The organism is Gordonia hongkongensis (assembly GCF_023078355.1).
Classification (GTDB): Bacteria; Actinomycetota; Actinomycetes; order Mycobacteriales; family Mycobacteriaceae; genus Gordonia; species Gordonia hongkongensis.
Genome location: NZ_CP095553.1, coordinates 1 through 56,622, shown reverse-complemented (window position 1 = coordinate 56,622; position 56,622 = coordinate 1). Strand labels below are relative to the sequence as shown.

Below are 56,622 nucleotides of genomic sequence, written 5' to 3'. Positions count from 1 at the left end.
CCGTCGAGGTAGACCGTTGCCCGGTACTGCATGCCCAGGCGCCGGTCCTGGTAGGTCGTGAGGTTGTGGGTGAACACGTCAGGCCTCCTGTGGGTGCACGCGGAGAGGACGGTGAACGGGGATAGATGCCGGGACAGGCCACCATGAGTGGCCCGTCCCGGCATGCTGCGCCCGCACCCCTCGTTACCGGCGGGCGTGTCTGGGGCCGGGGTTGGCCGGCTGCTTCTTCTCCTGGGGCCAGTCGACGTCGATGCCGGGCACGACTTGCTTGAGCTGGTCGCTGGCCTGGCGGGTCCACTGGTTGACCGTCTTTTCGGCCTGGTCCTTCGCCGCACCGAGCGCGGCGTACGGTGCGCGGGCCTGCTCACCGCTCCAGTTGGCTTCGAGGTTGCGGCCGCCGACGTTGACCTGCGCGTTGACATCTCCGCGCATGTTGACCTGGTAGTGCACGGCCGGCAGACCGGCTTTGGCGGCCTGGTCGGCGGGCAGGTGCACCTCGTACTGGTTGGCGCCGGGGTTGTCGATCACGACCTGCTGCTGCGGCTTGGGCGGCTGCGGACGCACCGGTTCGGGCTCGCCCGGGAGCCGGGGGCGGTCCGGACGGGCGCCGGGGTCACCGGCACCGAGGGCGTGAGCGATCGCGCCACCGGCGACACCACCGGCCACACCACCGGCGATCGCTGCGGGAACACCGAGCAGCGCAGCACCTGCTGCGGCACCGATGCCGGCGCCCGCGGCGATCGCGCCCGGGGTCTGGGGCCCGGGCGCGGGGAACGAGCCGACTGCGGCACCCACACCGGCACCGATGAGCGCACCACCGATGCCGCCGACGACCGCGGCCGGGATACCCGCGGCCGCCGCACCGGCGGTGCCGCCGAGCGCGACACCGATGATGGTGGACGCGGCCTGGCGGGAGGCTTCGTCTTCGGGCACACCCACGCTGATGAGGCCCTGGGCGATCTTGGCTTCGCCGTAGGCCGACCAGGCGTTGATCGAGTTGCGCTGACCGTCGGTCAGCCACGGCGCGTCACGCTTGAGCTGGTCTTCCTCGATGACGAAGTTGCCGACACGCAGCGTCTTCGGCGGTGGGGCGATCGGGCGGACCGGGGCGACCGGGCGCGGCAGGGTGTAGGCCCGCGGCGGAGCGGGGTTGTAGGCCTGGTCATAGGTCGGCTCGTTGTAGACCTGCGGCTCGACGTAGGGCTGATACGGCGCTTCCTGCGGCGGTGCAGGGATCACACCCGGCCCCGGGTTGTAGGTCGGCGGCGCCTGTGGCGGAGGGGTGCTGTCGCTGCCTGGATCGGGCTGGCCTGGATCAGCGCCACCTTGGCTCGGACCTTGGCTGGTCGAGCTGTCGGGGTCGGCTCCGCCCTGCTTGATGGCCCACGCAGGGGACGTGGTGAGTACCGCTCCGGTCATCGTGCCGCCGACAAGGACCGCCGCGATGACCTTACGCATGAGTGCCGGCGACGGCGCGGAGACAGCAGCCCGCCCTCGTCGCACGGCCCGAGGAGGTGTCAATGCGTCGCCGCCCGGACGTCCGGTGGGAACCGGCGAGGTGATGTACATGTCAGAAGCGCCTTTCGGTGGTGATGAATGGTGTTGTGGGAGTGAGGAGAATCGGTTGAGGGCCGAAGTCGGGGAACTTCTACTTGTCGTCGATCTCGGAGACCCAGTGCTTGCCGCCGATCACAGTGGTGGTGACGTCCTGGCGGAACGTCTGACGCTCACCGCCGGCCGCCGGGATGATGGTGTGTACGACCTCGTACACGGTGGTGTTGCGGGGGCCAGTGCGCTTTTCGGTGATGGCAAGGCAGTAGCGCATATTGGGGTCGAGCACGTCGATGTAGCTCTGCAACGTGATGGCGGTGCCGACCTTGGCGTTCGACGACACCACCGCGCGAGCAGCGTTTCCGCTGCGCCACTTGTAGTAGCCGTAGTTGAACGCTTTGATCGCGTTCGGCCCACTCGTCTGGTTCCCCGGGTCACGGCCGGTGGTGAGCGCGCCGGTTGTGCGGGAGGGACATTCGACTTCATCAGAGGTCGGGTCGGCGGTGGCGACGGGTGGAGCTAGTGCGGTGGCCGGGTCGAGAGGTGTGGTGTCGCCGCCGGCGGCGCCGATGAGCCGCCCGGCGCCGACCCCGATACCGACCAGGGCGACCAGGGTGATCAGACCAATCACCAGCAGCGGCGTGCGGTGGCGCCGCCAGACGGTACGCAGACGACCACCAGCTGGTGGTGGCACGTGGGGGCCTCGACTGCGACGTTCGGCGGTCGGTGTCGAGCGGGGTCGCGCGTTCGGGCTGACGTGACCGGGGGTGACCCCGCGCCAGGGGCTGTCCTGCTCGACTGCTGCCTCAACGGGGCCGGGCTGGCTCGCGGCCTCATCAGCGGCAGGCTGGGCCAGCTGCTCATCGACAACAGGGGGCACGTCCGGCGCAGCGGCAGGTGCGACGATCTGGCCGCCGGTGTGCCCGCCATCGTCAGCGATTGGGTGCTCGTGCATCTCGACCGGCGGGGGAGCGCTGGGCTCCACCTGAGCGGCCTCGGGATGCTCGGGTTCTGGGGCGGCGGCGTGGGCGGGGTGCCATGTGCCGTCGGGCGTCATCTCGATGACATCGCCGCGCCCGGTTGCAGGATTGCGTAGCTCGAGCAGGACCGGCTGATCGTCGCTCGCCGCGAGGTGGTGGGCGTAGTCGAGGATCTGTTCCTGGAGCTCGGCGCCGCTGATAGCGCTGAACTGGATGCCGTCAGTGGTGGTGGCGGTGGTGGCCGAGGTGATTGTGACCACCACTGCGTTGTCGACAGTGGATGCACTCATCGGAGAAACCTCAGATCAAGGTCGAGGGGTCAGTCGGGCGGGGCCGATCAGATGGCCGACAGGGCGTGCTCGTGGTGATTGACGCCGTGCTCGCTGGTGTCCCTTGGGGTCTCGGTGCCGACGTCGGCGGGTAGCTCTTGGCGCCATGCGTCGATCTGGGCGGCGGCTTGGCGATGCCGCTCGATGGCCTTGTCTCGCCGCGGTCCGGCAGGGTAGGTCTCCAGCAGCTGCAACCGTTCGGTGATCGCGGCCTCGAGTTCGTTGAGGCTGGCGTGTGAGATCTCCGTTTTTCGTCAATACGCGCGGCCCAGGTCGGGACCGGCTTGGACAGTGTGGCGCGCTGTTCCCGCACGACGGGCTCGCTGGTGGCTTTGGCGTCGAGCGCGGTGCGCACGGCAGCCACTTCGTCGGGAGCGGGGGTGAGGATGGAACGCAGGATGCCCATGACAGAGGTGTCCTCTCTTCGGTGGTGGGTTAAGCGACAGAACTGGTTTTGTCGAGATCGATGGCGTCGGCCTCGCCCGGCTCGGCGGTGAGGACGACTTCGTCGGGTGCGAACTCGGCGTTGAGGGTGACGCGCGGATTGGCGTCGTCGCGCAGCTTCGCGCGCACGAGCTTCTTGCCGACCCGGGTAACCGCGACGACTGTGGCTACGGTTCCGTCGTCGTCGACGTGCACCCGCATGCCCTCGGTCAGGTCGGCGGCGTAGACGCCGTCGTCTCCGGCGGTGGTCGGGTCGAGGCCGGCGATCGGTGCCGGCGGTTCGGGGGTTGCCTCGCGCTGCTCGGTGAGGAAGGTGCGCATCTCTGAGGAGAAGCACGCCATGATCGGCCCATCGCCGGGAGTGCGGATCAACCCGCCGACCTTCTGTAGGTGCTCACGCACTTCGGGCACGAAGTTCTGCAACTGGGCCCCTGCGATGGCGGCCTCGCGCAGCGCGGTCACGATCTCCTGGTCCTCGGAGTCCAGGCGGTTCCACCGGTTGGGGTGCATGTCGGGGTTGGGCGTCCAGTGCACCTGTGCGTGCATCGGTCGGCCTTCGGCGTCGGCGACGGTGGCGCGCCCGGGCACACTGGCGTCGACGTCGCGTCCCACGTGGGCATCACCCCACATCATCTCCGCGCCCTGCTGCGACAGGCTCGACAGCGAGATGCGGGTGCCGAAGTTGTCGCGCACCGAGGTAGCGTCTTCACCGAAATTGGTGGCGTCAGGGCGTTGCACTCCCAGGATGATGCGGCCCTGCAAGCTTCGGATGAGCGCGAGAATCTCACCGATCTTGCCCAGCGGATTGGAGTTCTTGACGAACCGCGCCAACACGGCCTGCTCGTCGTCAGGGTCGTCCTTGTCGCCCTTGTAGGCCGCCGCGCGCCGCAGGAACGCACTCATCACGAAGAACTCATCGAGCACGACGATGAACGGCGGCAGGTTCTCGTCAGGGATACGCAGACGGTGCAGAAACTCCCGGCGTGCCACCATCTCCGCGTGCACGGCGTTGATGAACTCGACGATCTGGCGGACGTGATAGATCACCGACGCCACACCCGGGTACTGATCGAAGCCATCGAGTTCGAGCATCTTCACATCCACCGCGCCGGCCACCGGCACTCCACGCGCGATCGCTTCGGTGATCAGGGTCCGGATCAGCGAGGTCTTACCGCCACCGGTTCGGCCTGCCGCGAGCACGTGACCGCGAGACGAGGACTTGTGGATGTTCCAGGTCGCCAGCACCCCGTCAGCCGCGGTGGCATACGGGATGTCGTAGAGCTGCTTGTCGTTCATCTCCCGGTAGTCACTGATACTCAGCGGCAGGTGCCGCACGCCGCTGGGCAGAGGCTTGGCCAGCCGGATGGTGAGCTGGTTCTCCTCGGGGATGACCGCCACGAACCAGTTCCACGCCCCGTCCTCGGTGACGTGCCGGGGCAGACTGGCGACCAGCGACTCTCGCAGCTTCTGCTGCAATCCCGGGAAGGCCGCTGACAGGGTGGTCTTGTAGGAGATCGTGAACCCGATCTCGGTCCCGCTCTCGTCGCGGTCGATATGGGTGATCCGGGCCTCGGGAAGCGGGAACTTCTCGTCGAGAATTTCAGTCAGCCGCTGCACGATCGGGCTCATCCCTGCGGTCTGCGATTGCGGGTCGTCACGGGTGATCACCAATCGGGCGCTACCGGCCTGCCACTCGACCTGCATCTGCCACACCCGCGCCCGCAGCAACCGGCGGGCCAGCGAGTCACCGCGGTACCGGTTGGCGTACTTGGTCAGCGCATCGACAAGTTCGCTGTACCGCCGATCGCTGATGACCGACCCGTCGGTGAACGACACGATCACTCGTCGCGGCGCGGTGATACCCGCTGGATGTCGAACCCGTACCCGTTTAGGAGTCAGATGGGTGGTCGAAGCAACCATGTTGGTGATCGCACGACGATGCCGAAACGCATACCAGCGCAGCCCATCTACTGCGACCGCCCCCACGGTGGCAGTGACCGCGGCTGCCTGCCATCCCGACAGCTGGTCGAGCACCGACACCACCTGTGCCGTCACAGGTAGATCACCCGCGGTGTTCAGGAGCCAGTCACCGAGCGGATCAGCTTCGACGGCCAACACGGTGACGGCAGCTATCGCCGGACTGACCGGCACAAACGAAGGCAGACGAACTCCGACACCATCAGTGCCGCTCTGACGAGGCCGCTGGGCGCGGTGCGTCAATGCGCCACCGATGTCATCGACCACCTGCTGCACGAACCGAGCAGCCGGATCAGAGGACCCCGAACTTCCCATCGCTACAACCCATCATTCGAATACTCCGACATTGCAATCAAGCTAACCACATCAGGCAAACACAACACACAAATAACTGCACATTCGGCGTGTTTGCGTCTCCCTTGGCGGCTGGAGATGGACGCCCTGGTTCCCGCCTTCGCTTGCGGGTCGGGTGTGCGACATGGCCCGGGCTGACCGTCTCCGACACGCCGACGCGCTGCGAGATGTTTCCCAGACGTCAGAGCGGCGGCGTAGGGTCGCGAGCGACCCGTAGCCGCCGCTCTGCCCCCGAAGGGGGAGTGCCCCGCAAGCCGCGTCAGACCTCGAAAATTGTTGAGGCAAGCCTACTCACGGGCGTAGCGATCTGTCCTAGTGTCGGCATCGCATGCCAGGTGTTGCTGGGTAGGGCCTGCCCCCAGGGTGCGCTCGCTTGTCGCCGTGTCTCTGCATACTGGGCGCCGCCGCTGCGACATCCCCGCAGCAGAAGGTCCTGTGGAATGCCGTGTGATGCGCCTTCGATCCTGCCGGTGCCAGACGTGACGGGCGCTCACCTGCACGCAACACGCCACCCAAACCCTTCGCGACGAGTAACCAACGTGAGTAGACTCCACAAATAAGTGCACGACGCGACGCGATTGGACGGATCGTGTGAGACGAAAGGGTCAAGCTGGTGACATCGACGGAGCAACGCCCCGAGGGTGACCTGCGTGGAGTCTTTGAATTCCCCGCCCCTGCGCTCGATCAGGACCCGGTCGATAGCGACCTCCACGACGACGACACCGCACTGTCGCGGGGGGAGCGGTTAGCGCGGCTACGCGGCCAGCTCAGTGTCCCCCGGATACTGCGCCGTCACGAAGGCTCCGATGCCCAGGCCGCCAGTTCGGCGGATCACAGTCCTGAGGACGAGGAGTTCATTGCTCGCGCTAACGGCACCAGCACACAACGGCTGATGACCCACGCCGCGCGGGCGGCGGTGATCGCGGCGCTGGTGTCAGGACCTATCGCGTTGTACCTCAGCGGCGGATCATCAGCGGCCCCAGAAGTAGTGGCGCCGCCTGCTGTGTCAGCGGTCGATAACACCGCCCAGTTCGCAGCCAGTGACCTCGCCCAGCAGTTCGTCTCGGCCTGGCTGACCACCCACCGCGGTGACGAGGGATCGCTGCAACGCTTCGTCGACGTGGATGCCGGGACCGGCGCGCTGCCGGCGCAAGCGCTCTACGAGTCCGCCGACACCCACATCGCCGGAGTGCGTGAAGTGTCTGGGGTCGACGGCGCCGACACCTACGCGGTGACCGTGTCCGCCGAAGTCACCCCCGCCGGCGCTGACACCGCAACCCGCCGCTACTTCCAGGTGCCAGTGGTGGTGTCAGACAAAGGGGTGCGCGCGATGGCGATGCCCGCCGCTGTACCGGCACCCTCCACCGGCCTGACAGTCAACCTCGACTACTCCAACCAGCTCAGCTCTAACGCCGCGATCGTCACCGCCGCACAAGGATTCCTCTCAGCCATGCTCACCGGTGACGGCGACGTCACCCGCTTCACCAGCCCTGGAACCAACCTCGGTGCGATCACCCCGGCCCCGTACGCCTCCATCTCCGTCATCGGAGCCCGCACGCAGAAGTCCCTCGGGGACTCTGCTGAGACCCCGGCTGATGGCCAACGAGCACGACTGCTGCTCACCATCTCCCAACAACCACCCGGGACCGCCAGCTCCACAGATGCACTCACTGGGGCCTATGCCCTGACGATGGCTGCACGCGCGGGCCGCTGGGAAGTCAGCGCACTCGATCCCGCCCCGGCGGCCGGCGTCAACGGATCAGACGTCGCGTCCTCGCTGGCCGGCGAGGAGGACGAGAACGCCGACACTCCGACCGGCGCGGAGACTTCTGCTCCCGCCAGCAGCGAACCAACCTCTGACTCCGGCCGCGGTGGCGGTGATGACGAGGCGGGCTCTGACGACGTCCTGCCCACAGTGACCAGCGAGCCGAGCAGCCCGCGCGGCTCCACCTCTGCCCCCACCTCAACACCGTCATCCGGCTGCGGTGGTGGATCACTACTCGGCCCCGGCGGCATCGATCTGGGACCTCGATAACCCCCTTGCCCCATCAACCCATCACCGACCACTCCACATGCGAAAGGACTCCTCATGATCACCGAGACAGCCACCCAGATCGTTCTGGCCGACGGGCTCATCGACACCTTCAACAACCTCACCGGCGACGTCATCAAAGCGTTGCTGACCGTCGGCGGCGGCTTCGCCGTCTACATGGTCCTCAAGGAATTCGTCCGGGGCGGCTTGGTCGCGGGAATCGTCGCGGTTGTCGGCGGCGCCGCGATCCTCTGGGGACTCAACAACATGGACTTCCTGTCGGAGAAGACCGGCGAGACCGTCGAAAACTCCTCAGGCCAACTGGCACCTGCACCCGAGCTGGCAGCGACGACCGTGCGGCTCGACACCAGCGGGGAGCACCCGGTGGTGGTCTTGGCGCGCAGTACGCCGCTGGTTCAGCCAGGAGTCGCGCCGACGGCACATCGCACGGTCACCGACGTCGTCGTCGACGGAGCGCGGCTATGACCTGCGTCCACCACCACAGCGACGCGATCTCCTTCCCGGATGCGTGGCAGGTATGACCAACCCACAGCAGCAGCAACCCGCTGAGGTCATCCGCAACTTCACCGCGGCGCGCAAGTTCCCGCAGCTGATCGGTAAGACCCCGGACGGCAAACGCATCGCCGGTGGCCCCTACACGCTGACCCAGTTCGTCGGCGGTGCAGGAGCCCTGGTCGGGCTGTATCTGACCCGCGGCGTGTGGTGGAGCCAGCTGGGCTTGCAGTGGTCGATCGTGCTGGTGGTCACCGTGGTCGTCGGCACGGTGGTACTCCTCGGCCGCATCCGCCCGGGTGGGCGGAGCCCCTTGTCGGTTGCAGCAGGGGCCGCGCGCGCCCTCAGCGCGGAGGCGGAGACCCGAACGACTGCCGACCGCGCGTCACTGTCGCCGACCGCGGCGATCCGCCGAAAGCGCGGCCGCCCACATGTGGTGCCGGCCGCGGCCTACATCTGGCCCACCCCGCCCACACCCCATCCCCACACGACGACTCGATAGACCAGACCGAAAGGAGTGGCGTTGTGGTGCAGCGTCAACCGACCTACGCCCTCACCGGCAACCTGCGCTTCACCCGCGACGGCACGGTATGGGCCGACTACCTCCTCGAAGGCCTGCCATATCGCTACCGGCGCCTGGCTGACAAGGAAGGGGTCCGCAACGCCCACACGATGCTGGCGCGCGCCCTACCCGGCGAGGCGATCCTGCTGGGACTCACCGCCGATGAGACCCCGGAACTGATCGTGCAACGCATGCTCGACGGGGTCGACCTCGACGAACACGAGGCATGGCTGTCCGAATGCGAAGCCACCCTGGGCAGTATCGGCCAGTTCCGCCCCGGCACCCGCGTGTACTGGCTCTCGGTGCCACTGACGGGCACCTCGGTGAAAGAGAAGGCCGCGACTGCCGGGCGCGCCATCTGGCATTCGGCCACGGAAATCCTGGGGCTGCCGCACTCCCGAGTGCCGGCCGAGGAGCTGCTGGCTCGCCGCGAGCAGGCCCGCCGGATCGCGGCGAGCATTCCCGCGGTCTTCAACCCCGTCCCGACCACCCCGGCGCAAGCGGTGTGGTTGTGGAATCACATGCTGCGACGCGGCCTGTTCGTCGATCCCGATGTTCCGGTGGCCGCCGACACTCCTGAATCGAAAACAGCCGGCGCGTTGACGGCTGCTCGGCTCGACGAGGGCGCCCTGAGTGACCGAGCTGACTCGGGCGGGAAGTCCAAACCATCGAGGTTCACCACCGTGCTCAAGATCGACACCCCGTGGGAGGTCGACCCGCCCCCGCCGTCCTATCAGACGCTGTCGGTCATCACCGACACTCCCGCCGGCGGCACCCACTTTCCCGGTTCGGAGTTCTTCACCCTGGCCGAATCCATCACCGTCGAGGACCCGGCGCGCCCGGACGCCAAGATCCCGGTCGACGTCGATTTCGCCCTGCGGATCGTCACCCGCGCCGGGGGAGATGTGCTGCGTCGCAACCGCAAAGCGCTCAAACAGCTCAATGACCAGTTCCACCAGCGCGAAGGGGAACTCTCCACCGGCCGCAGTGTCCTCGACGTCGCTGCCGAAGCGCTCGCCGAGTACTCCACCCTGCTCGAATCAGACAAGAATGAGATCGAGGTCGGCTGGACAGCGATCTTCGCCACCTCCGGCACCACCGCGGCGGCTGCCCAGGCCGCGGCAACCGCGCTGGCCACCGAGTTCGCCAGCCAGCAGTTCCGCCTCGCCCAGCCGTTGGGATACCAAGAGGACCTGTGGTGGGCGATGGTGCCCGGCGCGCCGGCGCCCCGGGTGCTCGCCGAGTTCACCCAGATCACCACCAGCGGCAAATTCGGCGCGTTCGTTCCCGTCGTCGCGGCCTCCCTGGGCGATCCGAGCGGGCCGCTGCTGGCGCTGTGCATCACCACTCACGTCCCCAGTGCGGTGCACTACGACGTCTCGGCGCTGACCGAACGTGACGTGTCGAACTCGGTCGGCGTCACCGGTGAACTCGGCGCCGGCAAGTCTGAGTTCATCAAGCTCGTCGCCGGCCAGATCGTCGATCGCGGCGGACAGGTCCTGGTGATCGACCAGTCGGCCTCAGGGGAGTACGCCCGCTGGGCCAGTTCAGTGGCGCATGCGGTCGTCGTCGACATGGTCGACGCGGGCTACAGCCTCGATCCGTTGCTCATCTTCGGCGGGGCCAAAGGTGCTGAACAGACCGAGACCATCCTGCGCGCACTGCTGCGACTGCGGGTGCAAGACTCGCGCGCAACCTTGCTGTCCGAGGTTCTTTCGGAGAGCTACCGCGCCCGCCACCCCTACCTCGGTACCGGCGGAATGGTCAAACACCTGCTCTCGGGCGAATGCGCCCTCGACGGCGCGCTCGAGGTAGGCCGCGCCCTGGAGGTCCATTCCCGCAAGACCTACGCCCGTGCCCTGTTCGACGAGACCCTGCCGCCGCTGCCGATCGACGCACCCGCGATCGTGTTCCGCACCCAGGACGTCTCACTGCCTTCCCGGGAGCAGATGGAAAAAGAGCACCTGTTCGACAACCTGACCCCGGAAAAGCAGTACGGCCACGTCATCTACACCCACATCGCCAAACTGTCGCAAGGCATCATGTACGCCGACCCCGCCCAGATGTCGGCGCTGGTTACCGACGAGGTCGCTCACATCCTTTCCGGCGCCGACGGTCTGGAGATCATCACCGAAGTCGTCAAACGCGGCCGCAAAGAAAAGGCCGCAGCGATCCTCGGCGATCAGGACTGCGAATTCGGCAGTCAGGAACTGCGCGGCCTACTCAAGACCCGCGTCGCAATGCGTCACACTGACAAAACTCTCGCCCGCAAAGCCCTGGACTGGGTTGGGCTGGACCCCGACGCCGAAGACGTCCTGGAGGAATACACCACCAACACCGCTCCGATCACCCGTCCAGCACGGCACGCCACCGACAAGCCCTACGTCAAGCCAGAACGCCGCGGCGAAGGCTACATGCGCGATGCCTCTGGCGCCGTGGGCCGTATCAAAGTCCTGCGCTCGTTCCGTACCGACCGCCAAACCGCCAGCTCGACCACCACCCCGCAGAAGAAGACGCAGACGACCACGAAGACCCTGACCCCCGAGGTGCTCTGATGCACCCGCAGCTTCCCGGTATCCGCCTCGAATGGCCGCGCCCGGTGCGCGGCGCGGCCCGATGGGTGTGGTCGCGGCCGTGGGCGCGGCGCCTGCTGATTCTGGTCGCCGTGTGGCATCTGGTCGGTGCGATCATGTTGGTCCTCGCACCGACCGCCGAGGCGGCCGACGGCGCTGCGAGCAGCACTCTACGCAATCTGTTCGGCTGGATGAACATCAAGGATTCCCACGGCATTAACTCCGCCGACTACTACCTCTCGATCGACGAAGGTGGAGCCACCAGCCCCATCAAGGCGGTGTGGGCCTGGATCATCAACCTGGAGTACAACGCCTACCGCGGCGTGGTGATGATCGCGATCTGGTTCATCAAGCAGGCTCTGTCGTTCAAATGGCTCGACATCGTGACCAGCCCCATCTCCGACATCGCAGACGCGGTCACCTCGCTGACCGGGCAACTGCACATGCGGCCGCTGATGCTCACTCTGGCCGGTCTTGCGGTGGCGCTGTGGCTCTTTCGCGGACGCTATGCCACCGGCCTCTACGAGCTGCTGATGTCGCTGATCATCGCCGCCGGCGTGCTGGGGTTCCTGGCCAACCCGGTCGCCACCCTCGCCGGAGACGACGGACTGATCTCCAAGGCCAAGGACTACTCACTCGAGGTAGCCACCGGCATCGGCAACGACGGAAACACCAACGGAAACCCTGACGCCCAAATCGACGATCTCACAGGACAACTCACCGACACATTCATTCGCCAGCCCACTCAACTACTCAACTTCGGTCGCGTCCTGGACACCTCGAAACAAGACGGCGCCGCCGCGTGTGTCAAAGCCTTCGACGAGGCCTACCTGAAAAAGCCCCCCGAGCGCTCGACCCTCGGGGAGATCCGCGACAGCGTCGAAGACATCCCCCTGGTCGGCGGCGCAGTCGACAGCGTGCTGCCCGGCGGCGACGACGCCAAAGCCCGCGTCCGCGACGCGGTCGGCAAATGCCCCGGGGGCGAACAAATGAAGGACTACGCCGAGAACCCCGGACCCGAACAGGCCATTGCCTCAATGTTTTTGATACCCGCGGCAGGTCTGGTCTTCCTGTTCGCGCTCTACCTCGCCGGACGGGTGGTGCTGGCGACCGTGGTGGCGTTGTGGAACGGAGTGAAGCTGATCCCAGGCGGACTGCTCGGCATCGCACCGATGTTCCGTACCCAACTGATGCGATCGCTGGCCGATGTCGCTATGGCGTTGCTCCAGGTGTGTTTCGCGGTCATCTTCACCTGCGCCTACTGCATCATCATCACCTCGGTGTTCGACAAAGACGACGTCCAGCTGATGGCCACCGTGCTCATCGCCGACGTCCTGATCCTCATTGCTCTGGTGATGTTCCGCAAAGGCATGCTCGGATTGAACAAGTGGTCCGACCGACTCACCGAGATCATGTCGCGGCGACCGGGCGCATCGCCGGTGGCCGTGAAACAGAAGACCGCACCGTCGGCGCACGAGATGCTGGCCCGCGCCCAGGCCGTCAAGCACGGCTACAACACCGCCAGAAAGGTCGGGGGCACTGTCGGCAAGGTGGTCTCCGGCGGCGGGCAGGCCGTGGCCGCTGTCGGCACCGGCGGAGCGTCGGCTGTCGCGGCGACGGCAGCCAAGATCGGCGCCGAGTACGCCGCCACTCAAACCGCGGCGGCCGTGGCCGCCAAGTTGGGCGAGTCCACATCAGGTGCGCGCACCGCCGACGATGTTCCTGCCACCGACGCCCCTGCAGCGTCGTCGGGTCCTGCTCCTGTCCCCATGGGCACAGGAGGGGGTAGTGCAGCGTCGAGCCCCGACGACACCCGCCGACGCTCACAGGCGCTGTATGAGACCGTCACCAAGGTTCGCGACATCCAGAACCGCCCGCTCACCCCTACCGGTACGAGCGCTCCGCCGATCGCCTCCGCCCGCGGCGCAGTCTCTGCGGCTACTCGGCCCTCCGACGCTCGTTCGGCCACCGACCGCGTTCGCTCGCTAGCCGAGGACAACCGCAGCTTCCGTCCGCGAACATCGGCTGATGGCACGCAAGTCTGGGTGCCCACGCCCCGCGCAGCGGGTTCTCCGTCCCCACGGCGGACGCCGGCGCCGCCTGCACCGACTCCGCCGGCACCTCGGCCGGCGTCGCCGGCGCGCGATGCCGCCCGTCGAGCCGGTGGCCAGGTTGGTGGGCCACAACCCACCAGCGTTCGCTGAGCGAGGGCGGCCGTGACAGTCACCACCGCGCCTGCACCGCCCACGCCAACACGCCCACCCGCCCCCGACGCTCCGGGGAAGCGTCGGTGGTGGTTGTGGCTGCTCGCTGTCGTGCCGGTCGTGTTCCTACTGCCGCCATTGATGCTGGTGATGATGGTCGGCGGCAGCGGCGGCGCCTGTGGGCCGATCCCGACACTTGAGTTGGCTCCGGGTGGGGCACAGATCGCCGGCCTCAACCCGCAGCAGACGCGGATCGCCGCGACCGCGGTCGGCAGGGTCGCGGCCCGAAAACTGCCGGCCAAAGCAGCGATCATCGTCATCGCGGTCGGACTCGACGAATCCGGTCTGAGGAACCTGTCCAATCCTGCTGAGCCCGAGTCGATGTCGCTACCCAACGACGGCGTGGGCTACAACGGCAGGTCGATCGGCTACCTCCAGCAGCAACCGCAGTGGGGATGGGGCACCCCGCAAGAGCTGATGAACCCGGCGATCGCCACCGACAGGTTCCTCAACGCCCTACTCAAACTGCCCAACTGGCAGGGCATGGACCCCGCCCAAGCAGGCCACGAGGTACAGGGCAACTCCACCGGCGCTGAGGCCTCTCGGGAATACATGGGGCAGGCAACCAAGATCGTTGCCGCGCTGTCCGACAACTCGCAGGTCACCGACTATGTGGAGACCGTCGGTAGCGATGCAGCTGCGGCGGTTCCGGAACAGAGCGCGTCGCCGGGCACTCAGGTCAAGCCGATGAAAGACGGTACCTACCAGGTGTCGTCACCGTTCGGTCCGCGCGGCGGCGAACAGCACCAGGGGATCGACCTGGCCGCTCCGGTCAACACGCCGTTCTACTCCGTCGCTGACGGCACGGTCGTCGACGCCGGCCCCGCCAGCGGGTTCGGGCAGTGGATCGTTCTCAACCATCAGATCGACGGCAAACTGTTCGCTACCGTCTACGGCCACATGTATCCCGATGGCGTCCTCGTCAAAAAGGGGCAGAAAGTCACCGCCGGGCAGCTCATCGGCAAAGTCGGAAACAACGGCCAATCCACCGGTGCGCACCTGCATTTCGAGGTGTGGGATGGCGGGCACCGCGACTTCGACGGCGGCCACGCCATCAATCCCGCCGCCTGGGCCACCACCGGCACCAACCCCAGCGGCACCGCCGCTCCCGGCAACGGCAACACAGCCCCCGGCGGCGGGGCGTGCCTCCCACAAGCACCGGTACCCGGCAGTGCCGACATCGAGGGATTCCGACCCGGAGGACCGGCCGGACCCAACATCGTCGCCGCTGCTGCCTCTCAGATGGGTATCCGCTACTCCTGGGGTGGTGGCGACCTCAATGGACCCACCAAGGGAATCAGTGATGACGGTGGCGCCGGCGATGCGCACCAGGACTACGCGATTCCCGGCTGGGACTGCTCGGCGCTGGCCCGCTACGCGGTGCACAAAGCGACCGGCAAGACCATCGCCCGCACCTCCCAACCGCAGTCGACCGGAGGCATCCCGGTACCAGACGAGGCACACGCCGAGCCTGGCGATCTGGTCTTCTTCGGCGGCGAGGGCGTCGCCACGCACGTCGGGATCTACATGGGTGGAGGGAAAATGGTCAACGCCCCTCAGTCAGGCACCAAGGTCCGTATCGACAACATCCACAACGGTTTCTCCAAACCCATCACCTTCCGCCGCTACCACTAACCCGCACAACACAACCGAAAGCCTTGGGGGCCTTCCACATGAAACGACCACTGGCCATCGCAGCCACCATCGTCGGCGCCGTCGCGTTGATCGCCGCTGTACTAGTTCTTGCTGGCGCCTTCACCGACGACCCGACAACCCCGGACACTCAGCCCCCGGCCGCGTCCTCACCGGTCACCATCGCACCAGGACAGGACCCACGCACTGACGCCAGCGGCACCGCCTCGGCTCCACCGCGATTCGCCGAACCGTTCACCGACGTCGACCCGGCCGACCCAATCGCGGTCATGCGCACCGGACTCGAAGCGCTGTTCACCTACCGACCCGGCGAGGACGCCACACAACTCGCTGCCGCCCGCCGCGCCGAACCACTGCTCGGGCCCGCCGGTATCGACGCCGGATTCGCTTCCCTGGCCCCGATCACCGGAGCCCAATGGCGCCAGTGGACGAACGACCGCGCCACCGTGACACCGATCGTGTCGATCCCCGCCAGCAACGACAATCCCGACACGCCAACCGCGGTGTCGCGCATCGTCACCATCACCCACCAGGTGACCGACCCCGCAGGCCGTCCGGCCGGGCGCCCGCCGAGCCCGTTCGCGGTGTACACCACCGTCAGCAAAGACACCACCGGTGCCTGGCGCATCACTAGACTCTCAGTCCAGCAATGACCGCCGACGACAACGACCATGACCACACACGAGAGGCACCCGCGATGAGCGAGGACACCGAACTGACCTGCGACTGGTGCGTTCTGTACTCCATCGCCCAACCTCGCACCGTGAGCTACGGCATCACCGTGCGGGACTGCTGTGCCGGCACCAACATCGACTACCTTCTGTGCGATCAGCACTGGGCGATCCTGCGCGATCAACGATTTCCCGCCGAATGCCCCCGCTGTGGCGACCTCGCCGCCACTCTCGACGACATCGTCACCACCGTGATGCCCCTAGGCGACTACGAAAGCAGCGAACTGTCTCCCGACACCGCCCAATACCCCGCGCCGGCCAACGCGACCGCAACACTGCTGCGGACAGATACCGACCTGCCCAACGCGCTGCGCGCGGTCACCCAAGTCACCACGCACTATTCGAAGGCCGATTCCGACGCACCAGAGGCATCGGCAACCGACTCCTCGGCAGCAGAGCTCACCCCGGACTACGACTACGTGACCATGGCCGAGGAGATCTGGCTCTATCGCCGCGAGCAGCAACGTCTCGACGTCGACTACGAGCAGTACGGCCGCCACATCGATGACCTGTCCAGCCAACTCCGCGAGGCCACCGCTATCAACGATGCGCCCGCGGCGCAGTATCTCGATGCGCAGCTCGCGCATTGGCACCAGCAACGCCAACTCGCCCAGGACTACGCCCACGACTCGCTCAAACACGACCGGCAGGCGTTCGCGATCTGGCGGCAGACCAGCGACGGCCAGTTCTTCACCGACTGGGTCACACGCGCTTTCACGATCACCACCTGGATCGCCGACGTCGACGAACGCTGGCATCAGCGTTGGCAGGAACTCCTCGACGACACCATCACTGCCGAGGAACGCGCCGCGCACGACACGGGCATCTGGATACCCCGCACACGCCGCCATACAGTGCTGCGATATTTGCGTGATACCGCGGTGGTCACCACCCTGGTGGGGCTCGTTGTCGCGGCCCTGCTAGGTCCGGCCTGGCTTGCGCTGGCCGCCGCGGGCGCGGTGGCAGCCGGTTACAGCATCTTCTCCGCGAGAGACACCGCCTGGGAGTCTCTCAACCGCGCGGCCGCTCGGCAGTCGCGTGCACAACGCGTTGAGCGCTTCGGGTTCGACCCTCTCGACGAGCCGGATCGGCCCGCCCCACGATGGTCGGTCGAGCCCAACCCGATTGGCTACGTGGTGACACTTCAAACCGCGGCGACGACGGCGTTTGAGAGCCATCCGCGACCAGACGCTCTCCCCGAGCTGCACTATCCGGTGGTGGCTGCCACCTACACAGTCCCCGAAGGGATGCGCGAACTCCTGGCGTCCCTTGCTCCGCCTGCGTAACACGCAGGAGGGAGCCGGTCGCCGCCCATGCGGTGACACGCCCGTAGCCAGGTAAACCGCACGTCTATTGGGGGAGCCCCGTAGTACGATTGTGCATATATTTGTTCTTGATAAATGGCTTGTATGTTCGCGTAGCCGCGGAGGGGGCAGTGAGATGACCGTCGCGAAGGGGTCACGACGCCGGCTAAGCCGGGCGACAGCAGTGGGCGTTCCTGCCGCGTGCCTCAGCCTCGTCATCGCTGTGTTCGCGACCTTCCTCATGCCCGCGGCATCCTCGGCGGCGCCGAGCTGCCCGAAGGTGGCAGTGGTGATGGTGCCGGGCACCTGGGAGACCACACCCACCGCCAGTCCGCATCAAGCGACGGGATGCTCAAGCAGATCACCGACCCCATCGCGGCGAAATACGGTGCGGCAGTCCAGATCATCTACACCCCCTACACCGCGGATGCGTTCCGTACAACGACTTATGGTGCGTCGAAGGCCGACGGTGTGCGCGCACTCAATACTCAGCTGTCGAAAATCACGGCCGCCTGCCGGGCAATCAAGGTCGCGTTCGGCGGCTTCTCCCAGGGTGCCGACGTCGCCGGTGACGTGGCCAGCAATATCGGTAACGGCAAGGGCCCCCTCGAGCCAGATCAGGTCCTGGCCGTAGCGCTGCTCGCCGATCCGAAGCGGGGCACAGCCGGCGAGGTCGGTGTGGGACCGCAGCCGGTGGGCACCACCGGCATCGCCGGGCCCCGCCAACAGGGGATGGGCGCCCTGGCAGGAAAAGTGGCCACCATTTGCGCCCCCGCCGGCCCCGGCCGCAGTGCAGACCTGTACTGCGGTGTCGACGCCAAACGCGACGGCCTACTGGCCAGCCTCGGGACCATCCTCAGCCAGAGTGGGGCCACCCCCACCGGCCCCACCCCCGACTCGACCACAAGCGGGCCTGGTACCGCCGACGAGCTGGCAACATCGCTGACCAGCAACCTCGATTCGGAAGCTCTGGGCGGCATCAGCACCACGCATGCCGACCTCACCAGCGCAGCCACCCCGGCCGACGGTTCGGTCAACCCCAACCAGCTGGCCCAGACGGCATCGACCCTCGTCGACACCCTCTCCCCGCTCGTCGATATCGCTACGTCGGTTGCCGGAGATCCTGGACTGGCCCAGCGGCTCGGATCAGCACCCGCAAACTCACCCGAGCACGCAGCGTCCACCGTGCTCGGCGCGGTCAACAAGGCCGATCTCTCCCAAGCCGTGGGCACAGCACGTCAGCTCGCACAGACCGCCGGCCAGCTCAGCACCTCATCGCTCCCGGCGAACACTCCCGAGGCCCAGCAACTGACCTCCACCGCCAAAGGCCTGTCCAACCAGATCGCACCAGTCGCCGCCACCCCCGCTGACACCCTGACTACCGCCAGCAACGTCCTCGCCGTGCTGCAACCCCAAGTCCTCGTCGACCAGCTCACCAACGTCGCCAGCGGCGTCGGCGGCATGGCTGCCAACCTGCCCAAGATCATCGCCAACTTGCAGGCCCTGCCCGCGCGGATCGCCGCCGCAGACATCGACGGAAGCCACCGCATCGCAGGCGAACTCAACAACCTGTTCCGGCCTCTGGTGGCCATGGCCGCCCAGATCGACTTCAAAGCCGCCTCGCAAGTCCTGGCCATGATCCCCGACCCGTACGGCTACACCCAGATCGCCGCGATGGTGCTCTCGATCATCGGCAACGTCGACATCGTCCGCCTGGCCAACGACATCGGCCAAGCACAGGAAGTCGCCTGGGCCGCGCTCAAAAACCCGACCGCGCTGGCAGGACTCATCCCGATCGGCCTCGACATCGCATCGGTAGCCAGCGGCATGCTCACCGGCACCGCGGCCAAAACCGACCCCCAACTCCTCGGTCAGCCCACCGAGGTGTCGTCACAGACCGCCACTTTGATCCAGGGCGCCCAGACCAAGAACCTCGCCGGCCTCGCCGGATCGCTGACCGAGCTGGCCACCTCCAGCAACGCCAGCGACCTGACGAAGCTGGTCTCCCAAGGGCTCGACGCCGCAGCGTTTTTCGGCTCACAGTCCCACGTCAGCTACGGCAACCTCACCGTCGACAAGCACGGCCGCAGTGCCACCCAATGGCTCGCTGACTGGATCAACCAGCGGATCGCCACCGTCGTCGGAGGGACCAGCGTATGAGCACCAACAGCCGTCACACGCCTAATCCCGGTCGGCGCCTGGCCGCAACCCTGTTGTTCGCCGGAATCGCCGCCGTCCTGACGCTCGTCAGCGCCCCCCACCCGTCTGCGGACGCTCACGCGCTCAACCCGCCCCGAGTCCCGTGCCATCCCGGCACTCAGTACATCTCCGGCGGCGGCTGGCACCCCGGCTACGTCTTCGGTGCGCGCTGCGAGCCCATCCATGCACCCAACAACCCCAACGCTTTCAAGCACCGCAACTGAACCGCTTCGTCGCCGACCCGAACTGGAGGTTTCCGCTATGGCCACCACCGCAGAACTGGTGCTCGCCGACATCCTCGATGTCGGACCCGACGACGAGGTCGACCTCACCAGCTTGGCCCGCGAACTCGCCGACACCGGTATCGATCCCAGCGATCCAGCCAACGAGCACCTCATCCTCACCGCCGCCGAAGCCCACACCTACACAGGCCTCACCAGCGCCCGGATCGCCTGAACGTCACCCGGAGGACCCTCAGCCATGACCTCTCTTCACAGCACCATCCCCGGCGCAGACCCCACGTCCGCGCCCGGACGCACCACGCAGCCCCAGGGCCGACGAGGCACACTCGCCGTCGCAATTGTGGCCCTGGTGTTCGCCGTCCTGATTGTCGGCACCGGAATCGGTCTGGCGCGTGCCGACGACGCCCCGAGTGCTCCCGGCGACGGACCCACCGACAAGATCGGCGTGCTCACCATCAGCCACGTCACCACCGACGGGACACCGGTGGAGAACTCGGTGATCCAGTTCGAACGCGTCAACAACACGACTACCACGACCCCCAGTGCCACGACCGATCCCAGTCCGACGACCACCACGCCGCCGACATCAGCAGTCGAACCTTCGACACGCACCGACAATCCCTCGGAGGCAGCAACTCCCGCGCCGCAACCGGCGAGCGTGCGACTGCCGATCGGCACCACCTTCGATCTGATCACCGGCAAAGAGCCCATCGTGCTCGCGGTACCCGAAGGTGACTACACCCTCACCCAACTCGGAATCGTGGCAACCGGCACGAACAGCGAAACCGGCCCCACCGCTGACAAGGTCACCGTCCACGTAACCGCCGGTAAACAGGTCGACGGCAAGCTCACCGACCGCACGCCCGCCAATCCGTCAACGTCCACCGAACCAGCCCCGGGCAACTGATGCGCCGCCTGATACGCCTAGCGATCGCCGTCGCCGTAGTTCTTGGCCTCGGAATGGGAACCGGATTCATCGACCCGCACAACCCCACCGACGCGATCACCCGCTACTTGTCAGTCCTGTCCCCGGCATCTGCCGACATCCCACCCCCGACCACGGACCCAGTCGACGCCGCTCACATCCAGGCGCTCCTGCGCACTGCCTCAGTAGTTCCCACGATGAACGAAGAACCCGGCTACCAGCGGTCATGCCGCAAAGGCAAAGGGTGCGTGTTCGGCCCGGCCTGGACCGACGACTCGGATGCGGCGTTGTCGCACAACGGATGCGACACACGCAACGACATCCTCAGGTCACAGCTCACGCACGTGCAGCTCGACCCGAAAACCCGCGGCTGCACAGTCCTCTCCGGCGTCCTGGACCCCGACCCCTACACCGGCGCGGTCCTCCAGTTCCGCAAAGGCACCACCAGCAGCGACATCGAGATCGACCACGTGTTCCCGCTCGAGGCAGCCTGGCATGCCGGCGCCCACAACTGGCCACTGGCCAAGCGGGTCAGCTTCGCCAACGACCCCAGCAACCTGTTGGCCGCCGACGGCTCGGCCAACAGCGCCAAAGGCTCCAAACCCATCGCCGAATGGCTACCACCCAACCCTGACTACGTATGCACCTACATCGCTACCTATCTCCGGGTCGCCGTGAACTACCAGCTGCCCATCACCACCGCCGATCAGGGCACTGCCCAACGACACTGCTGACCACCGCAGGAGAGCTGATGATCACTACTCCCCATACTCAGGACCTCGACGCCCTGCGCTCCTGGCTGCGGTCTGCACTGTTCGTAATCGTCTCCGTAGGAGGTCTTTTCGGATTCGGTGCGGTGAGCTTCGCCGAACCGTGGCAGAGCCTCGCCGCGCTGATGATCTCTGGTGTCGTGATGGCCGTTGCTGCGCTGATAGCGGCGGCAGCATTCGGAAACAAGCCGCTTCTCGCGCTGCTACGTCCCGCCGCCGTGTGGTTTCTGACCCTCGCGTCATGGGTCAACGCCGTCGCATCGGTGTCCTGGGCGCTGTACCTCACGATCGTGATCCTGTGCACCGCGCTCGTCGCTGCGCAGGCAATTCTTCGTCATCGGGTCCGCCGCTGCGAGGCAGTGGCGGCGTGGTGACGTCGGGCGCTCACCAGGGCGCAGCCAGCACAAGACCGAACAAACCACAGGAGAGCGCCATGACCACCACAACCGCCCACAACCGCGGCCTGCGCCGCACTGCGACCGCAGCGCTGCTCGCCGCCTCGATCGCCACCGGACTCGGCACGGCCATCGCCGCCCCGGCGACGGCCGCGGTGACCCCGATCGGCACCGTCGACGGCCACCGCGCATTCGGCATCGGACCCCACGACAGCGCCGCACAATGTGCGCCGACCGCCAACCGGTTGACCAGCTTCGGCGCCAAGAAGTTCGGCCCCCGGTTCGGAACCTGCTACCGCGCCGGCAACGGCCAATGGTGGGCCATCAGCCCCTGGTCGGCATAACCCCATAGAGACCCCTCCGGTCCGTGACATGGTCTGGCCCCCAACTAGGTCAACGCGGAACGGAGACGAGGAAGCTCGGGTGGCTCCCGCGCCGTCCTGGACGACGACAGCGCGGGCCCGGCCCCCAACCGCACCGGCTGTGCACCGCACAGGACGCGAAGCGGGAGCCACCCGAGCCTCGGCCCTCGGACCCCCAATGCATCCCACCCGACGACCTTCTGGAAGGCGAACGCCATGACTGCCACAACCGCCCGCAACGTGCTGGCCGAGCTACTCGACCTACCCGACGGCCACGAAGTCGACCTCGGCGGCTTGGCTCGCGAACTCGAGGACGCAGGAATCGACATCGCCGATCCGGACAACACCGACCGCATCCTCACCCTCGCCGAGATGTACCAGTCATGACCAACACGCCCCGCCCCGACCCCTCCGACGCCCGACCGATCGCCTACTCCGCTGCACCCGAACCCGAACCCGCCACCGTGTCCTACAGCCGCGGCCCGACACCTACCGCCGAGTTCACTCAGCCTGAACCGCACCAGCCAACTGCGGCGCCGACCCCGCCGTGGCTCACCCCAGACCCACCCCGCGACGACTACCGCATCGAGCCGGAACCAGCGCGGCTGGGCTTGTTTGTCGGACACCCGGGCAGTTTCGCCGCCGGGGTCGCGGTCACCGCTGTAGCGGTCGCACTGACCGTCTGGCTCGCGGTGTACTGCGCCAACTCCGTACTCGCCCAGATCGAACCCACCAGCGCCTGGTCCCGTCTCCCGCTACCTGTGGGTGAAGCGATCGGCTGGTCAGTGGCCGGGGTCGCCACCGCGGCCGGCCTGCTCCTGGGGCTGATGGCCACCGTCGAACCACCGCGCACCTACTACCGGTGGATGGTGGTGCTACTCACCGGCGTCGCGATGGCCACGGTGTACACCGCCACTGGGGAACCGTTGTGGCAGCACGCGATAGCCCCCCTCGTGGTGGTGCTGGTGGCGGCGATCGCCACCAGCACCGGCATCGGACTGGTTGGGTCCGATCGCACGCTACGCACCCTTAACCAGCGCACTCACGTCCAACCGGGCTCGCCGGCACATACCTGGCAGACACATCGATAAGCCAAAGGAAGGAACGGCGATGCGGCACAACCGCACTGGTCGATCTGAACCGGTCACTGATGTCTGTGGCGTCCTTACCGGGCTAAGTGCAGCCATCGGCAACTTTGAGCCCGCGCAGGTGTTTGTGGCCATCCGGTCCTGGAAGAACGCGGACTGTTTCGTCGTGCCCAGCCGCGATCCGGACAACAACCCCATCCCGCCTGAGTGGGCCGGTCGTACCGGTGTGGTGGTCAACGATCGCGCCGAGGTCGTGGTCATGCGACGCACACTCACCGACCCGGAATACGACTACCGCCGCCAACAGACAGGCGGACATGCTCTGTCCAGCTGTGTCGAGGAGCTGACCGAGTATCTGTTCGATGTGCGGTTCGACGACGCTCCCGACGCCACGGTGACTTTGTCGCATCGATGGATGGTTCACTGCGACAGCACCACAGACACGCAATACGCAGCCGTCGGAGCTGCACGGTGACCCCCGCCACCGCCGCATGGGGTCCGCGCTCGTGGTGGTTTCGCCTTGCCGACCACGACGTTGATGAGCCTGTCCACACGCAGGTGCGGCTCCGGTGGATTCGGCACTGGGGTATTGCGGCACTTCACGGAGCGGTGTGCGCGGCGATATTGATGGTGGGGCTCTATGCACTGACCCAGATCGGTGCCCCGCCCGTCGGGCCGGTGCTGATCGCGATCGGCAACCTTGTTGCCGCGCTGCTGGTGTTGGGTGTGCTGTTGGCGGTGGCCACGACCACGGCGTCGTATGCGGTGGTGTGGCTGATCGAGACCGTGCGCGGGCAGTGTCCGAGACCGATCGGGGTGGCCGCCGTCGGGGTGGCTGGGGCTGGTACCGGACTGTCGGTGGTGGCGTCGGCTCACGGTGTTCCCGCCGTTACCCGGTGGCTGTCGGGCGGATTCGCCGATCTACGTACGGCTGGGGCGGAAGGAAGTGTCTCGCACACTGCGATGTCTGCCGAGGTGGTCTTCCAGTTCGCTGCGACGGCGCCGTGGCTGGCGATGGCCACGGTCATCGCGGCGACCATCTGGCACGGCCCGCACAGTGGCCCCGCGGAGAACCGGGCCATGAGTGGGCGGCTGGACTACCGCACTGTCGATGCCACCGGCTATCTACCGGCGACGCTGGTCGATCAGTACCGACGCCCCAAGCGTGGCAACGCTAATGGATAGCATCGGGCCACGTGCGGTTGCGAGTAGAGACCTCACCCACAACAAGCCAGCGGCTACGCCGGACACGGCGTTGGCAGGATCACCGATGACCGTCGGCGGGCAGCAGGCGCCACTTCCCGCTGCGCTCGAGCGGCGCGCCGAGGAACTGACCGTCGGGGACATCCTCCTCGACGGCCCCGAGCCTGCTCACGTCACCGCGATCCACACGCTCACCGACACCGCCACGGGTGCGGGATTCGTGCGCATCACCGCCCGCCACCACGGTGTCTACGGCGAGACCGAGGCATTCACCCTCACCGAACGCACCACCACCGTGCGTCTGATCGCCCTCCACGACGATGGCAGCGACGTCGACATCGACGGCGACGAAATTCTTGACGTCAAGACATCCTCTCGACATCTGAATGGGTAGGCTTACCAGCACTTCTCACATATCAGGTTCGCCCGCAGTATCGCGTTCCCGACAGGCCCGGCAGCCGAGGAGGTCCCAGACCCGCTCGGCTGCCGGGTCTCCTGCGTTCACGGCCTGGACCGCCGCCGGCCGGCCGAACCCACCCACGGCCGATCTACCCGAGCAGGGGGAGTGGTGCTGTTGCTGCGGGGCCACCGACCTACCGCTGGTGGCCGCGCTGTCGGTGGTCTCCCGCAAGTTCACCGACGCCGAATCCTGGGTGTATGGCGGGGGACTGGTTGTGCGCGGCGTGCGGATGGGCCTACAGCACAGCCGAACTGCGCCGCAGCGTCTACCTTGTCGATCAGCATTGCCCCGCTCGCACCGTCGTTGAGCGCACCGAGCTGGGGGAGTTGCTGGCCGCCGGCCCGCTACCGGTCGACCGGATGGCGGTGGTGCCGGTCCGTGGTCGCCGCCACATCCTCCCGACCGCACGGTGGGGGCATGTCTGCACCGACGACACGGCCATCCGGTGGGATGATGTCGCGGTGGCGTTGTTGACCGCTCTGCGATGGCTACGCACCCTGCCCGGGGTGCGTGCGGCCATGCTCACCGACCCCACCCCGCCGATGACGCTGATACGCGCCCTGCCGGCTGACCAGTGGCCCCAGCTGCTCACCGCCTGGGACGCTCTGACGGTGTGGCGCACCCACCCTGGGGCGTGGTGGGACGCCGCGATCGCCCTGTCCACACCAGTCGGTCCGGCCGCGACGGCGAGGCGGGCCGGGTGAGCACGACCGACGAGGGGTCGACGCCGACCATGCGATGGCGGGCCGCGGTCCCGGAACTGCCGGCGCTGACCGACCCGGCCGCGATCTGCGCCGAACGGTTGTTGCTGCTGGTGCACTACGACCTGGATTGGGACTCCTGGATCGGCGATCACCGTCACCGCTACTGGGACGAGCTGCTCCCGGCCCGCGTACGGGCGGCGACCTACCGCGCCGACAGCCTGGCCACCTGGTGGTCCCTGTTGGCCCAAGCCCTCCCCATCACGGTCACCGACCGGGCGCGGCGCCTCGAGGTCGCCCAGCTACTTACCGAGCCGTCGGCGCCGGTGCTCAACCTGCTCCGCGACCAGCTACCCGCCCTGATCCTGCGGGTCCGGATCATCACCGAAACCGTCGCCGACAACCGCCGCGCAGCCGCCGAATCCGCACAGGCGGGGGAGGGCTGATGGGGCAACCGTTGATCAGTGCGGTGTTCGATCTCGACATCACCGCCACGACGTCGATCGTGCACCGCGACGACACCCGCAACGCAGCCTCGATCGAGAGCCTGTTCCGCCGTGAGAAAGTTCTGACCCCGGCCGGACAGGTGGCGGTGGTGCCGATCATCTCCGGCAACGCCTGGCGCGGCATCCTGCGCCGCACCGGCGAAACACTCCTCGCCGAGGTCCTCAACTACGAGGGCCAGCTGACCCCCGCGGCCGCGCACTTGCTGCGTAACGGCGGGTTCCTGCGCAAATCAACCCGCGAGATGACCCCCGAACAGGAACGCGAACTCAAGACCCTGGTGCCGCTGATCGGGCTGTTCGGTGGTGCGGCGAACGCGCGAGTCATGTCCGGGAAACTGGTGGTGTCCAAGGTCGTTCCGGTCACCGCTGACACCCTGCACTTACTCCCCATCTCACCCCCGGATGGCGTGGCGATACCGGCGTCGGTGCATACCATCCTTGGCCAGGAATCCACCAGCCACAGCAACGACCTATCCGCCGCTGCCACCGTCGACGGCGAGGCCGGCGAGGGGTACAGCCCTATTCGCCTCGACACCGAAACCCTCATCGCCGGCACCCGCCTGTCCGGACAGATCCGCCTCACCCACGCCAGCCCGGTTGAGTACGCGCTGCTGGCTGACATCCTCGAGCACTTCTCCACCCACGGCCACCTTGGCGGCCGCACCGGCGCCGGCCACGGCCGCATCACCGCCACCATCACTCAGTCTGGCGCTAGCGCGCCTGTAACCCCCGACTGGCGCAGCGTCGTTCGCACCGGCCGCGACGACGCACTTGCTGCGCTCAACCAGCTCACCTGAACGAGCGAGAGGTGCGCGAGTTCGCGATGATCACGGCGCCCTAGTTAGTGCCGCCTCGAGATCGTTGTATCGATAGAACTCCGGCTCCAAAGGGTCCCACGCTGCGCGAACGTCAGTCAGGAATGTGCGGAAAAGCTGAACTCGACCTGATCCTAGGTGGGCGGTTTCCGCGAGCAGTGAAACACTCCTCGGCGGCATGCCCACTGCCAATCGACACTCTCCGTTCGCGGCCCAAACCGAAAGTGCCTGTTGCAGATCGGGGATAGTCAGGTACTGCGAGTGGATCTGAAGAACCTCACCGGCGCGCTCTCCTGCCCTGAAGTTGGCGGCGCTCCGGAGTAGAGCGAGGATGTGAGGAACGAAGTACGCCGATGGCCGGGCAGACATGACCAAGACCTTGTGCTGCTCGCTCAACGACTCGAAGCGCTGCTCCAGCTGGCTCATCTGTCCGCGGGCAAGGGCGTTGCCGACGAGCGAAAGAACACCGATCGCGGTCGGCTCGAGGGTGTCCCATGGTGAGTAGGTGACCTGTGGGATCAAAGTGCTGACGTGTGCAGTCAAAGAGGCGTCGAGCATCGCCCAGAAGTAGTCCTTGTCGCCGAGTCTGCTGAGGGCTCGGCGTTGTGTCTCTATGTCGGAGCGGCGGTACCGATCTTGGCACCTTTGCATCGCTTCGCGAACAAGTACCCGATCGCGCTCCGCGATTGCGGCGAGGACATGAGCACATCGATCGGCGTATGCGCTCACAGGCAGCTTTCCGCCGACATCTAGTTCTCCAACAGCATGTTTGGCTGCGAGGGTAGCAATATTGCGGCGGGTGTTGGTACGCACACGATCGTAGAACAGGCGCTGGATATGGGTCGGAGTAGACGTCGAGAATCCTGGATCACAGGTGTAATCCTTGAAGACGTCGAGGATCTTCTTTCCCTGCGTGGGTGGGTGAATGAGTAGTGCGTCGAGTGCAACCGAGAGGTTTGCGCGAGCTACGTCAGGCAGGGGTTCGTATGGCGCATTGAGACCGCGAAGCGATGGGTGCACGCACAGGTTTCGGTCTTCGCGGATGCGTTCCAGTGCACGTTTATCCACGCTGTCGATAAGTTCTAGGAGTTGAGCACTATCGAGTAGCTTGTTCTCGATCCTCTGCATTGCGATGGTGCCCTGGGGGGTTAGGCCGTGGGCCTGAGCCTTCTCAATCTCCTCCTCTCGGAGATCGATGGCGTCTCTGTCGCCGTCGTCTGCCAGGGACCCGATCTTGGCGATGAGATCGGTGGTCACGGCTGTCCACGTGATGGTGATGCTCGCGCGTACAGCACCGCTGTTGTAGCACTGCCACGCCTCGGTGGCGAGTGTTCTGGTTTCTGGGTTCCATACCTCTTGGATCTGGGCATCGACCGCAATCACTCTCGTAACCCCTCGCAAAGAGACATATCCAGCATGCTGCGGGGGAGTCTATCCGGGTACTGATCTGGTCCTGTAGGTCGACGATGAGGCCGGTCAGCTCGTGGTGTGCTCGACTGGCCTCACGGGCGTTGGCATCCTGGGCGGATGTGGACTTGGATTCATATTGACCGCAACGCCCTCGGGCCGGAGTTGCACTTCGCCAACCGTCTACCCGCTCGCAGTGTGCAGCACCTCAGCACGTGACCGCCATGGGTCAGAGCGTGAGGATGCCGCTGCGAGTGACTGCCGAACTGCCGCACGGGGTGTGCTTCGGCACCCCGTGGGGCATCAGCCTCGACGGCCTTCTGGCCTCGGTGCTCTGGCACCGCCGCAAAGCCACCGCCGCCGCCCGCGGTGAGGTCCTCACCTACGACCCCCTCGCGGTGCCGGAAGACCTGGAGCTGCCCCTGGCCCGCTGCGATCTCGGCCAGCCGTGGCACTGGATGTGCACCTTCGCCCACACCGCGCCCGCCACCGCACAACCGGAGCCGCGGATGAGGTCGAGCCGCACCGATCATGCTGATCTGCAACGCCTCGCACCCTCGGTGCCCTCCACCGTCTCCGATACGCGCGGGCACTACCGCAAACGCCTGATTCCCGCCGTCGCCACGATCACCGCGACCGCGACGTGGCGGGCCGTCGGCGACCCCGAGAAGATCACCGAGCTGCTCGCCGAGGTCACCGAGATCGGTAAGTACCGCACCAGCGGCGAAGGCCGCGTCAGCTCATGGACCATCGAACCGGCACCCGGTGACGACGTCTGGTCGGCCGGCCACGAACACCATCCCGGCGTCCTGGGCCGCAGCACCCCGGCACAGTGCGTCGCCGAGCACCCGGACATCGCCCACGGGGGCCGTTCCCGGGTCGCGGTCCGCGCCCCGTACGCCCACCCCAGCCGCCACGCGATCGGCGCGTATCTGCCCGCACCCGACGAGGCGCAGTGGTGAGTGATCGCGGCGTGTGGCAATCGCCACCGCTGGCTGTGGCCACGTGCAAAGTCCCCGCCGGGCTTTGGCGACCCAGGGGCCTTGGGGTGAAGTCTTCGGAGGCACCTCACCTGACGTCCCGAGCCCCCGTGTTCTGCGGTGCACGCCCTTGCCGCCACGCTGCGCGGCCTGGTCGGTGGTTCGTGAGACTCTGTTCGGACCATTGAGAGAGAGGGTGCGGTGCGCGTGACGGAGAACGATGGCACGGTTCCACCGAGGAGTGGACCGGCGTCGGCGGGTGACGGTGAGCCCGCTGACCGATTGCGTTGGGGCTGGGCCGTTGTCGTGTTCACGGTTGGGCTGGGTGTCGCCACAGCGGGGTGTGCGTTACCGCTGATGTTCGGTGAGAAGTTCGGGGAGTGGCAGGGTATCTTGGCCAGCACGGTCGCTGCTGGTGGCATGACTGTGCTGCTGGCGGGAGTGCTGATTTGGATCGAACGCAAGATCGTCCAGCGCGTTCGTGTTGCCGCGGCGGAGGGTGCCACGGCAGCTGTCGAAGAGGGGACCAGAGATCTCCGGGAGAACGCCGCGCACCTCGCTCAACGCCTCGACGAGATCGACGACCAGCTGAAACAGCGTCGCGATCGGCGGGAATCCCAACGCGCCGAGATACTCGCCGAGTTGGGAGAGCGGCCGAGCTGGGACGTGTTGGAGTCCGTTGTGCGCGAGGCCGCCGATCTCAACGCTGTCGCAGACCGCGAGATCACCGCACCACTCACCGAAGACGTCGACGTGGACGCGCCACGGATCACAGTTCACCTGTCAAACTTCGCCCGAGCATCTGAGCCGCCCGGCTTCGGCTTTGACGATGCCGAGCCTGTCTTCTACATGACTGTGTCGGCTGGCAACAAGTCGGCCGGGGTGATGTGGGAACGAGATGAAACCCCGAGCGGCATGCTAGACGCGCTGGCTGCCGAGCTGACTCGGGAAGGTATGAACAGCACTGTGTCCATAGTTTCGGCATCGACAGTGTTTCGAAGCCTGAGAACTGCTCTGGAACAGGCTATTACGACGAGAAAAGATGCCAGTCCGTGGTTCACCGGGCGCATGATTGAACGCCTCGATGATGATTGGGTGGTCACTGACCAAGGGCTCGAGTCCCGATCGTTGCACCTCGTCCTCCGCAACCCGATCAGATACCCGGACCTCCGCCCAACCACGGAACCAGAACCACCCGTACCCGAGCCGCCGACGGGCGTCCCTCCCGACTTCTGGAAAGTGGCGGTAGCCCGTACCTACCACCACGCCCACATTCGTAGAAACCGTAGGGCGTTGGGCCCGCTCGGGTACCGCTGATGGATCTTCGGTAGGACCGGCGCGGATTCACAGTCGAAGAGACGAGGGCTGGTGACGTAGAGTGAAGCCGCAGATGGATGAGACACAAGGGTCTCTGGTCCACGCACAGTTGAAAGGACGCGTCGATGACGGCGCTAATGATGAGCACAGTTGATGCAGCACACGCGCGGTGCGCCCGCCTGGCGGTGGGTTTGCGTGAAGCCGATCTCGAGCAGCTCGCCGGTATGCCGGCGGGCAGCGTTGCCGGATGGGAGTCGGGACGACTGCCGGTCCCCGACACCGTTGATGAGCTGCTCGAGGAGATCACCGCGGCCGCGGCCGCGGAGACGGTCCGCCTGATCGAAGACGTCGCCACCACGGGGACGATCACCACGTTCGCCGGCAACGACGTCGTCGTCGCGCAGACCGATGGGCGTATCCGCCTCGAAGGAGTACATCGGGTGTGCGCCGGCCGTGCGGCGATGGCGGTGCCGACGGCGACGGTCGTGCGCCGCGACGTCGACGGCACCGAACGCCAGGCGTGGCTGCTGTGCGTGACCGCAGCCTGCGGGATCGGCCTGGGGCAGATGCAGCGCTGGTTCGATGTTCGCAAACGTGGCGTGCAGTACTGGATGTTCGGCGACCGTCCCGCGCCGGCGTCGGTGCTGGCCGACATCGCCGAGATCGCCGCGGCGGTGCGCGCACACATCGATGAACTCGCCGCCGACATCGATCCGGACGACCCGATCGTGTGGGTGTGTGCCACCGATGAGCAGATGGATCGCCAGTGGCCGGCGCGCGAGCAGCTTCCGTTGCCCACCCACCAGGTGTGCGCCGCGCGCGCCGCGGCCGGCGTTGACGGCGCGCGGCTGGTGTTTCTGCCAAGCTGAGTGTCGTGAGTTCCACGCGGACGGCCTACACCGGGCACGGGGTCATCGACCTCGAGGCCGGGCCGGTCGACGACGCGGCGATCAAGTCCGCGGGTCTGGTGGCCGAGAAGTTCTACGACGCGATGGAACAGACCCGTATCGGCGCCGACCTATCTGATCGGGTCGTCGAGGACGACACCTCCCGCAACCGTGCGGCCCGCGATCGTGATCGCGCGTTCCCCCGCGACACCTCGAGCGTCGATGATGACCGCAAACGGCGGCAGCTGCCCGCTCGCGGGGAGTTCCGCAGCGATCTGTCCTCGCGGCAACGCAAAGACCGCTCTGCGGCCAAACGTCGCGTCCATGAGACCGCCCCGCAGAGCCAGATACGTGAGATGAGTTGGGCGGTCCGTGATCCGCAGCGGTGGAAGCATCTGAACTCGTCGCTGCGTGCAGCGACCGGTGACGCCCAACAGTTGCCCGAGCGTGATCGCCGCTCGGTGCAACGCCTGGACCGGCTGATCCAAAGCTACGAACGCGACAGCGGCCGTGGGCATGTGGTGTACGCGGTCGTCGAGCTGCCCACCGACACCGCGGTCACCCGTCGTCGTGATGTGCCGGCCACGTTGCAGCCCGGGGCGCGGATCTCGTTTGACCAGTACACGATGGCCACTCACACCCTGCACGAAGCTGCTGCGGTGGCTGACCGCCGCCGCGCCGAGGGCGGCGGCTCAGGTGCGTCGACGGTGATCCTGGAGATCGAAACATCCCGAGGCATGTATCTGGGCCGCTCGGACAGTGTCAACGACACCAGCCACATCCTTCCCCGCGGGTTGGGGATGCGGGTGGCCGGCATTGACGAGCACGCCGACTATGCCCGCCCCGGAGGTCACGACTCCGCCCTGGTCGTGCAGCTGCGCGACACCCCACGCGATCCCGACTACCAGCCGCCGGTCACCGGCCGTCGACTGTTTTCCGACCGTCGAGCTGCTGCCGCCGCGCGTGCAGCGGCCCGAGACACCAAGGAGCCCTGATCATGTCTGCTACCCGCCCACCCAAAGATCTTCCCCCGATTCCACCGCGAAAGAAGAAGGGCGAGCCGCTGGGGCGTGGCCGGTGGAACGATGTGCTGATCGTGCACGACGATATCCGCTTCGGTATCAACAGCTTCCGCTCGGTCGAGCCCGGCGACCCCGCCGCCGACAACGAAACCCCTGAGGTGCCGCACATCAACACCGCCGCCTCCCGCCGCCGCAAGCGGTAACAGGGGGCCGCAGTACCGATGTCCGGCGGCGATGGTCTCGACCCCGGATTGGACCTCACCGCGCTGCGGGCGGTCCGCGGCCGACGTTCCGACGGTGCCGCGGTGCTAGCCCAGATCGCCGACTATCGCGATCGTCACGGCGGGATGTGGGTGGCCTGGTCGGGTGGCAAGGACAGCACCGTGGTGGTCGATCTGGCTCGCCGCGTGGACCCGGCGGTGCCGGTGGTGTTCTACGACTGCGGCCTGGACTTCCCCGAAACCCGCACCTACCTCGCCGTTCTCGCCGCCGCGTGGGAGCTGAATCTGCACGTGGTGCCGACCGAACCCGATCTGCTCACCCTGCTCATCGCGGCCGGCGACCTCGATCCGACCGCGCCGACCCGGCACCTCGATGTGGACATGCGCCAGGCAATGATCACCGCGCCGGCTGCCCGTGCGCATGCCGTGTTCGGGCCGGCCAACCTGTGGGGTGTTCGTGCCGACGAATCCGCCGGCCGCCGCCACCTCTACCGCACCCAGGCCGCCCGCCACAGCGGCGACGTACCTCGCGGTATGGTGCGCCGCGGCGACGGCACCAGCAGCTTCGGGCCTATCTGGAACTGGAGCACCGAACAGGTGTGGCAGTACAGCGCCGCTCGCAACATCCCGCCGAACCCGCTCTACGCCACACTCGCATCCCTCGGCGCCGATACCCACACCGCCAGGGTCAACGCCATGATCGACCCCTCCCGCCTGGACAACGGCCACATCACCCGCCTCGCCGCCGGTTGGCCCGACATCTACCACCGACTTGTCGAGGTGCTGCCGAGGCTGGCCGAATACCGATAAGCGCGCAACGCGGCCCGCATGCGTGGTTATCCGTAAGCGCGGTTCTTCCGCTTCTCAATGAGGGTGTTGGCCGTCACCTCGCGCACCTTGAAATCCAGTGTGGTCAAGGGGAAGAGCCAGTAGTTGACGGCCACTCGGTGCTGCTCGGTGGGTGCCGTGGAGGTGTCCAGAAACGCTGTGACGATCTCGGAGTTGATCGCGCGGGCATCTTTCCAGCGGATCTCGCGCGGAGTCTCCTCGAGGGCGCGCGCTTCCCACCAACTGGTCCAGGCGGCCTTCGTCGCTTCGACCCCCGCGAGTGAGGTGACGCCAATCGCGTCGAGGGCGAGCAGAAGAGTGACCGCCCGTGAGGGACGCTGGGACATGGACGTCGTCTCGGCGTAGACCGAGTGGCGAGGGGACTGCCAGCGCAGCTCGAAACGGTTCTCACTATCGGCGACGAGATCAACGTAGAGCGACGATTCCCGGTGGTGGTCAAGTTCGTTGTACATTTATCTGGGGTAACCGTTCAGCGTCCTCTCCTGTGCAGTCTTAGGTGATTGAGGCGATCTGAATCTAAGAGTGAACACCTGCGTTGCGTTGTGTTGACGGTTCGGCCATCAGATCCGCGCTCGATCGGCGAGCGGTAGGTGATGTAGTCAAGGTTGGCTGCGAAGTGCTGGGCCTCGGGCGCATTTCGATCTCGGTAGCCTTCAGGGCATGCTCATTTGGATCAATGGCGCTTTTGGAGTCGGTAAGACACAGACTGCTCATGAACTGAGCCGTAGGCTCGCAGCTTCACATGTGGCCGATCCTGAGCTTCTAGGATTCGCGATCCACAAGATGCTGCCAGCCAGTAGCCGAGGCGACTTTCAAGATCGCCCCCAGTGGCGCTCTGGGATCGTGGCCACCCTTGCGCAGGCGGTCCGCGAGGCCCCGAGCCCGGTGATTGTTCCCATGACGTTGGTCGATGCGAACTATTTCGATGAGGTTGTTGGGGCTTGACCCCTGATCTTGGACACGCTGATTCCAGCACGATGCTGGGGAAGCGAGAATCTGAGGGATGGCAAGGAAGAACTACACGGACGAGTTCCGGCAGCGTGCGGTGGATTTGTACGAGTCCACGCCGGGCGCGACGCTGAAAGCGATCGCGGCCGATTTGGGGATCTCCCGTGGTGCGTTGAAGGAATGGGTCGACAAGCTCGGATCCGGGACCGCTGCGGCCGGTTCGGTGTCGCCGCCGGTGTCGGTGCGGTCGGAGTCGCAGGCGGCGAGGATCATCCGGTTGGAAGCCGAGTTAGCGGTCTCGAGAGCGGAGCAGGTCAAGCTCGAGACGGAGCGGGACATCCTCCGTCAGGCGGCGAAGTATTTCGCTGCGGAGACGAACTGGTGAACCGCTTCCAGTTCGTCGAGGACCACAAGGACGCCTACGGCGTGAAGCGGTTGTGTGAGGTCATCGAGATCGCCCGGTCCTCGTTCTACGCGTGGCTGGCCGCAGCCCCGGGACGGGCCGCGCGAGCCGCGGACGACGCCCGGTTGGCGGCACGGAGCTTCAGCGAGTGGGGACCGCGGACACGTCTTCGAAGGTGCCAGCCGACCCCTGGATTCATTGTCAGACACGCCCTAGGCGTTCCGGCCTCAGTGGACTTGGCCGGCGGCTGCGGGACCGATCCGCGGCCGTCGCACGAGTTCGCACGTCAGGCGCAGGGCGCCGACCGCGGTGAGAACCGTCAACACTGACCATGCGGGCATGATCAGTGCTGGCGGGATGATGAGCAGGGATGCGGCCGCCGTGAGGAGGCGGTCCGGCACGAGCTGATGGTGATCGCGCCATCGGTAGGCGACATCGGCGGCGTAGAACAGACCCACCCCGCCACTGAGGGCGATGGCCGGCAGCAGCGGTAACGGGTCGAACACGTGCTCGAGCGCCACGCTGGCGCCGAAGCCGAAGAAGGCGACCCCGGCGACCAGGGGAAGGTGGAGGTAGCTGTAGGCGTCGCGGGCCAGTCGGGCGCGTTCGGGCCCGTCGGCGTCTTTGAGGCGTTGCTCGGCGCCGGCGGTCAGACCGAAGTAGGTCCACCACAACGAGGCGGCGATCAGGACTCCGAGGACAGCGGCGGCGAGCACGACCGGTTGCTGCAGGTGCTCGCTGGCCCCGGTGCCCAGCCCGACGACGGCTTCACCGAGCGCGATGATGATGATGTTGCCGTGGCGCTCGACGAAGTAGGAGGGCATTACCCGGAAAACCTCGACCCCGGCGACCAGGGGTCCGCCGAAGTCGATGATGGCTGCGCCGATCCAGAGCAGCTCTCGGTAGGGGGCTGGGAAGGCGGCGGCGACGGCGATCAGGACTGGTGCGATGAGCAGGCTCGGGGCCAGCCGCAGGAGGCCTGCACGGAGGTGTTCGTCGTCGTGGGAGGCGTCCACGACGAACAAGACCAGGTGGATGACGCGGATGGCGAGCAGGGCAAGCCCGAAGACGAAGGCTCCGGTGCTGAACGCGGTCGGGAGTGCGCTTACGGCCAGCAGCATCGCAGCCATGGCGGCGATGACCAGGCAGCGAAATACCACCCGATTCGTGGTGAAGGTGTTGGTGAGCCAGGTGTAGCAGACCCAGGCCCACCACACCGCCAGTAGGCCGAGCACACCATGACCGAAACCCCGCCACGAAACGTCGTCCCGCACCAGCTCGGTCAGCTGCGCCATGGCGTACACGAACACCAGGTCGAAGAACAGCTCAAGGTTGCCCACCGACCCGCTGCCGCTGTCCCGCGCGTCGGCCTCGCTGCCCGGCTCAGAGTTCTCTGACATCCGCGAAATCATCCCCTTTCAAGCCCGGCAACTCCCACCCTCACCGACGGTGCTGCCGCGCTGCCCGGACCGACCGGGCTGCGCCCTTGGTCAGGGTCACAGCATTTCTAGTGGTCGCGGTCCGCTCGGGGGCGGGAACGCACGGTCCAGAGCATCCAGGTCTTCGCGGGTCAGCTCCACGTCCAGTGCTGTGGCGTTGTCTCGCACGTGCTGCGGGCTGCTCGCCTTGGGGATCGTGCAGAGCGAGTCGCGGCGCAGCACCCAGGCGATGCCCGCCGCCGCGGCGCTGACGCTGTGACGCGCCGCGACGTCGTTCAGCGTCGTGTCGTGAAGGATGCGGCCCTGCTCGATCGGCGAATACGCCATGACCGGCAGCTGGTGGTCGGCGCACCACGGCAGGAGGTCGTACTCCGGTCCTCGCCGCGACAGGTTGTACAGCACCTGATCCGTGGCCAGCCCGCTGCTGCCCGGCACGTCCTGCAGGTCGGCGAGGGCCCGGTGGTCGAAGTTGCTGACGCCCCAGTATCGGATTTTCCCGTCCTCGACGAGCTGTTGGAAGGCCGCGACGGTGTCCTGCAGCGGGTACCTGCCCTGCCAGTGCAGCAGGTAGAGGTCGATCCGATCGGTGCCCAGGCGTTTCAGGCTGCGTTCGCAGGCCGCGATCGTGCCGGAACGGGAGGCGTGGGACGGAAGGACCTTGCTGACCACGAATGCCTCGTCGCGGCGACCCGCCAATGCTTCACCGACCACCTCCTCCGCGCCGCCGTCAGCGTACATCTCGGCGGTGTCGACCAGCGTCACGCCCAGCTCGAGGCCGGCGTGCAGCGCGGCGACCTCGTCGCCGCGGCGGCCGGGGTCCTCACCCCAGCCCCAGGTGCCCTGGCCCAGCACAGGGATGGACTCCCCGCTCGGCAGCGTTATCCGTCGCATCCGCGATCACTTCCTTCTGGTTGTCCTGAGGTGGGACGTGGGCTGAGATCCTCGAAGGGCCGGCGCGTCCGCGACCGGTGCTGGCTTACTGCTTGGGTCATCGGTCGAGTTGGAAGACGGCCCGGACGCAGCCGTCCTGCTTGTACTTAAACATCTCGTAGCCGTGGGGTCCTTGGTCCAGCGGCATCATGTGGGTGGCGAGGTGCTCGGTAGAGAGGTCGCCGTCGGCGATGTGCTGCAGGATCTGGGGGATGTAGCGATGGCCGTGCTGCTGGGCCCCGCGCACGGTCATGCTCTTGTTCACCATCGCACAGAGCGGGAATTTGTCGACGAACCCGCCGAAGACTCCGAGGATGAAGAGGCTGCCGCCTTTGCGGCAGGCGTAGATCGCCTCTCGGAGGGCGGTGGGCCGGTCGGACTGCAGCCGCAACTGCTGCTTGACCTGGTCGTATACGTAAGCCGGGCCGGGAGATGTGCAGGCGTTCACAGACGACGAGCGGGCCAACGCCGATGACTACGCGGCGACGACAGGTGGCGTCGTCGAGCAGCTCCGCAAATAGGTATACGTCGAGCTGCCTGACCACAGACGAAAGATAGTCACCGACGCCCTCGATGTGCTCGACTTCGGCTCACCCGCCCTCGTCGCCCAGCGGTTGGGCGCGCTCACGCAGCAGCAGGTACGCGGGCAACCCCACCGATGCCCCAAGTAGAGACGCGATCGCCACAGCGGTACGAGATCTTGTCGGCAGGCCGTCGTCGATTGCGGCCAGGGCGAGCAACGGCCTCCGATGTCGTCGCCGAAGGGTTTCCGGAGCTGACGCGAGCGCAGTTTGTCGAGTTCTTCTGCGCCACCCATCGCGGCGTGAGCCCCGATAGCGAGATGACTCGCATCGAATGGGTCTACCCGCGCCTTGACGGGGACGATCCCGCTACGGTCCAGTGTCACCGTAACTGAAACGGGACACGCTCACGCCTTGGCCAAAGCCGGTGTCAACACCCGGGATTCCGTCGGCGCGACCCTGATGCAAGCTCGCTTTGGGGCGCGCTCACGTCGGGAAACCAGGCGGCGTGCATGCTGGTTCGGTTAGGCGAGCGGGGGAGACGACTGCGTGGCCGGGCGGCTAATGGAACTGTTCGCGGTAGTCGTTCGGCGTCATGCCTGTGATGGTTCGGAAGGTGCGGTAGAACGAGCGTTCGTCGTTGAAGCCCGCTTCCCGCGAGATGTGAGAAATAGACTTTGTGGGGTGGTTGCGGAGCAGGTTCTGTGCGGCTTCAACGCGGGCCCTGCGCAGGTAGTCCATGAGCGTGTAGTCGGTGTCGTGAAAGAGTCGGTAGAGGCTTCTGCGGGACAATCTCACCGCATCGGCGATGCGGTCGGCGTCGAGGTCGGGGTCGGTGAGGTGTGCATGAATGTAGGCGATTACTTGATCGCGACGAAGGAGCGCGGGTATCTCGGCCGGCGGGCGTAGGGGGCTAGTCAGCCGTAGCAAAGACACGGCTAATGAGGCTGCGTGCGGTTCGAGTCGGGCTGCTGCGACGGGGTCGTCGGCCTGGTAGTGGGCCAGTTGGGTGAAGAATGCAGACACAGCGGAGAGAACTCCAGAACACTCCATGGGTGTGGCGAGGATATCGGTGGTGCGGTCCATGCCGGCCAGTGCGAAGGCGCGATCGGCGCTCACCTGGACGACCACCTGCTCGTAGGGTCCATCGGCGCGCATGCGGAACGGCAGGGAGCTGTCGTAGATGAACAGCGATCCGGGTGCGGCGAGGTGGGTGTGGTCGGCCTGCTCGATCAGGCAGCTACCACGGATCTGGAACGTTGCGAAGAGATACTCATCGGCGTCATGTCCCCGCGCGATGCGGGTTGCCGAGCGACGGGCGTCCTCGGCGTTGGCGCGCTTGGTCGACAACGTGAAATTGGTGTATCGGCCAAGAGCAACGTCGCCGTAGAAGCCTGGAAGAACGGGATCGGTAGCGACGTCGGTGTAACTGTGTCGACGGATCTGCGCCCATCGGTCGCCAATAGTGTCGTCGGTGGTGTCGGCCGTAGACCAATGTTCGAACACTGGGAGTTCAATGTCGTGTGTATCGACCATCTCGTGATCACCGCCAGTGGGTTAGGTTCTCGCTTTAGTAAACCATCGGCCCTGTGTCTGCGCTTCTGTGCAGACACAGGGCCGACCACGTCTAGGTAGCTGGTAGCGCTCAGGCTGAGAGCATCCCGTGGGGGTCGATGATGAATTTGTTCGGCGAGCCCTGGTCGAAGGTCTCGTAGGCGGCGGGCGCCTCGTCGAGGCTGATGACCTGGGTGTTGAGCATTGCGCTGAGGTAGGGCATGCGGTCCCAGAGGATGGCCATCATCAGTTCGCGGTTGTAGTGCATGATCGGTGCCTGCCCTGCCGTCACGCGTGGCGACTTGATCCAGGCCTTACCGAAGTCGATCGGATAGGTGCCCTGTTGCTCATCCTTCGACGCGGCAAGTGGGTCGGGTCCATAGACGCCGATAACGCCAGTAGCTCCGCCGGCCCTGGTGGCGTCGAGAACCTGATTGATCGCGTTTGCGGGGTCCATGGACTGCGCGTCAGCACCGATACCGTGAGCTTCGGTGCCGACATAGTCGACGGCGCAATCGACCATGGGCTCGCCGAGGATTGCCTCGATCTGATCGGTGAGGGGGATGTCTTGACTGAGATCAATAGTCTCGCAGCCGTTGCTTTTGACCAGGTCCAACCGGTCTTGATGGTAGTCGCCGACGATGATGCACGAGGCCCCGAGCAGTCGTGCCGCCGCGGCTCCGCAGCGCCCGACGGGGCCAGCGCCGGCGATATAGACGGTGGATCCTGGTTTGGCGCCCGCTTCCATGAGTCCGTGAAACGCGGTCGGCAGAATGTCCGAGAGCAAGGCGAGATCTCGGATCTTCTCCATGGCCTGGTCTTTGTCGGGGAAGCGCAGGAGCTGGAAGTCGGCGTACGGCACGAACAGATATTCGGCCTGTCCGCCGTCCCAGTTTCCGAGATTGAAGCCGTAGGCGGCGCAACTCACATCTGCGTTGGTCGTCTCGCAGACCTCTGTGCGACGCGCGCGGCAGTTTCGACATCGTCCGCACGCAACGTTGAACGGTACCGAGACCAGATCGCCCTCGGTCAGAAACTCCACGTCCGGGCCGACCTCGACGACCTCGCCGGTCATCTCGTGTCCCATGACCATGCCCTGGGGAACGGGAAAGGACCCACGGTAGATGTGTAGGTCGCTGCCGCAAATGTTCGTCGCGACCATCTTCAGGATGGCGCCATGTGGCGCCTTCTTGCCATTCGGCATCTCCAACTTGGGGAAGTCGAGTTCCTCGACTTTCATGTGTTTCGGGCTGTCGAACAGTACTGCACGATTGCCGTTTGCCATGTCGATCTCCTTGGGTTGGTGGTGATCTCGGGCGGCCATCGGCCTAGAAAGCGCTTGTGTCCAAGACGGCTGGCCGTATCCCATCGTATGCACGCCCGCTGATGAGTGTCGCTGACATGCAGTGCCAACAAGATGTCAGAATGCGCCGGGGCTTGACCCCTGATCTTGGACACGCTGATTCCAGCACGATGCTGGGGAAGCGAGAATCTGAGGGATGGCAAGGAAGAACTACACGGACGAGTTCCGGCAGCGTGCGGTGGATTTGTACGAGTCCACGCCGGGCGCGACGCTGAAAGCGATCGCGGCCGATTTGGGGATCTCCCGTGGTGCGTTGAAGGAATGGGTCGACAAGCTCGGATCCGACTGCGCCGCCGGGTGAAGACCACGATCCCTGACCAGTCCGGACGGAAGTTCCCCGACCTGATCGGGCGGGACTTCAGCACCGGGGAGCCGAACCGCAGGTATGTCGGCGATATCACCTACCTCCCCATCGATGACGGCAGCAACCTGTATCTGGCGACCTGCATCGACCTCGGGTCGCGCAAGCTCGCCGGCTGGCAGGTCGCCGACCACATGCGCACCGAACTCGTCGAAGGCGCTCTCCGCGGCGCGCACCGCGACCGCGGATCGCTGGCCGGCGCAGTGTTCCACAGCGACCACGGCTCGGTCTACGCGTCGAAAGCCTACGCAGCACTCTGCGAGCAGCTCAAGGTGACCCAGTCCATGGGCGCGGTGGGCACGAGCGCCGACAACTCGCTGGCCGAGAGCTTCAACGCCGCGCTCAAACGCGAGCTCCTCCAAGGCGCGTCGGCGTTCCCCGATCAAGCCACCGCCCACCGGGCCGTGTTCCGGTGGACGAACCGATACAACACGCGCCGACGCCACTCCGCGATCGGCCAGATCACCCCGAACAGCTACGAGAACACCTACGCGGCCGCGAGATCAGCTACCCTCACGGAAGCGGCATAACCGAAATGACATCGTGTCCACGATCCGGGGTCAAGGCCCGTTGGGGGTCTGCGCGACGAAGGTATTGATGTGCGTCATTTCGCGTTGACCGCATCGGTTGAGGTGATTCATAGGCGCTTGAGGTCTCGACTAGCGTCTGTTCTCGGGCGATTGATCGGCGCTGATGAGACGTGGGCGATGCAGCAGGCAGAGCGTTGCGTTGCTGCTCTGCAGGACTCCAGGTTTGCGACCCATCTGCCCACAGATGGCCTGAGTGTTGATGAAGTGGTCGAGCAGATCGCACATGACCTCAACCTGCCGCTCGAGCACTCTCGACTGGGCGCGACTCGATACCAGCTGCGTCGTGTTGGGGTCGGTATCCGGCACATCCGTTTCTAGGCTGTACTACCGGCCTTCGGACTGAGCGTGGGCAAGCTGGTATCTGGGCCGGTTTCGATGATGGTGCCGCGCTAGGTGAAGGGGGCGGCGATCGCTGCCTATGGCGGTTTCACTGGCGTTGATCGAGTTGGCCGTAGAGGATCGCGATCGTTGTGTCACGTTCTGCGACTGCAGCTTTGAGTGCAGCGTTCTCTGCTTGCGTGGCGGCAAGTTTGCGACGCAGAGCAGCCACGACCGATGATTCTCGTGGGGACGGACTGCTTTCGTTGGTGTTGACCGGGTGGGTGCGGTACTGGTCGATCGTGGCGAGGATGTCTTTGTGCTTGTAGATCGTGTTGCGTGAGACGTTGGCCTTCTCAGCGACGGCTGCCACGGAGATGGGGGCCCCTGCTTTGCGCAGGGCGCGTACCGCTTTCTCGATGTCGTGGCGTTTGGCTGCCGACCGGTGTTTGCGGTAGCGGGCCAGACCGAGTCGAGCTTTCTCGCCTGGTGGTGGCGGCACGGCTGGACTCACTTTGTCTCCTGGCCGCGCTGATCGTTAGGTTCGCTGGAGTCGGCTTTGCGGAGGGCAGATTCATGGCTGCCGCGAGTCTTGATCTGCAGCAGCGGTAAGCGCTGAGCGGTACCGGCCCCGGCGACTATCTGTTCGGACTCTGCGTGTAGACGGTTGATGATTGCGTCGAGTGAGGCGAGTTCGCGGCGACGTTCGTGGATCCACACGTTGTCATCGGTGAGTTCGCGGCCGGTGCGTTCGTGGTACTGGCGGCGACGCACGTCGATGAGGGTGAGGGTCTTGCGGCGTTGATCGGTGAGTTCATCGAGATGGGTTGCATCGGTAGCGAAGTGACCGCAGGTCAGGCATGCGTTGCCCTTGTCGCAGGATTTCAGCGGCGGCAGCAGGCACACTCCGTTGGGCAGCACGCGGTCGGTGCGTTGCGAGAGCTGGGTCATGTCGTAGATGTCCGACGGACTGATCCCGATGTCTGCTCCCGAGGCGCCAATCTTCTTGTGCTTGAGGAATTCTGCTTCGGCGGTCGCTTCTAGGGTGGCGGCGTATCGCAGCGTCATCTCCGGGGAGGCGTGCCCGAGGTACCGCTGTACGACGTGAATGGGTACACCGTCGTTGAGGAGTTCGGTGGCACGGGTGTGGCGCAGCCGATGTGTTTGCGAGAATTGCAACCGGTGCCCGGCGGCGTCGACGAGGCCGTGAATTTTGTCGAGTTGACGCAGCTTCTCACCGTAGGAGTGATAGCTGCGGGGCAGTTGGCCCTGATTATGGTGACGCAACCCGAGGAACAGATACTTCGACTCCACATCGGGGTAGCGGGCGCGCAACCAGTCTTGCTGCTCGGTGACCACGTTCACGACGGCTTGCTCGACGAGGATGGTCGGTAGGACGCCGTCAACTTTGGTCTGCTGGTACCGCAGCTTCGCCACGAACGCGTCGGGGTCATCGGGGTCGGGGGTTTCTGGCCCGCAATGGCCTCCAGAGGATCGAAATCGAGCATAAGGATCTCCGAGGCCCGGCGACCTGTCAGCGCCTGCAGCAGCCACGTACGAGCCGCTTGCGGATCACCGAGGCCGGCCACCAGGGATATGGTTCCGTCGGGGTGGGTGATGCTGACCGGGTGACCCAGATCTGCGGCCAGCACATCGAGGTAGTTGAGCATCTGCTGCAGGTCTGCGGTCGAGTACCAGGTGAGTTCTCGTGTGTTCTTGCGCCGTCCGGGACGAAATGCAGGGCCCCACAAGCGGGTGTGCGAGTCTGTCAACTTCGCCCACCGTTGATCGCCGGTCACCGCGGCAGCCTCTTCGGCGTTGTCGGCCATGAACGCATAGAACGACTGGGCGCGTGACCGCGCATTGTCGATGGCGTTTTGGGTGAGCGGTTTACCCGGACGCGATTGCCCCTCCTGTGACTCCAGGTAGGCGGTGTAGTCGCGGAACGTTTGACGCAGCACTGCCCGGTCGGAGCTGATCACCGGACTGGTGATCGCCTTAGATGTAAGGAACGGACCCAGGTGCCGCGCCATCCCTCGGGCGCGATCACTCAGCGATGTCCATCGCAGCAGTTCACCGGTCAGGCAGGTACTCAACCAGAATCTGACGCCCTCTCTCAACCATCCGGGTTCGATGTCGCTGAGCACGACATTGTGGTCGTGGAACGGTTCATGTTCGCGGACGGGGATACGGGCATCGGCGCGTAAATCCCAGATGTCGTGTTGCCACCACGATTTGTCAGTGCACCGCACCGACAGATAGAGGTGCATCGACTCGACCAGATAGGTGATGTTGCGGCGGGAGTAGGTCGAGGGTAGCCGTCCGTTGCGCTGCTCGAACCCCTTCAACGCCACCCGCAGCAGCGCACCCACCTCCATGTCGGTGATGCTGTCGGGATCACGGCCGTGGTCGCGGCGGAAACCGGCGACCGCCGTCGTCAGAGTGCGTGAGCACCACTTCAACGTCGACGGCTCAATCTTGCGGATACCTTCCCGCCCGCACAGCCACAACCACCACATCACCTCCTGCACAATGCGCTCGGGCACACCTGTGGGTGTGAAATCGATGGTGCGGCCGCGGAATCGGTAGTTCTGTACGAACAACGCGACCAGGTCCTCGCGGGCGTCGACCCGAATGATCAGCGTGCGCCAGGCTTCGGGCACCCGCGCCCATTCACGCGTCCAGTTCGTGGAAATCTCGACTGCAGAGGGCTGGTGTGACGTCGCTGCGCGGCGACGGTCACTGATGTTGCTCATGAAGGCCTTTCCACCCGGCGACATAGCTCTTCCACTGCCCGACCGACCGCATCTCTGCGTCCTCGGTCACCCACCCGTAGATCGACAGCGTTGTTTGCACATCGGCGTGGCCAAGCCTGCGCATCACCACATGCGGCGGAGCGCCGCTGAGCAGCAATGCGGTTGCGTGGGTGTGGCGAAACCAGTGCGGTGTCCACTCGGCGGGCAAGTCCGAATGGGTGGCCTTGATGGCATCGACCTTGTCGTACACCGTTTCCGGGCGCATCGCCGCATACTTCTCACCGCGCACGAGGTTGACGAATACGAAATGGGTCGACAGGTCGTCGACCACCACATCAGCGCCTTGCGCAACGAGTTGCCACACGAACTCGCTGTAGATCCCGACGAGGTCGTCACCGATGAAGATGCGACGACCACCCGACTTCGCACGCATCCCATGTGGATGGTCGCCGCGGTCGACGATCTGCACATACGGTGTGCCACCACCACTGATGTGGAAGTCGTGATGGCGCAAACTCAATGCCTCACCCATCCGCATGCCCGTCTCGGCTAACACCGCGAAGAACAGACGATCCCGTAGTCCGGCCGCGCTACCTGTCCACGTCCCGGACTGTTGGGTCGAGCACGAATCAAGGATCGTTATCACCTGCTGCGGCAACAACACCGGTGTCTCCGTGCGGTTGGGTGACCTACGCCGGTAGATAGGTTGCTCGTGTTGTCGGCGCGGCCCGATACCGGTCAAGAACCCTGCGTACGGATTACGCCGGGCGGCACGGGCATGTGAGGAGAACAGCCGACGGTACGGGGTGAGCAGGTCGTGGGCGTCGGCGAAGTACTTGTACATCGACAACACCGCCGCACCACGGGGCTGCAGTGACGCCGCTGCCATCCCGCGCGACTCATCGGGTGTGCCGATGCGTGTGGTTCCGGGTAGATCACCGGTACGCAGGTAGGACAGGTAGCTACCGAACAACGTGGTCGGAAAGTCGTCGAACTTGTGACCGGTGTGATCGAGCACCGTCCACCACGCGGCCAGCCCGTAGGCGTAACTTTTCACTGTGTTCGGCGATGCGCCAGCCTCAACGAGGAACCGCAGATACTCGCGGGCCTCGGTGATCGTGAGGCGATTCGAACCGACCACGGTGTAGGACACCTTCCCGTCCGGCAACACCATTCGCTGGACCTTCGCCACCGCCATCACACCCCTGAACTGTCAGGCATGGCGGTCGCGCCACAAATCCAGATCGGTGATCGGGGCAAGAGGCGTGAACTCCGGATCATACGGTTCGGCAACCAACATCGACTGCCTGGAGTGCACGGGTCGTGACGGTGGCGCTGATCGCTGCAGCGCGAGCAACCACTCCAACACATCGGGAGCCAACACGTTCGCGTCGCGTGCGGCGAGCATCGGTACCGACACCGTCCCGTAGCAGCGTTCCACCCACTTCGAGATTAGCCGCGGCCGCTCCACGACACGCTCATCCCACCCAGGCTCGGTCATACTCCACGAATGCCCGGTCGCCGGATTCTTCCGAGTACGCATCTGCCGGTTGAGCATGTCGGCCCGCTTCGAGTCGATCAACCCGGTGTCGTTGAGGTGACGGATCAACGCACCCAGCGACAATCCCCACTTGTCCTTGAGCGGCTTGAGGTTCAGCAGCGACATCGCTTTCGGTAACTCCGCAGCGATCGCTTCCCGGGGCGCGAGAAACTCCGTAGCGAAACGATTCGCTTCCTGCTCTTGCTCGGAACCCACGTCACACGAGCGTCCTGAGTGCAGAACCAGGTGTCCCAACTCGTGCGCGACGGTGAACCGAGTACGTTCCCACGACTCCGATTCCCGCAACACCAGCAACGGCCGATCCCGGTGCTGACCCACCCACGTCGAGTATCCCTGATGACGTTCGGTGCGCGAGGACGTCGCCGCGAAGTCGCTCTCCCACTCGCCGGCCATGCGTCGACGTACAACAATCGGTGCGCCAATACGCTCAACTTCGTACATCAGGTCATCGATCTCCTCGTGGCGATCGAGGCCCATCACATCGCGTACCGCAGCTGCGGCCAGCGCTACCGGCATCTGCTCGCCGCGAGAACCAACCGACGGCAGCCGCACCGGCGGCAACTTCGCCTGCGCGTCCAGGTCCTCGAGGAAGTCGCCCGTCAGCGACGCGAACACAGCCAAAGACTCCTGCTCGCTTTTCGTCATCGACTTCGGAGCCCTGAACAACAAATCCGATGTCGCCACCCGAGTACGCGGCTCAGAACCGAAAAATGCTGTCGGGAAACGCAATATCCTCGCCATAGACTCCACCTCATCATCGGTGAACAGCATCACCGACGACTTCTCCAGCTTCGCCTGACGAACATTCGTCCAGCCCATCAAGTCGGCAAACGACGTTGCCGTTAACCGCCGCAACACACGCGCTTGCCGTACCCGGGCCCCAAAAATCTCGATCATTGTGCGCTCGATTCAACAACATCAGCTTGGGGGCCATTCGTGCGCCTACCACCTTGCCCGATGCCTACGACGGATCCGCCGAACCGGTGTGCTCGTCGGCACCCGACACGTCGGCGAAATCCTCGTCGGACCGGCGGCGACGAGGTGGCGTCGTCAGCGCCGCTGCGATCGTCGGCACACTCCCTGCGACTGCACCGGCCATGCCTGTCGACGTCGTCCGCTCTTCCATCACCGGCGAAGGCAACGGTGTTGTCGCATAAAGAATCTCGTCGTACTTGGTCAACACGCCCGCCGCCAGGACCGCTCCACCCAGTGCCAGACTTCCCGGCCACCACAACACATACAATCGATAGCCCGAAGGGGCGATAGGCCCCTCGAACGACTCGTCGACGATCGGCGCCCCCAGCTCGTCGTCGAAGCTCATCTGCATCCCGCCTGGCTGGTAGGTCGACAGCGGCAGCAACTCGCCGTCCGGACCCGTCGGATGACGCCGCACTCGTATCTCGGTGCCCCGTCCGTCGTACAGCAAGATACTGAACCCGTTGCTGCCCTTGCATTGCAGCGTCGACTCCTCGCTCTGGCGACGGCGCCGCGACATCAGCACAGTCTCCAGCAATATGGCCGAGACCGAGATTCGTCGAGGGGTGTCGTCCTGGTCCACGAATCTGTCGTCGACCTCGCCCAGACGGGCGATCAGATCCCCGTGCAGCTCGGACAGCACCTGCGAGTGCTGCACCACCAACTGCTCGATCAGTTCTTGCGGGTTGTCGTGTAGCGGCATGCGGGAAATATTCCCCCCACTTTGCTACATCAGTCACGCCGCCACGCCGGTGTGTCGGAAGATTCTCTGACAACTGCATACCTAATAGGATACATGTCCACATAGGTATAATCCCAGCTCAACACGCATCTAAACCGTCGATATTCTCTCTAACTACAGATAATGCGAAGATCCAGTCGACGTCGTTCGGACCGTCGAGATAGCGTCTGTCGCGGTAGAAGTCGACGTATCGCTGCGCCTCGACGAGGTCATCCAGCCTGGCCTCATACGCCGCAACATAGATCGCTCGGGCCCGGTGGTCGTAGAACCGACCCTGTAGCGCTGCCAGCCTGTCGTTGGCGATCTTCCCGGCCCGGATGACGTCGAACAGCATCATCGCCAACCCCGCCTGTTCATCAGCCAGAAGCTCGATCACCTTGGCCGACCGGTGCCGGCCGGACTCCCGCAGCAACGCGGCGTCGGCGGTCAGGACCGCGACGTGCTCGGCGATCGCGGGCAGACCCTCAGCGATGACGGGCATGCGGGCAGCTCCGGAGAGGTTGAATAGTCGTACGAGGGCACGTGGTTCCACCTGGTCATTGTGCCGGGTCGGGCGGTTGTGGGGACAGCGACTTTTGGTGGGTCCTGTGAGGGCCGGCGAATCCCAGGGGCCTGGCCGTACCGGGCGACCCCGGTATGAGGTTAGACCGTCGTATTACGTTGTGACGGTGGTGGTTTGCTGTCGGTGGTGTGGGTTAGTGTGTGGATCAGTTCCGGTGAGACATAAGGGTCTCGACGGAGCCTCGATCCGAAGGAGTCCCGCATGGGGATGGATGTGTTTGGGCGGGCGCCGAGCGCGCCGGTGGGTGAGTACTTCCGTAACAACGTGTGGTGGTGGCGGCCGTTGGCGGAGTTCGTGTGCGAGCGGTATCCCGAGCTGGCTGCGGGGTGTGAGTACTGGCAGTCCAACGACGGTGACGGGCTCGACGAGCAGACCTCGATCGAGCTGGCGGGGCGGTTGCGTGCCGATCTGGCTGCGGGGGCGGTGGCCGAGTACGAACAGGCCCACACCGCCCGCTTGGCAGCGTTGCCGGATGAAACCTGCCGGTGGTGCGCGGGCACCGGGGTGCGCACCGATGAGGTCGGGGTGCAGATGGGTCTGGACCGCCCGCGTGACCCCGAGACCGGGCGGGGCGGATGCAACGCGTGCAACGGCGTCGGAACCCACCCACCGATGGATGCGAGCTATCCGTTCAGCGCCGAGAACGTGGCCGAGTTCGCCGAGTTCCTCGCCGCCTGCGGCGGATTCCGGATCTGCTGAAAGGGGCAGGCAAGTGACGACGACACCGCAACAGCCACGGACGCCCGCACACGGCGTTCTGGAACTGTCCAGCGACGGCGAAGACGATGAGAGGCTGCGCCTGGCCCTCGACGGCTTCGAGACCTACGTGTATCTGGTCATCGACGGCGCCTACTACGGGGCGTTGAGCATCCGGCCGCACCCGGCACGGCATGGGTGGCAGCTCGAGCTGGGCCAGTACAGCCAGGTGACGCAGGACTGGGCCAGGCGGAACCCGATCGGGCGGCTGGGTGGCTGGATCGAGTGCGGGGACAACGGCTACTACGCGGTGATCGACGGGGCGCCGGCGTTCACCGAGGACGGTGGGTGGCCGATCGCGTTCGACACTGCGCAGGAAGCCCACGTGTCGTTGGTGACCGCGCTGCGCCAGTTGGGCCGTGACTACACCAGCGTGGTCCACACCGATGTGATCGACCTACGGCGCGGTGAGGAACGCGACGACCCGGCAGGAGACGTGCCGCTGAACCTCTGATCGCACGCCGGGCGGACCCCGGTATGAGGTCCGCCCGGTGTATTGCGTTGTGGCGGTGCTGGTTTGTTGTCGGTGGCGGCGGCTAGTGTGTGGGTTAGTTCCGATGAGACATCAGGGTCTCGCCGGGCCGAATCGAGGGAGTGATTTCGATGGGTGAGTGCGTGTCGAGTCGAGTGCCGCAGTCGGTGGCGGCAGTGCTGACGGCGGTGCCGGGCCTGCTGGGTTTCGTCCCGCACCGTTCGCTGGTGATTCTGGCGTTCGCCGACGGCGGTGAGCGTGTGGTGGCGACGATGCGTTACGACTTCGCTCGGCGCGCGGATGGCAGCGCGCACGAGCAGGTGTTTGCGACGCTGCGGGACCTGGCGGCGATCACCGCCGGCTATGGCGTGACCACGGTGGCGGCGGTGATCGTGGATGACCGGCTGCGCCGCGGCGACGCCGCGCACCGGGAGTTCGCGCACCGGATGCACGACATCCTCGCCGGGTGCGGCGGGCTGCACGCGGGCTATGTGGTCGAGACGATGGCCGAAGGCCAGCGGTGGTGCACGGTGTGGGGAGAGGAGGCCCGCGACGGCGCGGACTCTGATGGGGTGCTCGGTGATCCGTTCACCTCGCCGACGGCCACCCGCGCCGCGGTCGAGCAGGGCCGCACGGTGGTCGCCAGCCGCGACCGGGTCGGTGCCGACCTCAGTCCGGACGGCTGCGCGTGCGGTGGCTATGGGTTCGACGCTCACGGTCACACCGAGACCGATCCGGTCGCTGCGGTCGCAGCGGTGATGGGCGCGTTGGACGGCCCGGTGGACTGTGCGACGGCGGCCGCGGTCGGGCGCGCGTTGTGCGACCTCGACATTCGCGATGCGTTGCTGGCGTTGGCGGGTACGACCGCGCACCGCCACACCGCGGCGAATCTGTGGCAGCACATCGCCCGCCACTCCATCGGCACGGTACGGGCGAGTGCGGCGACGATGCTCGCGCACCTGTACTACGTCGCCGGTGAGGGCGCGATGAGCGGTATCGCATTAGATGAGGCGCTCGCCGCGGATCCGGATTGGGCGTTGGCGCGGCTGCTGGATGAGGCACTGCGGGCAGGCGCGCATCCGAGCGTGCTGCGGTCGATGCTCGACACCAGCGCCGACATGCTCGCACTGCTCGGCGTCCCGGTCGAGGTCGACGCGGTAGCCGCCGCCCTGCCCGCCTGACCGTCCGCCCCAGACCCCGAGGCGCCGGCGCTCGAAAGGGTGCCGGCGCCCGGGCCGTACCGGGCGGACCCCGGTATGAGGTCCGCCCGGTGTATTGCGTTGTGGCGGTGCTGGTTTGTTGTCGGTGGCTGCGGCTAGTGTGTGGGTTAGTTCCGATGAGACATCAGGGTCTCGCCGGGCGATTCCCGAAGGGGTGTTGTGGCGATGGATGTTGCCGAGTTGTTCGCAGAGGTCCGTGATTCGTTGGCGGATGTGTTTGCCTCGATCGAGTGGGCAGAGGATGAGATCGCGGCGGCGCAGCGGCGCTGGCCAGCTCGCTCAGATGCGCTGTTCCATTCGTTCTCGCTGATCCGGCCGCCGGGCGAGTTGCTGGAGCGGCTGAGTGTGGAACCGGTGTACCGGGCCTATGCCCGGGAACTGCTCGATCGGGTCGGCCAAGAGCAGGACACCCGCCCCGGTACGGCGGTGGAGGTGTGCTTGGGGCTGCGGGAAGCGAGCCTGCGGGCGCCGCTGAGTCATGACGGGTTCGGGCTGTATGCACGGATGTGGGATGCCGCAGGGCTGCCGGAGGTCGACGGCGTCACCGACATGCGAGCCCATTACGAGGCGATCAGCGCCGACGCCCTGGACGAGGCCGAAACCTATGCGCGCCGCCACATCAACCGCCCTGACCGGGTCCTGGAGGTCACCGGGTGCTGCGGACAGCATCACGGCGTCGAGGTCGCGTGCGTCTACGCCAGCACCGACGGCGAGGCCGCCGCGTGAGCGCCCCCGACATCGCGCCGGTCTTCACGGTCGAGGTCACCGAGACGACCACGACCCGCTACCGCGTCCGCGCCGCCGATGCCGATCGCGCGCAGGACGTCGCCACCGGCCACAACATCGAGGAGGGGAGCGAGGGCGGCGAGGTCGTTGCCTACGAGCGCGAGGCCGAGGCGTTCCCCGAGGCCCCCACCGAGGCGCGTAGCGCTCTGGCGGTGATCACCGACCCTGACGACCCGCCAGCGGTGGTGACCGTGGGCGAGATCGCGGATCAGATCCCGGCCCGCGCCGCGCAGCTGGCGTGCGCGCAGATGATGACCGCCCTCGGCGGTCAGGCCGAGTGGACCAGCGACACCATCGAATGGGTCGCCGCACATCTGGTCCGCGTCGCTCCGCACTGGGTGCCGACGTTCACCGACTCCGGGACCACAACCGACGCGGTCGACTTCTGGCAGACCGTCGACCTGGCGACCACCGACAGCGCCGAGGTCGACGCCGACGGCCAGGACAGGGCCTGGCTGGGCCTCAGTGAGGCGCTGGCCGATCATCGGCGGTTGGCCGGGCAGATCAGCGCGGCGTCGGAGGCGTGCGACACCGGGCTCCTGACGGCCCTGGAGATGGACGAGGTCGACTACCTCAAACGGGTGCGCGACGCCGCTGAGGGGGTGCGTCGTGGCTGATGCGAAGTACCCGCGCCGCGACGGCGAGGACCCGGGCGCGCACTACATCGAGGAAGCGGTGTCGGTGTACCTGATGCGCCACCCCTCGCAGGACCGGTGGGTCATCGACCCGCTGACCATCGACGGCTGCGCGTTGGATTCGACCCACGACACCTACCCGTCCAACGTCGAATGCCAGTGTGGGCAAGACGATGCGGTGTGCGACATGGTCACCAATCGCATGGCCGGGCATCCGTTGCCGTCGGGTGAGGAACTGATGGTGATGCTCGCCGACGCGCTGGGCTACCAGGTGACGCGGGCAGGTGAGTCGCAGTGACCATCGACCAGCAGGCGGCGACTCCGGTGGTGTTCAGCGAAACAGGGGAGCGGGCGCGGGCGGCGCTGTCGTCGCATCTGACGGTGCGCAATCTCGTTGAGCGCCATACCGAGTTGGCGGCGCTGCGCACTCTGTATGAGGTGATGTGCAGCAACGGGTGGGTAGCGATCCACGTCGACATCGAAGAGTGCTCGGCGATCGAAACCTTCGCGTTGGCCGACGGCGAGCGCTGCTATCTGGGTGCCGACAACGACCTGGACGCGATCAACGATGTGATGTTCGAGGTTGTCGGCAACTGCCCACGGCGGATCTTCCGCTACCTCGATGGTGAGTATTGGGCTGATCGCGGCGACGTTCGCGCGGCGATCGACTCGGCGCTACGCGCCCAGGTCCCCGCCGGGTGGCCGCCCATCGGATAGGGCGACTTTGATCGGATTTTGGGGGAGGTGACACTCTGTCGCCTCCCCCAAAATGGCAGGTCGACAAGTGCTCATACCGGGCCGACCCCGGTATGAGGTCGGCCCGGTGTATTGCGTTGTGCGACAGCTAGAAAGTTGTCGGTGGGTGCCGTTAGTGTGTGGGTTAGTTCCGGTGAGACATCAGGGTCTCGCCGGATTTCCTGAGAGGACAGTGTGATGACTGTTGCGCAGTGGGATGGACGTTCGTTGGCCGCGGATCTGGCCTATGTGAAGCGGGTGACCGGACTGTCAGCGCGCCGCGGTGTGTTGGCGCAGTTGCGGACGGTGACGATCGCCGCGCTCGGCGGGGTGGGCACGCTGACCCACTACAACTACGACGCCGGGGTGGTGGTGCGCGCGCAGGTGCAGGGAGGTCTGGAGGCGACCACGGTGGACTTCCCCGAACTCGCCGCCGCGGTGAAAGCTGCGGGGCGCGGGGTGGTGGAGCTCGAGCGCGACGGGGACCGGTTGGTGGTGGCCGGACCCGACGGGCGGTCGTCGGTGGCGGTGTTCGCCAAGGGTGAGGATGTGCCGGTGATGCCCACGGTCGGCGGGACGGCGGTGCTGGTGGCCGATACCGGTGTGTTCGCCACTGCGGTGGCCGCGGTGGCGCCGGCGGCCGGGGATGATGTGACGCTGCCGATGCTGACCGGTGTGCATATCGACGCCGACGACGCCGGGGTGGTGTCGCTGGCGACGACCGACCGGTTCCGGCTGGCGGCAACGGAGTTGGCCACGGCCGCCCCCGTAACGCTGGACGGGCCGGTGTTGGTGCCGGTGAAGGTCCTCGCCGTGGCGGCGGGACGGGTGGCCAAGCGCGAGGGCGCGGTGAGTGTGTACGTCGACGGCGGGCAGGTGCGCGTCAGCGGCGGTGACAGTGACGTCGTGGTGCGGGCGCTGGATTGCCAGTTCCCGCGGTGGCGCAACCTGCTGCCGGGTGCTGGTGATGACCGGATGCGTGCGCGGGTCGCCGCGCCGGATCTCGCGCGTCGGCTCAAGAAGCTCTCGGTGTTCTCGGTGCGGGTCACGATGTCGGCCGACGGTGTGCGGGTGGAGGCGGGCGACCTCGAGACCGGACAGGTCTCGACCACCTTCGACGTGGGCGCCCACGACGTCGACGACCGCGTGGTCGGGGTGGTGGCCGGGTACAACCCGGAGTATTTGGCGTCGCTGCTGGCGTGCGCCCCGGGCGAGGTCGAGCTGACGTGGTCGCCGACCGCGCCGACGTCGCGGCCGATGACCATCGAGTTCGATCGGGTGCGTCATCTGTTGATGCCGGTCCGGTTGCCCGGTGCCGAGACGGCGGCGGCCGCCTAGACCGGGGGTCCAGCGGGGCGCCGGCACCCACCGATCGGGGTGCCAGGCGCCGCGCCGTCCCGGCAGGCCCGACCGGCTGTACCGGGCCGACCCCGGTATGAGGTCGGTCCGGTCTATTGCGTTGTGGCGGTGCTGGATTGTTGTCGGTGGGTGCCGTTAGTGTGTGGGTTAGTTCCGGTGAGACATAAGGGTCTGGGCCGGACACCTAAACCGAGAGGGGTCGTCATGACGAGGACTGCGGATGTGTCGGGTGTGCGGATCGATACTGAGGGCGCGGTGTCACAGGTGATCGCCGAGGGCGGCGACACGCTGAGCATGTTGCAGGCCGGGGTGGGCGGGTACGTCGATGTGGTGCGCCTGCCCGGCGGCATCGATATGTGGGTCGATGATGAGGCCGCTTACACCCAGCCCGTCAATGCGTGGGCGTCGGTGCTCAACGGGATTCTGCACGGGCAGCCGGTGATCTGGGGGCCGGTGGTGTTCGCGTCGTCCACCGACGCGGGGGAGACCGTCTCACTCAACGGTGAGCAGGTCGCGCGCCTGGCCGCGTGGTTCGCCGATGAGGTCGAGGCTCCCGACGTCGCCGCCGCGATCACCGGTCTGGGCGGTGTCGAGACCCCGGCGGGGGTGCAGTGATGCCCGCCCTGCCGCGCCCGCTCCGCGTGCCGTTGACGCCGCGCCTTCGGCGTGTGCGTGCTGGCGGGTGGGCACGGTCCCGCACGCGGGGCACTGCTGTTTCGACGGGCCCGCCGAGGCGTACCAGGACGACGCCGTACTGCCCCCGTGCGGGCACTGGCACCCCGCCCTAACGCTGGCCGACATCACCGGGCAGCACAGCATCACAGACCACCCGGCGAGACATCAGGGTCTCACCGGGGCACATGGAGGGAAAGTCGCATGACGACAATGGAAGTCAGCCACGGACACAACGGGCACGCTGCCGAGCAGGTGTGGCCGTCGATCGGTGAGGGTGTGCTGAATCTGCCGAACCCGATCACCGACGCGGGGGCGTGGGTGCCCGCCGATGATGTGCGCCGGGTCGAGGCCGAGGTCGAGCGTCTGCGGGAAGAGTTGCGGCGCGCCGAGCTGGACCGGGACACCGCCCGTGAGGAGGCGTCGACGCTGGCGAGGGAAGACCGGGCGCGCAACGAGGCGGCGTGCGAGTGGGCCGACGACAACGATCTGTGCAGCCAATTCGAGCAGTTCTGCGATCAATTCGGCTGGCAGGGCCGCGTCGACGACCTCGAGGTCACCGTCGACGTGACGGTGCAGGTGTCAGTGCTGGCCTCTGATGTCCCCCGCAATGAGCAGGACAGCTATTGCCTGGAGCAGCGCATCGACGACGACGCCGTGCGGGAGAAGCTGAACGAGGGCGCATTCTCGCTCACATCGACGTCGATCAGCGATTGGGACCGGGTCTAGTCGCCTGCTGAGTGCCACCGTGGCGGGGTAGGTGAGCGCCCAACTCGGCTACCCCGCCACGGCGGGGTTCCAGGCTCTCAGAGGCGAACAGGAAGGGTGAGGGAGGGGTGCATTTCGGGGGTTCCCCCTCCCTCATTTCCTGTGAGAGCGTTCTCCCGTTGGGTGTGGCAACTGTCAGAGCACGCGCGGTAGACGATAGCAAACCTGCGATCCGCTGTCGTGACGGGGCAAATCCGCCGGCCTTTTTGGTTGCAGCTGCAATGAACAGTCGCGCTAGTCGTAGATTCCCGTAGGGAATCGGTTGTGTGGCAATGGTTTTTAATTCTGTTGTGCGGTAGTATGTTTCATATGGGTATTGAGAGCGTCCGCCAGGACAGTCGGGCGGGATCGGGTGAGGGTCGGCCGCAGGCCGGCACGGACCCTGTCGAGGACCGTTGCTCGGTCTGAACGTGCTAGACTTATCGACATGAAACACAGTGCACCACAAGCATACTCCCACCAATCGACCGTAGGTCGATGGGAAGCGGGACAGCGAAACGCACGCCACCACGGCGCCGCTTGCGGCGCCCCTTCGGGCGCGCTTGCGCGCCGTACCCCGACGGGGCGCTTGCGCCCCGGA

The 56,622-nt window shown here is 66.1% G+C and carries 58 protein-coding genes and 5 pseudogenes (1 of these 63 only partly in view); 44 read left to right on the top strand and 19 right to left on the bottom strand.

Annotated elements, in window-relative coordinates:
- From MVF96_RS24140 to MVF96_RS24120, 5 genes are all read right to left on the bottom strand, one after another.
- Window positions 1-77, bottom strand: partial view of a hypothetical protein gene (locus tag MVF96_RS24140; protein ID WP_247452234.1) — the 5' portion only. 103 nt of this gene lie to the left of the window's left edge; only the first 77 of its 180 coding nucleotides appear in the window; the start codon lies at window positions 75-77; its stop codon lies off the left edge, out of view.
- A gap of 106 nt (window positions 78-183) precedes the next feature.
- Window positions 184-1,569, bottom strand: a complete 1,386-nt coding sequence (locus MVF96_RS24135; RefSeq protein WP_247452233.1) for a hypothetical protein — start codon at window positions 1,567-1,569, stop codon at window positions 184-186.
- A gap of 79 nt (window positions 1,570-1,648) precedes the next feature.
- On the bottom strand, window positions 1,649-2,821 hold the full coding sequence (locus MVF96_RS24130; protein ID WP_247452232.1) for a DUF8176 domain-containing protein: 1,173 nt from the start codon (window positions 2,819-2,821) through the stop codon (window positions 1,649-1,651).
- Between the two features lie 47 nt (window positions 2,822-2,868).
- Window positions 2,869-3,054, bottom strand: a complete 186-nt coding sequence (locus tag MVF96_RS24125; protein WP_247452231.1) for a hypothetical protein — start codon at window positions 3,052-3,054, stop codon at window positions 2,869-2,871.
- A 241-nt stretch (window positions 3,055-3,295) separates the two neighbouring features.
- On the bottom strand, window positions 3,296-5,455 hold the full coding sequence (locus tag MVF96_RS24120) for an FtsK/SpoIIIE domain-containing protein (protein ID WP_247452230.1): 2,160 nt from the start codon (window positions 5,453-5,455) through the stop codon (window positions 3,296-3,298).
- Window positions 5,456-6,248: 793 nt separating this feature from the next.
- Here MVF96_RS24120 and MVF96_RS24115 point away from each other — a divergent pair.
- From MVF96_RS24115 to MVF96_RS24005, 23 genes are all read left to right on the top strand, one after another.
- Complete coding sequence (locus MVF96_RS24115; RefSeq protein ID WP_247452229.1) at window positions 6,249-7,670, top strand: conjugal transfer protein; 1,422 nt, start codon at window positions 6,249-6,251, stop codon at window positions 7,668-7,670.
- Window positions 7,671-7,724: 54 nt separating this feature from the next.
- Window positions 7,725-8,153, top strand: a complete 429-nt coding sequence (locus MVF96_RS24110) for a hypothetical protein (protein WP_247452228.1) — start codon at window positions 7,725-7,727, stop codon at window positions 8,151-8,153.
- 52 nt (window positions 8,154-8,205) lie between these two features.
- Window positions 8,206-8,682 carry a hypothetical protein gene (locus MVF96_RS24105; protein ID WP_247452227.1) on the top strand — a complete coding sequence of 159 codons (477 nt, stop codon included), beginning with the start codon at window positions 8,206-8,208 and terminating at the stop codon, window positions 8,680-8,682.
- A 26-nt stretch (window positions 8,683-8,708) separates the two neighbouring features.
- Complete coding sequence (locus tag MVF96_RS24100; protein ID WP_247452226.1) at window positions 8,709-11,297, top strand: ATP-binding protein; 2,589 nt, start codon at window positions 8,709-8,711, stop codon at window positions 11,295-11,297.
- Window positions 11,297-13,519, top strand: coding sequence for a hypothetical protein (locus MVF96_RS24095; RefSeq protein ID WP_247452225.1), 2,223 nt, complete (start codon window positions 11,297-11,299; stop codon window positions 13,517-13,519). The genes MVF96_RS24100 and MVF96_RS24095 overlap by 1 nt, the downstream gene beginning before the upstream one ends.
- 12 nt (window positions 13,520-13,531) lie before the next feature.
- Complete coding sequence (locus tag MVF96_RS24090) at window positions 13,532-15,214, top strand: peptidoglycan DD-metalloendopeptidase family protein (RefSeq protein ID WP_247452224.1); 1,683 nt, start codon at window positions 13,532-13,534, stop codon at window positions 15,212-15,214.
- Between the two features lie 38 nt (window positions 15,215-15,252).
- A complete protein-coding gene (locus MVF96_RS24085; RefSeq protein WP_247452223.1) occupies window positions 15,253-15,885 on the top strand; it encodes a hypothetical protein in 633 nt (210 codons plus the stop codon).
- Window positions 15,882-17,249: a hypothetical protein gene (locus MVF96_RS24080; protein WP_247452222.1), complete on the top strand. Its 1,368-nt coding sequence runs from the start codon at window positions 15,882-15,884 to the stop codon at window positions 17,247-17,249. Before MVF96_RS24085 ends, MVF96_RS24080 begins: the two co-directional genes overlap by 4 nt.
- A gap of 366 nt (window positions 17,250-17,615) precedes the next feature.
- A complete protein-coding gene (locus MVF96_RS24075; RefSeq protein ID WP_247452221.1) occupies window positions 17,616-19,427 on the top strand; it encodes a cutinase family protein in 1,812 nt (603 codons plus the stop codon).
- On the top strand, window positions 19,424-19,690 hold the full coding sequence (locus MVF96_RS24070) for a hypothetical protein (RefSeq protein WP_247452220.1): 267 nt from the start codon (window positions 19,424-19,426) through the stop codon (window positions 19,688-19,690). Before MVF96_RS24075 ends, MVF96_RS24070 begins: the two co-directional genes overlap by 4 nt.
- 37 nt (window positions 19,691-19,727) lie before the next feature.
- On the top strand, window positions 19,728-19,922 hold the full coding sequence (locus MVF96_RS24065; RefSeq protein WP_247452219.1) for a hypothetical protein: 195 nt from the start codon (window positions 19,728-19,730) through the stop codon (window positions 19,920-19,922).
- 24 nt (window positions 19,923-19,946) lie between these two features.
- Window positions 19,947-20,615, top strand: coding sequence for a hypothetical protein (locus MVF96_RS24060; protein WP_247452218.1), 669 nt, complete (start codon window positions 19,947-19,949; stop codon window positions 20,613-20,615).
- A 215-nt stretch (window positions 20,616-20,830) separates the two neighbouring features.
- Window positions 20,831-21,367, top strand: coding sequence for an HNH endonuclease family protein (locus MVF96_RS24055; protein WP_247452217.1), 537 nt, complete (start codon window positions 20,831-20,833; stop codon window positions 21,365-21,367).
- 17 nt (window positions 21,368-21,384) lie between these two features.
- A complete protein-coding gene (locus tag MVF96_RS24050; RefSeq protein ID WP_247452216.1) occupies window positions 21,385-21,777 on the top strand; it encodes a hypothetical protein in 393 nt (130 codons plus the stop codon).
- Window positions 21,778-21,836: 59 nt separating this feature from the next.
- Complete coding sequence (locus tag MVF96_RS24045) at window positions 21,837-22,142, top strand: hypothetical protein (RefSeq protein WP_247452215.1); 306 nt, start codon at window positions 21,837-21,839, stop codon at window positions 22,140-22,142.
- Window positions 22,143-22,376: 234 nt separating this feature from the next.
- Window positions 22,377-22,547: a hypothetical protein gene (locus MVF96_RS24040; RefSeq protein ID WP_247452214.1), complete on the top strand. Its 171-nt coding sequence runs from the start codon at window positions 22,377-22,379 to the stop codon at window positions 22,545-22,547.
- Window positions 22,544-23,251 (top strand): hypothetical protein, encoded by a 708-nt coding sequence (locus MVF96_RS24035; protein WP_247452213.1) that lies wholly within the window; start codon window positions 22,544-22,546, stop codon window positions 23,249-23,251. Before MVF96_RS24040 ends, MVF96_RS24035 begins: the two co-directional genes overlap by 4 nt.
- Before the next feature lie 19 nt (window positions 23,252-23,270).
- A complete protein-coding gene (locus MVF96_RS24030; RefSeq protein WP_247452212.1) occupies window positions 23,271-23,723 on the top strand; it encodes a hypothetical protein in 453 nt (150 codons plus the stop codon).
- Window positions 23,724-23,875: 152 nt separating this feature from the next.
- Window positions 23,876-24,433: a hypothetical protein gene (locus MVF96_RS24025; protein ID WP_247452211.1), complete on the top strand. Its 558-nt coding sequence runs from the start codon at window positions 23,876-23,878 to the stop codon at window positions 24,431-24,433.
- 85 nt (window positions 24,434-24,518) lie between these two features.
- Window positions 24,519-24,845: a hypothetical protein gene (locus tag MVF96_RS24020; RefSeq protein WP_247452210.1), complete on the top strand. Its 327-nt coding sequence runs from the start codon at window positions 24,519-24,521 to the stop codon at window positions 24,843-24,845.
- A gap of 263 nt (window positions 24,846-25,108) precedes the next feature.
- On the top strand, window positions 25,109-25,615 hold the full coding sequence (locus MVF96_RS24015) for a hypothetical protein (protein WP_247452209.1): 507 nt from the start codon (window positions 25,109-25,111) through the stop codon (window positions 25,613-25,615).
- Window positions 25,612-26,058 carry a hypothetical protein gene (locus MVF96_RS24010; RefSeq protein WP_418930456.1) on the top strand — a complete coding sequence of 149 codons (447 nt, stop codon included), beginning with the start codon at window positions 25,612-25,614 and terminating at the stop codon, window positions 26,056-26,058. The genes MVF96_RS24015 and MVF96_RS24010 overlap by 4 nt, the downstream gene beginning before the upstream one ends.
- On the top strand, window positions 26,058-26,915 hold the full coding sequence (locus tag MVF96_RS24005; protein WP_247452208.1) for an RAMP superfamily CRISPR-associated protein: 858 nt from the start codon (window positions 26,058-26,060) through the stop codon (window positions 26,913-26,915). Before MVF96_RS24010 ends, MVF96_RS24005 begins: the two co-directional genes overlap by 1 nt.
- Before the next feature lie 30 nt (window positions 26,916-26,945).
- On the opposite strand, the gene MVF96_RS24000 is transcribed toward MVF96_RS24005, so the two are convergent.
- Window positions 26,946-28,316 carry a hypothetical protein gene (locus tag MVF96_RS24000; RefSeq protein WP_247452207.1) on the bottom strand — a complete coding sequence of 457 codons (1,371 nt, stop codon included), beginning with the start codon at window positions 28,314-28,316 and terminating at the stop codon, window positions 26,946-26,948.
- Window positions 28,317-28,594: 278 nt separating this feature from the next.
- Between MVF96_RS24000 and MVF96_RS23995 the strand changes: the two genes are divergently transcribed.
- The 6 genes from MVF96_RS23995 to MVF96_RS23970 all read left to right on the top strand — a co-directional run bounded on the left by MVF96_RS23995 (window position 28,595) and on the right by MVF96_RS23970 (window position 33,577).
- Entirely contained in the window at window positions 28,595-29,302 is a 708-nt protein-coding gene (locus MVF96_RS23995; RefSeq protein WP_247452206.1) for a hypothetical protein, read from the top strand.
- A 375-nt stretch (window positions 29,303-29,677) separates the two neighbouring features.
- On the top strand, window positions 29,678-30,637 hold the full coding sequence (locus tag MVF96_RS23990) for a hypothetical protein (RefSeq protein ID WP_247452205.1): 960 nt from the start codon (window positions 29,678-29,680) through the stop codon (window positions 30,635-30,637).
- 125 nt (window positions 30,638-30,762) lie between these two features.
- Window positions 30,763-31,506 carry a hypothetical protein gene (locus MVF96_RS23985; RefSeq protein ID WP_247452204.1) on the top strand — a complete coding sequence of 248 codons (744 nt, stop codon included), beginning with the start codon at window positions 30,763-30,765 and terminating at the stop codon, window positions 31,504-31,506.
- A gap of 5 nt (window positions 31,507-31,511) precedes the next feature.
- Window positions 31,512-32,519: a hypothetical protein gene (locus MVF96_RS23980; protein WP_247452203.1), complete on the top strand. Its 1,008-nt coding sequence runs from the start codon at window positions 31,512-31,514 to the stop codon at window positions 32,517-32,519.
- A 2-nt stretch (window positions 32,520-32,521) separates the two neighbouring features.
- Window positions 32,522-32,749, top strand: a complete 228-nt coding sequence (locus MVF96_RS23975; RefSeq protein ID WP_247452202.1) for a hypothetical protein — start codon at window positions 32,522-32,524, stop codon at window positions 32,747-32,749.
- Window positions 32,750-32,767: 18 nt separating this feature from the next.
- A complete protein-coding gene (locus MVF96_RS23970; protein ID WP_247452201.1) occupies window positions 32,768-33,577 on the top strand; it encodes a phosphoadenosine phosphosulfate reductase family protein in 810 nt (269 codons plus the stop codon).
- Between the two features lie 26 nt (window positions 33,578-33,603).
- Here the strand turns inward: MVF96_RS23970 and MVF96_RS23965 are convergent, their stop codons facing one another.
- Window positions 33,604-34,068, bottom strand: coding sequence for a hypothetical protein (locus MVF96_RS23965; RefSeq protein ID WP_247452200.1), 465 nt, complete (start codon window positions 34,066-34,068; stop codon window positions 33,604-33,606).
- 208 nt (window positions 34,069-34,276) lie between these two features.
- Here MVF96_RS23965 and MVF96_RS23960 point away from each other — a divergent pair.
- The 3 pseudogenes from MVF96_RS23960 to MVF96_RS24790 all read left to right on the top strand — a co-directional run.
- Window positions 34,277-34,555, top strand: a pseudogene (locus MVF96_RS23960) (AAA family ATPase); the annotation flags it as partial.
- Between the two features lie 64 nt (window positions 34,556-34,619).
- Window positions 34,620-34,788, top strand: a pseudogene (locus MVF96_RS24795) (transposase); the annotation flags it as partial.
- 44 nt (window positions 34,789-34,832) lie between these two features.
- A pseudogene (locus MVF96_RS24790) lies at window positions 34,833-35,104 on the top strand (IS3-like element ISTesp3 family transposase); the annotation flags it as partial.
- 90 nt (window positions 35,105-35,194) lie between these two features.
- Here MVF96_RS24790 and MVF96_RS23950 read toward each other — a convergent pair.
- The 5 genes and pseudogenes from MVF96_RS23950 to MVF96_RS23930 all read right to left on the bottom strand — a co-directional run bounded on the left by MVF96_RS23950 (window position 35,195) and on the right by MVF96_RS23930 (window position 40,696).
- The gene (locus MVF96_RS23950) at window positions 35,195-36,367 is read right to left on the bottom strand and encodes a low temperature requirement protein A (RefSeq protein WP_049701070.1); all 1,173 of its coding nucleotides are present in this window, start codon (window positions 36,365-36,367) and stop codon (window positions 35,195-35,197) included.
- A gap of 96 nt (window positions 36,368-36,463) precedes the next feature.
- Window positions 36,464-37,297, bottom strand: a complete 834-nt coding sequence (locus MVF96_RS23945; RefSeq protein WP_188589005.1) for an aldo/keto reductase — start codon at window positions 37,295-37,297, stop codon at window positions 36,464-36,466.
- Between the two features lie 97 nt (window positions 37,298-37,394).
- Window positions 37,395-37,769: pseudogene (locus tag MVF96_RS23940) on the bottom strand (glutathione-dependent formaldehyde dehydrogenase); the annotation flags it as partial.
- 649 nt (window positions 37,770-38,418) lie between these two features.
- Window positions 38,419-39,393, bottom strand: a complete 975-nt coding sequence (locus tag MVF96_RS23935) for a helix-turn-helix domain-containing protein (protein ID WP_064868444.1) — start codon at window positions 39,391-39,393, stop codon at window positions 38,419-38,421.
- Window positions 39,394-39,502: 109 nt separating this feature from the next.
- Window positions 39,503-40,696, bottom strand: coding sequence for an alcohol dehydrogenase catalytic domain-containing protein (locus MVF96_RS23930; protein WP_064862424.1), 1,194 nt, complete (start codon window positions 40,694-40,696; stop codon window positions 39,503-39,505).
- A 214-nt stretch (window positions 40,697-40,910) separates the two neighbouring features.
- Between MVF96_RS23930 and MVF96_RS23925 the strand changes: the two genes are divergently transcribed.
- The gene (locus tag MVF96_RS23925) at window positions 40,911-41,075 is read left to right on the top strand and encodes a transposase (protein ID WP_247452199.1); all 165 of its coding nucleotides are present in this window, start codon (window positions 40,911-40,913) and stop codon (window positions 41,073-41,075) included.
- Window positions 41,063-41,665, top strand: a pseudogene (locus MVF96_RS23920) (IS3 family transposase); the annotation flags it as partial. The gene MVF96_RS23925 and the pseudogene MVF96_RS23920, both read left to right, overlap by 13 nt.
- Window positions 41,666-42,152: 487 nt before the next feature.
- Here the strand turns inward: MVF96_RS23920 and MVF96_RS23915 are convergent.
- From MVF96_RS23915 to MVF96_RS23890, 7 genes are all read right to left on the bottom strand, one after another.
- Window positions 42,153-42,557 carry a DUF6262 family protein gene (locus tag MVF96_RS23915; RefSeq protein ID WP_007237519.1) on the bottom strand — a complete coding sequence of 135 codons (405 nt, stop codon included), beginning with the start codon at window positions 42,555-42,557 and terminating at the stop codon, window positions 42,153-42,155.
- Entirely contained in the window at window positions 42,554-43,408 is an 855-nt protein-coding gene (locus tag MVF96_RS24745) for a tyrosine-type recombinase/integrase (protein ID WP_418930455.1), read from the bottom strand. The genes MVF96_RS23915 and MVF96_RS24745 overlap by 4 nt, the downstream gene beginning before the upstream one ends.
- Window positions 43,405-44,799, bottom strand: a complete 1,395-nt coding sequence (locus MVF96_RS24740; protein ID WP_418930454.1) for a hypothetical protein — start codon at window positions 44,797-44,799, stop codon at window positions 43,405-43,407. The genes MVF96_RS24745 and MVF96_RS24740 overlap by 4 nt, the downstream gene beginning before the upstream one ends.
- On the bottom strand, window positions 44,783-45,973 hold the full coding sequence (locus tag MVF96_RS23905) for a tyrosine-type recombinase/integrase (protein WP_247452198.1): 1,191 nt from the start codon (window positions 45,971-45,973) through the stop codon (window positions 44,783-44,785). Before MVF96_RS23905 ends, MVF96_RS24740 begins: the two co-directional genes overlap by 17 nt.
- A gap of 39 nt (window positions 45,974-46,012) precedes the next feature.
- Window positions 46,013-47,257: an ImmA/IrrE family metallo-endopeptidase gene (locus MVF96_RS23900; protein ID WP_083835978.1), complete on the bottom strand. Its 1,245-nt coding sequence runs from the start codon at window positions 47,255-47,257 to the stop codon at window positions 46,013-46,015.
- 64 nt (window positions 47,258-47,321) lie between these two features.
- Entirely contained in the window at window positions 47,322-48,038 is a 717-nt protein-coding gene (locus MVF96_RS23895) for a hypothetical protein (protein WP_007240528.1), read from the bottom strand.
- Window positions 48,039-48,156: 118 nt separating this feature from the next.
- Window positions 48,157-48,558, bottom strand: a complete 402-nt coding sequence (locus tag MVF96_RS23890) for a hypothetical protein (protein ID WP_247452197.1) — start codon at window positions 48,556-48,558, stop codon at window positions 48,157-48,159.
- Window positions 48,559-48,846: 288 nt separating this feature from the next.
- Here MVF96_RS23890 and MVF96_RS23885 point away from each other — a divergent pair, with 288 nt between their 5' ends.
- From MVF96_RS23885 to MVF96_RS23840, 10 genes are all read left to right on the top strand, one after another.
- Complete coding sequence (locus tag MVF96_RS23885; protein WP_247452196.1) at window positions 48,847-49,338, top strand: hypothetical protein; 492 nt, start codon at window positions 48,847-48,849, stop codon at window positions 49,336-49,338.
- A 13-nt stretch (window positions 49,339-49,351) separates the two neighbouring features.
- On the top strand, window positions 49,352-49,849 hold the full coding sequence (locus tag MVF96_RS23880; protein ID WP_247452195.1) for a hypothetical protein: 498 nt from the start codon (window positions 49,352-49,354) through the stop codon (window positions 49,847-49,849).
- 161 nt (window positions 49,850-50,010) lie between these two features.
- Window positions 50,011-51,048: a DUF4192 domain-containing protein gene (locus MVF96_RS23875; protein WP_247452194.1), complete on the top strand. Its 1,038-nt coding sequence runs from the start codon at window positions 50,011-50,013 to the stop codon at window positions 51,046-51,048.
- Window positions 51,049-51,252: 204 nt separating this feature from the next.
- On the top strand, window positions 51,253-51,813 hold the full coding sequence (locus tag MVF96_RS23870) for a hypothetical protein (protein ID WP_247452193.1): 561 nt from the start codon (window positions 51,253-51,255) through the stop codon (window positions 51,811-51,813).
- A complete protein-coding gene (locus tag MVF96_RS23865; RefSeq protein ID WP_247452192.1) occupies window positions 51,810-52,490 on the top strand; it encodes a hypothetical protein in 681 nt (226 codons plus the stop codon). Before MVF96_RS23870 ends, MVF96_RS23865 begins: the two co-directional genes overlap by 4 nt.
- Entirely contained in the window at window positions 52,483-52,806 is a 324-nt protein-coding gene (locus MVF96_RS23860) for a hypothetical protein (RefSeq protein ID WP_247452191.1), read from the top strand. The genes MVF96_RS23865 and MVF96_RS23860 overlap by 8 nt, the downstream gene beginning before the upstream one ends.
- Complete coding sequence (locus MVF96_RS23855; protein ID WP_247452190.1) at window positions 52,803-53,225, top strand: hypothetical protein; 423 nt, start codon at window positions 52,803-52,805, stop codon at window positions 53,223-53,225. Before MVF96_RS23860 ends, MVF96_RS23855 begins: the two co-directional genes overlap by 4 nt.
- Before the next feature lie 216 nt (window positions 53,226-53,441).
- Window positions 53,442-54,581, top strand: a complete 1,140-nt coding sequence (locus tag MVF96_RS23850) for a DNA polymerase III subunit beta family protein (RefSeq protein ID WP_247452189.1) — start codon at window positions 53,442-53,444, stop codon at window positions 54,579-54,581.
- Window positions 54,582-54,806: 225 nt separating this feature from the next.
- Window positions 54,807-55,217, top strand: coding sequence for a DUF3846 domain-containing protein (locus MVF96_RS23845; RefSeq protein WP_247452188.1), 411 nt, complete (start codon window positions 54,807-54,809; stop codon window positions 55,215-55,217).
- Between the two features lie 261 nt (window positions 55,218-55,478).
- Window positions 55,479-56,003, top strand: a complete 525-nt coding sequence (locus MVF96_RS23840; protein WP_247452187.1) for a hypothetical protein — start codon at window positions 55,479-55,481, stop codon at window positions 56,001-56,003.
- Window positions 56,004-56,622 lie beyond the last annotated feature (619 nt).

Bases quoted from the DNA above. Each gene is read 5' to 3' on its own strand.
- MVF96_RS24060 (WP_247452218.1), top strand. From the start codon at position 19,947: ATGACCTCTCTTCACAGCACCATCCCCGGCGCAGACCCCACGTCCGCG.
- MVF96_RS23975 (WP_247452202.1), top strand. From the start codon at position 32,522: ATGTCTGCTACCCGCCCACCCAAAGATCTTCCCCCGATTCCACCGCGA.
- MVF96_RS23850 (WP_247452189.1), top strand. From the start codon at position 53,442: ATGACTGTTGCGCAGTGGGATGGACGTTCGTTGGCCGCGGATCTGGCC.
- MVF96_RS24045 (WP_247452215.1), top strand. From the start codon at position 21,837: ATGACCACCACAACCGCCCACAACCGCGGCCTGCGCCGCACTGCGACC.
- MVF96_RS23890 (WP_247452197.1), bottom strand. From the start codon at position 48,558: ATGCCCGTCATCGCTGAGGGTCTGCCCGCGATCGCCGAGCACGTCGCG.
- MVF96_RS23845 (WP_247452188.1), top strand. From the start codon at position 54,807: ATGACGAGGACTGCGGATGTGTCGGGTGTGCGGATCGATACTGAGGGC.
- MVF96_RS23870 (WP_247452193.1), top strand. From the start codon at position 51,253: ATGGATGTTGCCGAGTTGTTCGCAGAGGTCCGTGATTCGTTGGCGGAT.
- MVF96_RS23965 (WP_247452200.1), bottom strand. From the start codon at position 34,068: ATGTACAACGAACTTGACCACCACCGGGAATCGTCGCTCTACGTTGAT.
- MVF96_RS23985 (WP_247452204.1), top strand. From the start codon at position 30,763: ATGACGGCGCTAATGATGAGCACAGTTGATGCAGCACACGCGCGGTGC.
- MVF96_RS24065 (WP_247452219.1), top strand. From the start codon at position 19,728: ATGGCCACCACCGCAGAACTGGTGCTCGCCGACATCCTCGATGTCGGA.
- MVF96_RS24135 (WP_247452233.1), bottom strand. From the start codon at position 1,569: ATGTACATCACCTCGCCGGTTCCCACCGGACGTCCGGGCGGCGACGCA.
- MVF96_RS24020 (WP_247452210.1), top strand. From the start codon at position 24,519: ATGACCGTCGGCGGGCAGCAGGCGCCACTTCCCGCTGCGCTCGAGCGG.
- MVF96_RS23950 (WP_049701070.1), bottom strand. From the start codon at position 36,367: ATGTCAGAGAACTCTGAGCCGGGCAGCGAGGCCGACGCGCGGGACAGC.
- MVF96_RS23990 (WP_247452205.1), top strand. From the start codon at position 29,678: ATGTTCGGTGAGAAGTTCGGGGAGTGGCAGGGTATCTTGGCCAGCACG.
- MVF96_RS23945 (WP_188589005.1), bottom strand. From the start codon at position 37,297: ATGCGACGGATAACGCTGCCGAGCGGGGAGTCCATCCCTGTGCTGGGC.
- MVF96_RS24050 (WP_247452216.1), top strand. From the start codon at position 21,385: ATGATCACTACTCCCCATACTCAGGACCTCGACGCCCTGCGCTCCTGG.
- MVF96_RS23885 (WP_247452196.1), top strand. From the start codon at position 48,847: ATGGATGTGTTTGGGCGGGCGCCGAGCGCGCCGGTGGGTGAGTACTTC.
- MVF96_RS24075 (WP_247452221.1), top strand. From the start codon at position 17,616: ATGCTCAAGCAGATCACCGACCCCATCGCGGCGAAATACGGTGCGGCA.
- MVF96_RS23895 (WP_007240528.1), bottom strand. From the start codon at position 48,038: ATGCCGCTACACGACAACCCGCAAGAACTGATCGAGCAGTTGGTGGTG.
- MVF96_RS24025 (WP_247452211.1), top strand. From the start codon at position 23,876: ATGGTGGGGCTCTATGCACTGACCCAGATCGGTGCCCCGCCCGTCGGG.
- MVF96_RS23930 (WP_064862424.1), bottom strand. From the start codon at position 40,696: ATGGCAAACGGCAATCGTGCAGTACTGTTCGACAGCCCGAAACACATG.
- MVF96_RS23905 (WP_247452198.1), bottom strand. From the start codon at position 45,973: ATGGTGTTGCCGGACGGGAAGGTGTCCTACACCGTGGTCGGTTCGAAT.
- MVF96_RS23970 (WP_247452201.1), top strand. From the start codon at position 32,768: ATGTCCGGCGGCGATGGTCTCGACCCCGGATTGGACCTCACCGCGCTG.
- MVF96_RS24130 (WP_247452232.1), bottom strand. From the start codon at position 2,821: ATGAGTGCATCCACTGTCGACAACGCAGTGGTGGTCACAATCACCTCG.
- MVF96_RS24095 (WP_247452225.1), top strand. From the start codon at position 11,297: ATGCACCCGCAGCTTCCCGGTATCCGCCTCGAATGGCCGCGCCCGGTG.
- MVF96_RS23840 (WP_247452187.1), top strand. From the start codon at position 55,479: ATGACGACAATGGAAGTCAGCCACGGACACAACGGGCACGCTGCCGAG.
- MVF96_RS24030 (WP_247452212.1), top strand. From the start codon at position 23,271: ATGCGGCACAACCGCACTGGTCGATCTGAACCGGTCACTGATGTCTGT.
- MVF96_RS24070 (WP_247452220.1), top strand. From the start codon at position 19,424: ATGAGCACCAACAGCCGTCACACGCCTAATCCCGGTCGGCGCCTGGCC.
- MVF96_RS24105 (WP_247452227.1), top strand. From the start codon at position 8,206: ATGACCAACCCACAGCAGCAGCAACCCGCTGAGGTCATCCGCAACTTC.
- MVF96_RS24040 (WP_247452214.1), top strand. From the start codon at position 22,377: ATGACTGCCACAACCGCCCGCAACGTGCTGGCCGAGCTACTCGACCTA.
- MVF96_RS24080 (WP_247452222.1), top strand. From the start codon at position 15,882: ATGACCGCCGACGACAACGACCATGACCACACACGAGAGGCACCCGCG.
- MVF96_RS23925 (WP_247452199.1), top strand. From the start codon at position 40,911: ATGGCAAGGAAGAACTACACGGACGAGTTCCGGCAGCGTGCGGTGGAT.
- MVF96_RS23935 (WP_064868444.1), bottom strand. From the start codon at position 39,393: ATGGTCGATACACACGACATTGAACTCCCAGTGTTCGAACATTGGTCT.
- MVF96_RS23900 (WP_083835978.1), bottom strand. From the start codon at position 47,257: ATGATCGAGATTTTTGGGGCCCGGGTACGGCAAGCGCGTGTGTTGCGG.
- MVF96_RS24035 (WP_247452213.1), top strand. From the start codon at position 22,544: ATGACCAACACGCCCCGCCCCGACCCCTCCGACGCCCGACCGATCGCC.
- MVF96_RS24015 (WP_247452209.1), top strand. From the start codon at position 25,109: ATGGCGGGGGACTGGTTGTGCGCGGCGTGCGGATGGGCCTACAGCACA.
- MVF96_RS24055 (WP_247452217.1), top strand. From the start codon at position 20,831: ATGAACGAAGAACCCGGCTACCAGCGGTCATGCCGCAAAGGCAAAGGG.
- MVF96_RS24085 (WP_247452223.1), top strand. From the start codon at position 15,253: ATGAAACGACCACTGGCCATCGCAGCCACCATCGTCGGCGCCGTCGCG.
- MVF96_RS24110 (WP_247452228.1), top strand. From the start codon at position 7,725: ATGATCACCGAGACAGCCACCCAGATCGTTCTGGCCGACGGGCTCATC.
- MVF96_RS24005 (WP_247452208.1), top strand. From the start codon at position 26,058: ATGGGGCAACCGTTGATCAGTGCGGTGTTCGATCTCGACATCACCGCC.
- MVF96_RS24740 (WP_418930454.1), bottom strand. From the start codon at position 44,799: ATGAGCAACATCAGTGACCGTCGCCGCGCAGCGACGTCACACCAGCCC.